Origin of the sequence: Pseudomonas crudilactis, from assembly GCF_013433315.1 — a bacterium.
Taxonomy (GTDB): domain Bacteria; phylum Pseudomonadota; class Gammaproteobacteria; order Pseudomonadales; family Pseudomonadaceae; genus Aquipseudomonas; species Aquipseudomonas crudilactis.
On sequence record NZ_WXVV01000022.1, the window covers coordinates 1 to 57,671 of the forward strand.

Annotated in this window: 51 protein-coding genes (1 of these 51 running past the window's edge); 35 read left to right on the top strand and 16 right to left on the bottom strand. The window is 58.9% G+C overall.

Annotated elements, in window-relative coordinates; genetic code table 11:
• Positions 1–527: 527 nt before the first annotated feature.
• Positions 528–1,919: a Fic family protein gene (locus tag GTU76_RS22075; protein WP_180699637.1), complete on the top strand. Its 1,392-nt coding sequence runs from the start codon at positions 528–530 to the stop codon at positions 1,917–1,919.
• Here GTU76_RS22075 and GTU76_RS22080 read toward each other — a convergent pair.
• The 3 genes from GTU76_RS22080 to plsB are packed head-to-tail and all read right to left on the bottom strand — an operon-like array spanning position 1,916 to position 5,601.
• Positions 1,916–2,605, bottom strand: coding sequence for a DUF4197 domain-containing protein (locus tag GTU76_RS22080; RefSeq protein WP_016985113.1), 690 nt, complete (start codon positions 2,603–2,605; stop codon positions 1,916–1,918). The genes GTU76_RS22075 and GTU76_RS22080 overlap by 4 nt on opposite strands.
• Positions 2,606–2,645: 40 nt before the next feature.
• On the bottom strand, positions 2,646–3,044 hold the full coding sequence (locus GTU76_RS22085; RefSeq protein WP_175555232.1) for a YbaY family lipoprotein: 399 nt from the start codon (positions 3,042–3,044) through the stop codon (positions 2,646–2,648).
• 55 nt (positions 3,045–3,099) lie between these two features.
• On the bottom strand, positions 3,100–5,601 hold the full coding sequence (gene plsB / locus GTU76_RS22090) for a glycerol-3-phosphate 1-O-acyltransferase PlsB (RefSeq protein ID WP_016985111.1): 2,502 nt from the start codon (positions 5,599–5,601) through the stop codon (positions 3,100–3,102).
• 237 nt (positions 5,602–5,838) lie between these two features.
• Here plsB and GTU76_RS22095 point away from each other — a divergent pair, with 237 nt between their 5' ends.
• Positions 5,839–6,048, top strand: a complete 210-nt coding sequence (locus GTU76_RS22095) for a cold shock domain-containing protein (RefSeq protein WP_180699591.1) — start codon at positions 5,839–5,841, stop codon at positions 6,046–6,048.
• A gap of 91 nt (positions 6,049–6,139) precedes the next feature.
• Here the strand turns inward: GTU76_RS22095 and GTU76_RS22100 are convergent, their stop codons facing one another.
• From GTU76_RS22100 to GTU76_RS22115, 4 genes are all read right to left on the bottom strand, one after another.
• Positions 6,140–6,517 carry a hypothetical protein gene (locus tag GTU76_RS22100; protein WP_016985110.1) on the bottom strand — a complete coding sequence of 126 codons (378 nt, stop codon included), beginning with the start codon at positions 6,515–6,517 and terminating at the stop codon, positions 6,140–6,142.
• Positions 6,518–6,592: 75 nt separating this feature from the next.
• Positions 6,593–7,402: a putative RNA methyltransferase gene (locus GTU76_RS22105; protein ID WP_175555230.1), complete on the bottom strand. Its 810-nt coding sequence runs from the start codon at positions 7,400–7,402 to the stop codon at positions 6,593–6,595.
• Complete coding sequence (gene dapE, locus GTU76_RS22110) at positions 7,402–8,553, bottom strand: succinyl-diaminopimelate desuccinylase (RefSeq protein ID WP_175555229.1); 1,152 nt, start codon at positions 8,551–8,553, stop codon at positions 7,402–7,404. The genes GTU76_RS22105 and dapE overlap by 1 nt, the downstream gene beginning before the upstream one ends.
• A gap of 238 nt (positions 8,554–8,791) precedes the next feature.
• Entirely contained in the window at positions 8,792–11,383 is a 2,592-nt protein-coding gene (locus GTU76_RS22115) for a glycosyltransferase (protein WP_180699592.1), read from the bottom strand.
• A gap of 219 nt (positions 11,384–11,602) precedes the next feature.
• Between GTU76_RS22115 and tcdA the strand changes: the two genes are divergently transcribed.
• A complete protein-coding gene (tcdA, locus tag GTU76_RS22120) occupies positions 11,603–12,415 on the top strand; it encodes a tRNA cyclic N6-threonylcarbamoyladenosine(37) synthase TcdA (protein WP_419789270.1) in 813 nt (270 codons plus the stop codon).
• A 102-nt stretch (positions 12,416–12,517) separates the two neighbouring features.
• On the opposite strand, the gene GTU76_RS22125 is transcribed toward tcdA, so the two are convergent.
• The 4 genes from GTU76_RS22125 to GTU76_RS22140 form a co-directional block, all read right to left on the bottom strand.
• Complete coding sequence (locus GTU76_RS22125; RefSeq protein WP_180699593.1) at positions 12,518–12,922, bottom strand: SufE family protein; 405 nt, start codon at positions 12,920–12,922, stop codon at positions 12,518–12,520.
• Complete coding sequence (locus GTU76_RS22130; protein ID WP_180699594.1) at positions 12,919–14,124, bottom strand: aminotransferase class V-fold PLP-dependent enzyme; 1,206 nt, start codon at positions 14,122–14,124, stop codon at positions 12,919–12,921. The genes GTU76_RS22125 and GTU76_RS22130 overlap by 4 nt, the downstream gene beginning before the upstream one ends.
• Before the next feature lie 130 nt (positions 14,125–14,254).
• Complete coding sequence (dapD, locus tag GTU76_RS22135) at positions 14,255–15,289, bottom strand: 2,3,4,5-tetrahydropyridine-2,6-dicarboxylate N-succinyltransferase (protein ID WP_175555226.1); 1,035 nt, start codon at positions 15,287–15,289, stop codon at positions 14,255–14,257.
• A gap of 33 nt (positions 15,290–15,322) precedes the next feature.
• Complete coding sequence (locus GTU76_RS22140) at positions 15,323–15,685, bottom strand: ArsC family reductase (protein WP_016985102.1); 363 nt, start codon at positions 15,683–15,685, stop codon at positions 15,323–15,325.
• Positions 15,686–15,977: 292 nt separating this feature from the next.
• On the opposite strand from GTU76_RS22140, the gene GTU76_RS22145 reads away from it, so the two are divergent.
• Positions 15,978–17,609, top strand: a complete 1,632-nt coding sequence (locus tag GTU76_RS22145; protein WP_180699595.1) for a Na+/H+ antiporter — start codon at positions 15,978–15,980, stop codon at positions 17,607–17,609.
• Between the two features lie 20 nt (positions 17,610–17,629).
• Here GTU76_RS22145 and GTU76_RS22150 read toward each other — a convergent pair whose 3' ends face one another.
• The 4 genes from GTU76_RS22150 to map all read right to left on the bottom strand — a co-directional run bounded on the left by GTU76_RS22150 (position 17,630) and on the right by map (position 23,301).
• Positions 17,630–18,283, bottom strand: a complete 654-nt coding sequence (locus tag GTU76_RS22150; protein ID WP_180699596.1) for a zinc metalloprotease — start codon at positions 18,281–18,283, stop codon at positions 17,630–17,632.
• A 247-nt stretch (positions 18,284–18,530) separates the two neighbouring features.
• The gene (gene dapC, locus GTU76_RS22155) at positions 18,531–19,730 is read right to left on the bottom strand and encodes a succinyldiaminopimelate transaminase (RefSeq protein WP_180699597.1); all 1,200 of its coding nucleotides are present in this window, start codon (positions 19,728–19,730) and stop codon (positions 18,531–18,533) included.
• A 44-nt stretch (positions 19,731–19,774) separates the two neighbouring features.
• Positions 19,775–22,477: a [protein-PII] uridylyltransferase gene (locus GTU76_RS22160; protein ID WP_180699598.1), complete on the bottom strand. Its 2,703-nt coding sequence runs from the start codon at positions 22,475–22,477 to the stop codon at positions 19,775–19,777.
• A 41-nt stretch (positions 22,478–22,518) separates the two neighbouring features.
• Positions 22,519–23,301 (bottom strand): type I methionyl aminopeptidase, encoded by a 783-nt coding sequence (map, locus tag GTU76_RS22165; protein ID WP_016985097.1) that lies wholly within the window; start codon positions 23,299–23,301, stop codon positions 22,519–22,521.
• A 373-nt stretch (positions 23,302–23,674) separates the two neighbouring features.
• Between map and rpsB the strand changes: the two genes are divergently transcribed.
• From rpsB to ispD, 23 genes are all read left to right on the top strand, one after another.
• A complete protein-coding gene (gene rpsB / locus GTU76_RS22170) occupies positions 23,675–24,412 on the top strand; it encodes a 30S ribosomal protein S2 (protein WP_003222119.1) in 738 nt (245 codons plus the stop codon).
• A gap of 190 nt (positions 24,413–24,602) precedes the next feature.
• A complete protein-coding gene (gene tsf / locus GTU76_RS22175; RefSeq protein WP_122609647.1) occupies positions 24,603–25,466 on the top strand; it encodes a translation elongation factor Ts in 864 nt (287 codons plus the stop codon).
• Between the two features lie 209 nt (positions 25,467–25,675).
• The gene (pyrH, locus tag GTU76_RS22180) at positions 25,676–26,419 is read left to right on the top strand and encodes a UMP kinase (RefSeq protein ID WP_003222124.1); all 744 of its coding nucleotides are present in this window, start codon (positions 25,676–25,678) and stop codon (positions 26,417–26,419) included.
• Positions 26,416–26,973: a ribosome recycling factor gene (frr, locus tag GTU76_RS22185; RefSeq protein ID WP_016985095.1), complete on the top strand. Its 558-nt coding sequence runs from the start codon at positions 26,416–26,418 to the stop codon at positions 26,971–26,973. Before pyrH ends, frr begins: the two co-directional genes overlap by 4 nt.
• Positions 26,974–26,987: 14 nt before the next feature.
• Positions 26,988–27,743: a polyprenyl diphosphate synthase gene (uppS, locus tag GTU76_RS22190; protein ID WP_007908854.1), complete on the top strand. Its 756-nt coding sequence runs from the start codon at positions 26,988–26,990 to the stop codon at positions 27,741–27,743.
• On the top strand, positions 27,743–28,549 hold the full coding sequence (locus GTU76_RS22195; protein WP_016985094.1) for a phosphatidate cytidylyltransferase: 807 nt from the start codon (positions 27,743–27,745) through the stop codon (positions 28,547–28,549). The genes uppS and GTU76_RS22195 overlap by 1 nt, the downstream gene beginning before the upstream one ends.
• Positions 28,546–29,736 (top strand): 1-deoxy-D-xylulose-5-phosphate reductoisomerase, encoded by a 1,191-nt coding sequence (ispC, locus tag GTU76_RS22200; protein WP_026000607.1) that lies wholly within the window; start codon positions 28,546–28,548, stop codon positions 29,734–29,736. Before GTU76_RS22195 ends, ispC begins: the two co-directional genes overlap by 4 nt.
• Before the next feature lie 53 nt (positions 29,737–29,789).
• Positions 29,790–31,142 (top strand): sigma E protease regulator RseP, encoded by a 1,353-nt coding sequence (gene rseP / locus GTU76_RS22205; RefSeq protein ID WP_175555222.1) that lies wholly within the window; start codon positions 29,790–29,792, stop codon positions 31,140–31,142.
• A 74-nt stretch (positions 31,143–31,216) separates the two neighbouring features.
• Positions 31,217–33,592 (top strand): outer membrane protein assembly factor BamA, encoded by a 2,376-nt coding sequence (gene bamA, locus GTU76_RS22210; RefSeq protein WP_016985091.1) that lies wholly within the window; start codon positions 31,217–31,219, stop codon positions 33,590–33,592.
• Positions 33,593–33,637: 45 nt separating this feature from the next.
• Positions 33,638–34,141: an OmpH/Skp family outer membrane protein gene (locus tag GTU76_RS22215; protein WP_007908849.1), complete on the top strand. Its 504-nt coding sequence runs from the start codon at positions 33,638–33,640 to the stop codon at positions 34,139–34,141.
• Positions 34,142–34,144: 3 nt separating this feature from the next.
• The gene (gene lpxD, locus GTU76_RS22220) at positions 34,145–35,200 is read left to right on the top strand and encodes a UDP-3-O-(3-hydroxymyristoyl)glucosamine N-acyltransferase (RefSeq protein ID WP_016985090.1); all 1,056 of its coding nucleotides are present in this window, start codon (positions 34,145–34,147) and stop codon (positions 35,198–35,200) included.
• A gap of 106 nt (positions 35,201–35,306) precedes the next feature.
• Entirely contained in the window at positions 35,307–35,747 is a 441-nt protein-coding gene (gene fabZ, locus GTU76_RS22225; RefSeq protein ID WP_003222142.1) for a 3-hydroxyacyl-ACP dehydratase FabZ, read from the top strand.
• A complete protein-coding gene (gene lpxA, locus GTU76_RS22230; RefSeq protein WP_007908847.1) occupies positions 35,744–36,520 on the top strand; it encodes an acyl-ACP--UDP-N-acetylglucosamine O-acyltransferase in 777 nt (258 codons plus the stop codon). The genes fabZ and lpxA overlap by 4 nt, the downstream gene beginning before the upstream one ends.
• A gap of 2 nt (positions 36,521–36,522) precedes the next feature.
• Positions 36,523–37,653: a lipid-A-disaccharide synthase gene (lpxB, locus tag GTU76_RS22235; protein ID WP_180699599.1), complete on the top strand. Its 1,131-nt coding sequence runs from the start codon at positions 36,523–36,525 to the stop codon at positions 37,651–37,653.
• A gap of 11 nt (positions 37,654–37,664) precedes the next feature.
• The gene (gene rnhB, locus GTU76_RS22240) at positions 37,665–38,291 is read left to right on the top strand and encodes a ribonuclease HII (RefSeq protein WP_007908845.1); all 627 of its coding nucleotides are present in this window, start codon (positions 37,665–37,667) and stop codon (positions 38,289–38,291) included.
• A 76-nt stretch (positions 38,292–38,367) separates the two neighbouring features.
• Positions 38,368–41,889, top strand: coding sequence for a DNA polymerase III subunit alpha (gene dnaE / locus GTU76_RS22245; RefSeq protein ID WP_175555220.1), 3,522 nt, complete (start codon positions 38,368–38,370; stop codon positions 41,887–41,889).
• A gap of 139 nt (positions 41,890–42,028) precedes the next feature.
• Positions 42,029–42,976 (top strand): acetyl-CoA carboxylase carboxyltransferase subunit alpha, encoded by a 948-nt coding sequence (locus tag GTU76_RS22250; protein WP_016985086.1) that lies wholly within the window; start codon positions 42,029–42,031, stop codon positions 42,974–42,976.
• Between the two features lie 146 nt (positions 42,977–43,122).
• Positions 43,123–44,451: a tRNA lysidine(34) synthetase TilS gene (gene tilS / locus GTU76_RS22255; RefSeq protein ID WP_180699600.1), complete on the top strand. Its 1,329-nt coding sequence runs from the start codon at positions 43,123–43,125 to the stop codon at positions 44,449–44,451.
• A 274-nt stretch (positions 44,452–44,725) separates the two neighbouring features.
• Complete coding sequence (gene pyrG / locus GTU76_RS22260) at positions 44,726–46,357, top strand: CTP synthase (protein ID WP_016985083.1); 1,632 nt, start codon at positions 44,726–44,728, stop codon at positions 46,355–46,357.
• Positions 46,358–46,362: 5 nt separating this feature from the next.
• Entirely contained in the window at positions 46,363–47,208 is an 846-nt protein-coding gene (gene kdsA, locus GTU76_RS22265) for a 3-deoxy-8-phosphooctulonate synthase (protein WP_016985082.1), read from the top strand.
• A 157-nt stretch (positions 47,209–47,365) separates the two neighbouring features.
• The gene (gene eno, locus GTU76_RS22270; RefSeq protein ID WP_007908839.1) at positions 47,366–48,655 is read left to right on the top strand and encodes a phosphopyruvate hydratase; all 1,290 of its coding nucleotides are present in this window, start codon (positions 47,366–47,368) and stop codon (positions 48,653–48,655) included.
• Positions 48,656–48,826: 171 nt separating this feature from the next.
• The gene (gene ftsB, locus GTU76_RS22275) at positions 48,827–49,105 is read left to right on the top strand and encodes a cell division protein FtsB (RefSeq protein WP_007908838.1); all 279 of its coding nucleotides are present in this window, start codon (positions 48,827–48,829) and stop codon (positions 49,103–49,105) included.
• Entirely contained in the window at positions 49,102–49,809 is a 708-nt protein-coding gene (gene ispD / locus GTU76_RS22280; RefSeq protein ID WP_180699601.1) for a 2-C-methyl-D-erythritol 4-phosphate cytidylyltransferase, read from the top strand. Before ftsB ends, ispD begins: the two co-directional genes overlap by 4 nt.
• Positions 49,810–49,952: 143 nt before the next feature.
• On the opposite strand, the gene GTU76_RS22285 is transcribed toward ispD, so the two are convergent.
• Entirely contained in the window at positions 49,953–50,849 is an 897-nt protein-coding gene (locus GTU76_RS22285; RefSeq protein WP_123536576.1) for a LysR family transcriptional regulator, read from the bottom strand.
• Positions 50,850–50,965: 116 nt separating this feature from the next.
• Here GTU76_RS22285 and GTU76_RS22290 point away from each other — a divergent pair, with 116 nt between their 5' ends.
• The 8 genes from GTU76_RS22290 to rpoS form a co-directional block, all read left to right on the top strand.
• Positions 50,966–52,078 carry an S-(hydroxymethyl)glutathione dehydrogenase/class III alcohol dehydrogenase gene (locus GTU76_RS22290; protein ID WP_007908835.1) on the top strand — a complete coding sequence of 371 codons (1,113 nt, stop codon included), beginning with the start codon at positions 50,966–50,968 and terminating at the stop codon, positions 52,076–52,078.
• A 94-nt stretch (positions 52,079–52,172) separates the two neighbouring features.
• Entirely contained in the window at positions 52,173–53,018 is an 846-nt protein-coding gene (fghA, locus tag GTU76_RS22295; protein WP_027611043.1) for an S-formylglutathione hydrolase, read from the top strand.
• Between the two features lie 44 nt (positions 53,019–53,062).
• Positions 53,063–53,536, top strand: a complete 474-nt coding sequence (gene ispF / locus GTU76_RS22300; RefSeq protein WP_016985078.1) for a 2-C-methyl-D-erythritol 2,4-cyclodiphosphate synthase — start codon at positions 53,063–53,065, stop codon at positions 53,534–53,536.
• Entirely contained in the window at positions 53,533–54,591 is a 1,059-nt protein-coding gene (gene truD / locus GTU76_RS22305; protein ID WP_180699602.1) for a tRNA pseudouridine(13) synthase TruD, read from the top strand. Before ispF ends, truD begins: the two co-directional genes overlap by 4 nt.
• On the top strand, positions 54,579–55,328 hold the full coding sequence (gene surE, locus GTU76_RS22310; RefSeq protein WP_016985076.1) for a 5'/3'-nucleotidase SurE: 750 nt from the start codon (positions 54,579–54,581) through the stop codon (positions 55,326–55,328). The genes truD and surE overlap by 13 nt, the downstream gene beginning before the upstream one ends.
• Positions 55,329–55,369: 41 nt before the next feature.
• On the top strand, positions 55,370–56,005 hold the full coding sequence (locus GTU76_RS22315; protein WP_172828219.1) for a protein-L-isoaspartate(D-aspartate) O-methyltransferase: 636 nt from the start codon (positions 55,370–55,372) through the stop codon (positions 56,003–56,005).
• Positions 56,006–56,217: 212 nt separating this feature from the next.
• Positions 56,218–57,087: a peptidoglycan DD-metalloendopeptidase family protein gene (locus tag GTU76_RS22320; RefSeq protein ID WP_180699638.1), complete on the top strand. Its 870-nt coding sequence runs from the start codon at positions 56,218–56,220 to the stop codon at positions 57,085–57,087.
• 106 nt (positions 57,088–57,193) lie between these two features.
• Positions 57,194–57,671 carry the 5' portion of an RNA polymerase sigma factor RpoS gene (gene rpoS / locus GTU76_RS22325; protein WP_016985073.1) on the top strand. Its footprint extends 533 nt past the window's final position, so the window shows 478 of its 1,011 coding nt (coding positions 1–478); the start codon lies at positions 57,194–57,196; its stop codon lies off the right edge, out of view.

Sequence of the window (57,671 nt, forward strand, 5' to 3'; positions counted from 1 at the left end):
TCCTATCGTCGGTCTAGGCCAGATGCATTCTTTATCGGCGCTTGGGTGAAAGGAGGAGGGTGAAAATCTCCCACGGTCTGTACTGCGCTAACAGTCAGAATCGAGCCTTGTACCTCCTCCTCCCTTCAAGTCCTACCATACAAGCGAGCCTGCTCGCGAAGGCGACCCGACAGCCGACCTGTTTTTTGCAGGTGTACTCAATCCAACTGGAGCGAGCCTGCTCGCGAAGGCGGCCCTACAGCCGACCTGTTTTCCGCACGTGTACTCAATTCAACTGTGGGAGTGAGCCTGCTCGCGAAGGCGACCTGATAGCCGACCTGTTTTCCGCAGGTGTACTCAATTCAACTGTGGGAGCGAGCCTGCTCGCGAAGGCGACCTGATAGCCGACCAGTCTCTAGCTGACGACCCATAGCCCGCTTTACCTGCGCCACTTCCTACATCTTTTTCAGAAGCCTCTGATCTTGAGCCAGATTGCCTCGGATGTTGTACTCCAGCCTCTGCTTTCCAGCTTTCCTGAGTTTGTCTTGATGAAAAAGCCGCCAGCATTGAAAGGCAGAACCGACCCGGTGTTCGACTTATTGGTGCGCCCGCTCCACAAGCATCGTTTGGCGGATTATCTTGCTTTGCTCAAGCCGCTTGATGACCAAGGTCGTTATCTGCCATTTGAAGCGTTGCGTTATCGCTGGGCGCCAGGGCTGGATGCCAAACTGTGTTGGGCCTTGGTCAAAAAGGCGCGGGCTGCCCAGCACATTAACCTTCTGCCACTGGGTGAGCCGGTGCAGTGGGGCAAATTTCTGCTGACGCCGCTGGCACAGAAAACCATTTCCATCGTCGATCGGCAGGCCAGTACCGCGGCGCTGGAATACATGACCAGCCAGATCGGCGAGCGGGCGCATTTCAGTTATCTGCTCAATGACTTGATCGAAGACGAGGCCATCGCCAGTAGCCAGCTGGAGGGCGCAGCGACTACCACGCGCGTGGCCAAGGACATGCTCAAGCAGCAGCGTTTGCCTCGTACTCCGGATGAACGCATGGTGATGGGTAATTACCGAATGATGAATTTTGCCTGGGAGAGGCGTTACGAACTCATGAGTGTGGAGTTGATCACAGCGATCCATCGGGTAGGCGTCGAGGGAATCGATGACGAAAAGTACTCTCCCGGAGTATTCAGGATCAATGATGAAGTGGTTGTTCAGGACGGTGCGGGCAATACCGTACACCGGCCACCACCTGCGGCAGGATTGGCCGCGCGGCTGGAGAGATTGTCGCACTGGCTCAACCTGCCCGAAGGCTCACCGCACGAGAAGAACTATCTGCATCCACTGATCAAGGCGATCACACTGCATTTTGCCTTGGGTTACGAACACCCATTTCGCGACGGCAATGGGCGAGTCGCCAGGGCGTTGTTTTACTGGTTCATGTTTAAAAACGAATTTGCAGCGTTTCGCTATATAGCGATCAGTTTGTTACTGCGTAATGCACCGGTGAAATATGGACGCTCATATCTGCACACCGAGGCGGATGAGTTGGATCTGACATATTTCATCGAATTTCAGTGTTCGGTCATTCAGCGAGCGGTGCTCGGGTTTACCGATGTTTACCGCGAGAGCGTGGGCTGCACCGAGGCGTTCGAGCGCAGGCTGACGAATTGCGGCTTCTTCGATCAACTCACGGAAAAACAACGCGCGTTGTACGAGGTGGCACGAAACGGAGTGGCGAAGGAGTTCACCGCGAGCAATGTAGCTGAGAATTTTGCTTGCTCGTATAGCGAGGCGGCTTCGGCACTAGACGGATTAGACGAGTTGCGGGTTTTTGAACGAAGGAAGATGGGGCGGGAGTGGGTGTTCTTTTTACGTAACCCTGTCGGTGGATGGAAGCACGGGAGCGAATTCCTTCGCCCCCATGTTGCAACTGCCTAGAGCGTGCCGAAGACTTTCTTCGCCAAACTGGTCGCCGCAGCGGCCGGGTTCTGGCGGATGGTTTCTTCCTGCTTGCCGATCATCTCGAACAAGCCATTCAGCGCTTGTTCGGTGACGTAGTTTTCAACATTGGCGCTCTTCGCATCAACAACGCCAAACGCAGCGGCCTGACCAGCAAACGAGTTGTACTTCTGCGCGACGCCAACCTTGTCGGTCGCTTGCTTGACGATTGGCAGGAACTTGGCGCGGATCTGTTCGCGGCTGGATTTGTCGAGGTATTGCGTGGCCGAATCCTTGCCGCCGCTGAGGATGCCTTTGGCGTCTTCCACGCTCATTTTCTTCACGGCGTCGACAAGGATTGGCTGGGCTTGAGTTACAGCGCTTTCCGCAGCCTTGTTCATCGCGGTTTCCAGTTCTTCAACCTGGGCGCCCATGCCGAAGGCTTTCATTTTGCTGGCGGCTTTGCCGAGTTTGCCCGGCAGTTCGATCTTCACGTCCGGGTTGTTGCTGAACCCGCCGGGGGTGCCCAGTTGTTTGACGGCGATTTGCGCGCCTTGGGTCAGGGCATCCTTGAGGCCGCCGGTGGCGTCTTTTTGCGACAGGTCACTCAGCGACAGGGCCAGCGCGCTGGCGGAGATCATCAGGCCTGCGCAGAGGCCGGCGAAGCGAAGGGTAGGGCGGAGCATGGCGGCTTCCTTGTTGCGGAAAAGGGCTGCGGAAAATGAATTAACGAACGGCGTCGACGCGGATTTTCAGCGGCTGCGGGTCGTTGCCGTCGAGTTGCACGGCGTGGTTTTCGGTGGTGATGAACATCAGTTCGCCGTTGACTTCAATGCGCGCGCTGACCGAGTAGCGATGGCCGGGTTTGACCTGGGCTGGATCGTAGCTCAAGTGGAAGGGCAGCGGCACCTGGCCTTGGACCGGGCCTTTTTGCTCGTCCAGCACGACGGCTGGCGCGTCGGCCAATGAAACGTCTTGCAGGCTCACGCTGAGGGTTGCGCTCGGTGGCAGGGCGATGCGCTGCAGGTAAAACACTTCACCGTCGAGGCCGACCTTGCCGGCAGGTGTGGTCGATTGGCAGGCGCTGAGCAGCGTGGCAGCGGCAAGCAGGGTGAGTTTTTTCATCGGAAGTTCTCCTTTCAATGTGGGAGCGAGCCTGCTCGCTCCCACCAGGTTTGCATCAGGTCTCGGGATGAGTGATGACCTGATCGGCAGCATCCTCACTGCGATGCAGCGCGACCTGACGGATCGACAAACGAATCTCCGCCGGCAACACGCGTTTGGCCGCGCCTTCGGCGAGTTCGCCGAGCAGCTCGTGATAACTCAGTTTGCCAGCCTCGTCGCGACGCAGCACGTCGAGGTCGAGCAAGGTCTGGATGAAGTGGCGGAACAGGCTCTTGTCGAAGAACTCCGGTGCGTTGAGGCCGTGGAGGATCGACAGGCGCTGGGCCATGACCGTGCAGAGGTCTTCCAGCTCTTCGGCGCTGATGCTGTTCTGGCCGCTGTTGAGCAGCAAGGACACGGTCATGTAGAAGCGCTGCAAGGTCTGCGCGATGCTCTTCGACAGCAGCGTCAGCAGGACGAAATGCCGCGAGCTCGGTGCCGGACGCAGATAAACATCCTTCTCGAAACGCAGCAGGCCTTGCTCGACGAACGCTTCCAGCCACTGATCGACCACACCGTCCAGTTCCTCCAGCGTCCAGCGAATGAACAGTTCCGATTGCAGGTACGGATACAGCGCGCGGGTGTAGCGCAGGATCTGTTCGCGGCTCATGCGCGAGGCGCTCTGGAAGAAGCTCGCCAGCAGCGCAGGCAACGCGAAGATATGCAGCACGTTGTTGCGGTAGTAGGTCATCAGGACGGCATTTTGCTCATCCAGATAGAGAATCTTGCCCAGCGCATCGTTCTGCTCGGCGAGCAGATCCATGTCCTTCACATGCTCGATCAGCGCGCGACCATCGCCTTCGGGCAGCGTGGTGTGCGGCGAGTACGGGACTTTGCGCAGCAGCGCCAGATACAGATCCAGCACCCGTGCCATGGCGCGATCATCCAGCGCCAGACGCGTAGTCGACAGCAGCGCCAGCGCCACCAGGTTGACCGGGTTGATCGCCGCCGCTTCGTTCAGATGCTGCGCGACTTTCTCGCCAAGGCGATTGGTGGTTTCGTTGAGCCACGCCGGTTTGTACTGCGGGCCGAGTTCCTGCTGGCGCCAGTCCGGCTGCTCGGCGTCGAGGAATTCCGCCAGTTTGATCGGCTCGCCGAAGTTGACGGCGACCTGACCGAAACGCTGCTTGAGCGCGCCGATGACTTTGAAGATGTCGAAGATCGATTCTTTCTTCTTGCTCGCGCCGCGCAATTCGCCAAGGTAGGTACGACCCTCAAGCACGCGCTCGTAACCGATGTACACCGGCACAAACACGATCGGCATGCGCGACGAACGCAGGAAGCTGCGCAGGGTGATCGCGAGCATGCCGGTTTTTGGTTGCAGCATGCGCCCGGTGCGCGAGCGGCCACCCTCGACGAAGTATTCGACCGGGAAGCCTTTGGTGAACAGTGTGTGCAGGTATTCGTTGAACACCGAGGTGTACAGCGGATTGCCCTTGAATGTGCGACGCATGAAGAATGCACCGCCACGGCGCAGCAGGCTGCCGATCACCGGCATGTTCAGGTTGATCCCGGCGGCGATGTGCGGCGGGGTCAGGCCGTTGCGGAACAGCAGGTACGAGAGCAGCAGGTAGTCGATGTGGCTGCGGTGGCACGGCACGTAGATCACTTCGTGGCCTTGCGCGACTTTCTGCACGCCTTCGATGTGGTTGACCTTGATGCCGTCGTAAATCTTGTTCCAGAACCAGCTCAGTACCACTTCGAGGAAGCGAATGGCGGTGTAGGTGTAGTCCGAGGCGATCTCGTTGCCGTAGCGCAGGGCCTGGGCCTTGGCTTTTTCCGCGGAGATGTTTTCGCGCTCGGCTTCGTCGAGGATCGCTTGCTTGACCAGTGGCTGGTTGAGCAGACCTTTGACCAGGTTGCGACGGTGGGAAATGTCCGGGCCGATGACCGCCGCTTTCAGATTGCGGAAGTGCACACGCAGGATGCGCTGGGCCATGCGCACGGTGCGCTCGTGGCCCTTGTTGTGTTCGATCAGCTCGCGCAGGTGGATCGGCGCGGAGAACTGCACGCGGGTTTTACGGCCGAGGACGATGATGCTCAGCAGCCGACGCAGACGTCCGGTAACGGCCCAACTGTCGGCGAACAACAATTTCCACGGACTGTTTTCGCTGTCCGGCGACTGACCCCAGAACACGCTGACCGGAATGATCTGCGCGTCTTCGGCAGCGTTCTGGGTGAGCGCACTCACGAGGCGAGTCAGGGTCGGCGGTGCGCCGCGTTTGTCCTGACGACCGAGCCAGTCTGGATCCGGCGTCAGGTAGAAAAACGCCGCCGGTTCGATCAGCGAACCGACCGATACCGGCAACACCGGACGCGGCAGGCCGGCCTTGGTGCACTCGGTGTCGAGCACGGCCAGATCGGTCAGCGAAGGGTTTTGCAGGACGTAGAACACCGGACGACTGCGGTCGAGGTTGAGGGTGAACGACGACTGGTTGATCGTCTCCGAGCGAACCCAGAGGTACAACAGTCGGCGCAGGGTGCCAAACACAAGACGGCGGAACGGGGAACGGGTCATACGGCTTCTGCATGAGTTGATAAACCGAGCGGTTGCTCGGGAGGTCGACAGTTTGCCGTATTCACCGAAAATCGGCAAAAAAGCGGCGAAGTAATCTCCTGTTGAGAGTTTTCGCACCTGTCATATACTCGGCGGTCTGTCGCCGGGGCCCTTTTATGGACGTCGGACGCAGGCTGACGTTCCTCAAAGGCTTTCCTGCGAAAAGCCTGTTCAATAATAAAAAAGGAGTATGAACAGATGGCAACACGTGAAACCGGCAACGTGAAGTGGTTCAACGACGCCAAAGGCTACGGCTTTATTCAGCGCGAAGACGGGGTGGACGTGTTCGTGCACTACCGCGCGATTCGTGGCGATGGGCATCGGTCGCTGACCGAAGGCCAGCAGGTCGAATACGCGGTGATTACTGGCGAGAAGGGTTTGCAGGCTGAGGATGTTGTAGGCCTGTAACCTTGAAGATCAAAAGATCGCAGCCTTCGGCAGCTCCTACGGGTGTACACATGACCCTGTAGGAGCTGCCGAAGGCTGCGATCTTTTGCTTTTAGGCAGTTTTCCAGGTGATTTCTTCTTCGCCGTCTTCGCTGATGCGCATCCAGCGATCCGCCGTCTCCTCACCTTCTTCCTCGACCCACGTGCCCGGTGCGCAACGCACTTCCACGTTCAGCGCAGCAAATGCGGCGCGTGCGCAGGCGATGTCGTCGTCCCACGGCGTCTGGTCGCTTTCCAGGTACAGGCTGTTCCATTTGCCCACCGCTTTCGGCAGCCAGGTCACCGGCACGTTGCCGGCCTTGCACTTGTAAGTCTGGCCTTTCTGTACCCAGTCGCTGCACGGGCCCAGCGCGGCGCCCAGCCAGGCGGAAATGGCCTTGTGATCGACGTCGGCGTCTTTCAGGTAAATCTCGATGTCCGGTTGGCGCATGGATGTCCTCACTGCGGGTCTGAAAAATCCATTCGCGGATTTAGCCGGCCCCGGGCCTGTGCCCGAGACCAAAAGTTATTGAAGAACGAAATAATCGTAGCGCATCGACACGGTGGTCTCGAACGGCTCGGCCTGTTCGATCACCGCCGCGCGACGCTCGGCACTGGCACGCCAGCCGTGGGGCGTCATCGCCAACAGGTTGGCGCGATCCTCGGGCTTGTCCAGCGTCAGCTTGAATTCCAGGGTTTCGCTGTGCGCCAACGCCATGCCTTCCGGCACCAGGGCCAGATGCTTGTCGTCGGTGTATTCGCGCACTTCGTCGTACAGGCGCTCGCGCAGTTCCATCAGATGGCCACTGGTCGGGCCGACTTTCATCAAACCACCGCCCACGCTGAGCAGGCGCTTGGCTTCTTCCCAATCCAGTGGACTGAAAACGCTGGCGAGGAACTGGCAACTGCCCGACGCCAACGGCACACGGGCCATGCTGGCGATCAACCAGGTAATCGCCGGGTTACGCTTGCAGGCGCGTTTAACCGCTTCGCGGGAAATGTCCAGCGCGTAGCCGTCAGCGTTCGGCAAGGCCTCGGCGATTTGCGCGGTGTAGTAACCCTCGCCACAACCGATATCGACCCAGCGAACCGGCGCATAACTCGCCGCCAGCTCGGCCAGACGCTTGGCCACCGGCGCGTAATGCCCGGCGTTCAAGAAATCACGGCGCGCTTCGACCATGGCCTGGTTATCGCCAGGGTCGCGGCTGTTTTTGTGCTGCACCGGCAACAGGTTCAGATAACCCTGGCGCGCACGGTCGAAGCGGTGGCCGGCGGGGCAGACCACGCCGTTGTCCACCGCATTCAGTGGTTCACTGCAGATGGGGCAAGCGAGCATCAGGCGAGCAACTTGATCAGGGTCTGGTAGTAGATCTCGGTCAGTACGTCGAGATCCGCCGCCAGCACGCGTTCGTTGACCTGGTGAATGGTCGCGTTGACCGGGCCCAGTTCAACAACCTGCGTGCCCATGGTCGCGATGAAACGTCCATCGGAGGTACCGCCGCTGGTCGACGCCTTGGTCTCGCGACCAGTGATGTCCTTGATGCTCGCCGACACCGCGTCGAGCAGCGCGCCCGGTTCGGTGAGGAATGGCAGGCCGGACAGCGCCCAGTCGATGTGCCAGTCCAGATCGTGCTTATCGAGAATGTCAGCCACGCGTTTCTGCAGGCCTTCAACGGTCGATTCGGTGGAGAAACGGAAGTTGAACACCGCCACCAGATCACCTGGAATCACGTTGGTCGCGCCGGTGCCGGAGTTGACGTTGGAAATCTGGAAACTGGTCGGCGGGAAGAAATCGTTGCCGTGATCCCAATGTTCGGCGGCCAGTTCGGCCAGCGCCGGAGCGGCGAGGTGGATCGGGTTCTTCGCCAGATGCGGATAGGCGACGTGACCCTGAATACCTTTGACCGTGAGCTTGGCGCCCAGCGAGCCGCGACGGCCGTTCTTCACTACGTCGCCGACCAGTGTGGTGCTCGACGGTTCGCCGACGATGCACCAGTCCAGACGCTCATTACGCGCGGCCAAGCGTTCGACCACTGCTTTAGTGCCGTGGTGCGCCGGGCCTTCTTCATCGCTGGTGATGAGGAACGCGACCTTGCCCTTGTGGTTCGGGTAATCGGCGACGAAGCGCTCAGCGGCGACAGTCATCGATGCCAGGCTGCCTTTCATGTCCGCCGCGCCACGGCCGCAGAGCATGCCGTGTTCATCGATCAGCGCGTTGAACGGGTCGATCTGCCACGCGGTCACCGGACCGGTCGGCACCACGTCGGTGTGGCCAGCGAAGCACAGCACCGGACCGTCGTTGGTACCGTGGGTCGCCCAGAAGTTATCCACATCTTCGATGCGCATCGGCTCGAGAGTGAAACCGGCATCGCCCAGGCGCTGCATCATCTGCTTCTGGCAATCGGCGTCGACCGGCGTCACGGACGGACGGCGGATCAGGTCGATGGCGAGTTGGAGGGTCGGCGAAAGGTCGGCGTGGGCCGTCATGGAAAACTCCGGGGTCATGAATTTGAGCTGGGGCCGATGTGGGAGCGAGCTTGCTCGCGAAAGCGGTGTATCAGGCAACATAAGGGTTGAATGTTACAAAGCCTTCGCGAGCAAGCTCGCTCCCACAGGGATTGGGTTCGGTCAATCAGACCGGTTATCACGCCAAGCCCCGCAAAATGGCGGTTATCTTAAAGCAAAACGGCGACCATTGGCCGCCGTTTAGTGCATCGATGAGGATTTAGACGACCGGCGCCGGTTCGGGCGCAGCGGCAGGTTTGGGCAGTGACGACAGGAACGCCATGATCAGCGCCGCCAGATACGGCAGCGACTGCACCAGCAACATCACCACCCAGAAACGCATGTCGTTGCTCGGCATGCCGTTGACCAGGAAGATCCCCAGCGCCGCGCCCCACAACAGCAGCATGATGAACAGCTCTTCGCGCGCCTCGGAAATCGCCACCCAGAAGCCATGGTTGTCGGCGTTTTTCGGCGTGCGGAAGAACGGAATGCTGCTGGTGAAGAAGCCGTACAGCACCGCTTTGGCGATGGTGTGCGACAACGCCAGCCCGGCCAGCGCCGCGCAGAAGGCATCTTTCAGGTTCACGCCAACGGCGCGACGGTAGAGGAAGATGATCTTGCCGACCTTGAACACGAACAACGCCAGAGGCGGGATTGCGAAGATCAGCAGCGGCGGATCGACCCGTTGCGGCACGATGATCATCGCCGCCGACCACAACAGCGCGCCGACGGTGAAGAAGATGTTCATACCGTCCGCGACCCACGGCAACCAGCCCGCGAGGAAGTGGTAACGCTGGCCGCGCGTCAGCTCGGTGTCCTTGCCGCGCAGCAGGCTGCCGGTGTGGCGTTTGATGATCTGGATCGCACCGTAGGCCCAGCGGAAACGCTGTTTCTTGAAGTCGATAAACGTATCCGGCATCAGGCCCTTGCCGTAGCTGTCGTGGTAATACGCCGCCGACAAGCCTTTTTCGAACACGCGCAGACCGAGTTCGGCGTCTTCACAGATGCACCAGTCAGCCCAACCCAATTCTTCCAGCACCGAGCGACGGGTCATGGTCATGGTGCCGTGCTGAATGATCGCGTCACGGTCGTTGCGGGTGACCATGCCGATATGGAAGAAGCCTTTGTATTCGGCATAGCAGAGCTTCTTGAAGGTGCTTTCGTTCTGGTCGCGGTAATCCTGCGGCGACTGCACCACGGCGATTTTCGGGTCGGCGAAGTGCGGCACCATGTGCTTCAGCCAGTTCGGGTGCACGCAGTAATCGGAGTCGATCACGGCGATCACTTCGGCGTCCTTGGCGGTGTGCGGAATCAGGTAGTTCAGCGCGCCGCCCTTGAAACCGGCCAAGGGCGAAACGTGGAAGAACTTGAAGCGCGGGCCGAGGATTTCACAGTAGTCGCGCACCGGCTCCCACACCGCCGGGTCCTTGGTGTTGTTGTCGATGATCAGGACTTCGTAGTCCGGATAATCGAGCGCGGCGAGGGCGTCGAGGGTCTGTTTGACCATTTCCGGCGGCTCGTTGTAGCAAGGCACGTGAATCGAGACTTTCGGGCGATAGCTGGAGTCGCCTTCAACCGGCAGGAATTCACGCCGACGTTTGTGAATCCACACCGCTTCGGCCAGTTCATGCGCCTCGGTGAGCAGCACGATAAACACGCCGAGCGCACCGAGCGCCAAGAGGAAGCCGACCGTCAAACTGAACCACGTGCTGTATTGCAGGCTGTAGTCGTAACCGATCCACACCAGCACCGAACCACAGAGGAACGCGATGAAGGTCAGGAAGATCCGCCCACGCTGACGCAACGCCGAGCCGTCGATCATCAGCAGGGTCAGCGACAACAGCGCCAGCACCACCGAACCGATGGCCAGCACGCGCCACTGCGGGATCGCGACCACCGGCCCTTCGAAGTTGAATTTCTGCTGCCGCGCAGCGTTGAACACGCCCCAGTACGCGCCCACCGAACCTTCGTCGCTGGCCTTCCACGGCTGGTCAAACGCTTCGATCACGAAGTAGTTGAAGCCTTGGCGGTTGAGCTTGTTGACCAGGGTGCGCAAATAGATCGCCTGATCCGCCGGCGATGCATCGGCGCCACCGCGCATACGACCGTTGCTCGGCCAGCCGACCTCGGAGAGCAGCAGCGGTTTTTTCGGGAACAGTTTTTTCAGGTCGCGGGCGCGGTCGAAAACGAACTGCCCGGCCTTGTCGACCGGAATGAACTCCCAGTACGGCAGAACGTGCGCGGCGATCAGGTCAACGTGCTTGGCCAACTCCGGGTGTTCTTCCCAGACGTGCCATTGCTCGGAGGTGGTCACCGGCACTTTCACCGCCGCGCGCACGCGATCGAGCAGCACGCTCAGCTCTTGCGCGGTGATTTCCTTGCGGAAAATCGCTTCGTTACCGACCACCACGCGCACCACGCTGCGCGAAGTGTTGGCCAATTCGATGGCGCGGGTGATTTCCCGTTCGTTGCGTTCCTGGTCCGGGCTGATCCAGATCCCCAGCGTCACGCGCAGGCCGAATTCTTCGGCCAGTTTCGGGATATCTTGCAGCGAGCCGTCGACCGAGTAGATGCGGATGTTGTCCGTCAGCTTGCTCATGATCTCCAGGTCGCGGCGCATTTCGTCGTCAGTCGGGTACTGATCTTTCTGCGGATATTGTCCCTGCTGGAACGGCGAATAGGAGAAACCGGAGATCTGCTCCGGCCAGTTCGGCGCGGAAACCGGGCGATTGATCAGCGCCCAGAAACCGGTGAACAGGGCGGCGATTGCCAGAACCACCACCAGGTTGAGTCCAAATTTACGCGATGACATAGCTATTTCGGGTTCCAAAGGCTGTGGAACGGAGGATCGGTCGGCTAGACGCCCGAGGGGCGCGCATCCTACACCGGCAGTTCGCAAGTCGTACATCAGACAGGGAAATGCCCGACATTGGGCAGCCGACTTTGCCTTAAGTTCTTACACTTGTAGCTGATGTTTAGAACTTGTCGCCGCGTGGCCCTATAATGCGCGCCGGTTTTTGGGGTAATGGTCATGAGTACAGAAGATCCGCGGTTTGCAGGCATCGCCCGTTTGTATGGCATCGAAGGCCTGGCGCGTTTGCGCGCGGCCCATGTGGCGATCGTCGGCGTCGGTGGCGTCGGTTCCTGGGCGGCGGAAGCCATGGCGCGTTGTGGCGTCGGCGAGATTTCGCTGTTCGACCTCGATGACGTCTGCGTCAGCAACGCCAACCGCCAGTTGCATGCGCTGGACAGCACCGTCGGCAAGCCCAAGGTCGAAGTGATGGCCGAGCGTCTGCGCGGGATCAACCCGGATTGCACCGTGCACGCGGTGGCGGATTTCGTCACCCGCGAGACCATGGCCGAATACATCACGCCGAACATCGACTGCGTGATCGACTGCATCGACGCGGTCAACGCCAAGGCTGCACTGATCGCCTGGTGCAAGCGCCGCAAGATCCAGATCATCACCACGGGTGGCGCGGGCGGGCAGATTGATCCGACGCTGATTCAGGTGTGCGATCTCAACCGTACGTTCAACGATCCATTGGCGTCGAAAGTGCGCTCGACGTTGCGTCGTGATTATGGTTTTTCGCGCACCGTGACCCGGCATTACAGCGTGCCGTGTGTGTTTTCCACGGAACAACTGCGCTATCCGAAGCCGGATGGCAGTATTTGTTTGCAGAAGAGTTTTGTTGGCGATGGCGTGAAGCTGGACTGCGCCGGCGGGTTTGGCGCGGTGATGATGGTCACGGCGACGTTTGGCATGGTCGCGGCGACCAAGGCTGTGGACAAGATTGTCGCGGGTGTGCGGCGCCCGGCTGACCGAGTCAAACCTCAGATTTGATGGTGGGGCTTATGGCCTTATCGCGAGCAGGCTCACTCCTACAGGGGAACGCATTCCAATTGTAGGAGTGAGCCTGCTCGCGATGGCTGCGAAGCAGCCGCTTTAAAGCGCCAACTCATTCATTCGCTGGAGCACGGCATTCAGGCCATTGCTGCGCGATGGCGATAGCTGGCGCGACAGGCCGAGCTGATTAAACCAGTTCGGCAAATCAACCTGCTGCAATTCGGTGGCCGACAAGCCGTTAACCCGCAACAGCAACAACGCCACCAACCCGCGAATCATCCGCGCATCGCTGCTTGCGCTGAATTGCCAGTGACCGTCGTGCAGTTCGCCAACCAGCCAGACCTGACTCTCACAGCCATGCACCCGATTAGCCTCGCACTTGTCCGCATCGCTGAGCGCCGGCAGACGATCACCAAACTGCATCAGCAACCGCGCCCGCTGTTCCCAGCCCGCTGCATTCTGAAAAGTCTGCAGCGCCTCGGCTGCCTCGACCGGCAAGCTCATCGCAACATCTCCAGCGCCTGATCCAGCGCTTCAAAGAAGCGTTCCAGATCCTCCGAGTCGTTGTACAACGCCAGCGATACACGAATCGCCCCGGCCAGTTCGAAGCTTTTCAGCAGCGGCATCGCGCAGTGATGCCCGGCGCGCACGGCGATACCTTGCTCGGTCAGCAGATGCGCCAAATCGGCGTTGTGCACGCCCTCGACGACAAAACTTGCCAGCGCCAGTTGCGGCTTGCCGAGCAGACGAATGCCGTTACGAGCGGCGAGGCCTCGCAGCAGATAATCATGCAGCGCCGCTTCGTGGGCCGACACCGCGTCCTGATCCAGACCTGCCAGATAATCGAGGGTTGCGCCGAGGCCGATCACACTGGCAATCGGTGGCGTACCCGCTTCAAAACCCAGCGGAGCAGGGCGGAAACGCGCGTCGTGATAGTTGGCTTCCAGCACCATTTCGCCGCCAAACTGCCAAGGCTTCAATTGCTCAAGGGCCGTGTTGCGCCCGAACAACACGCCGAGGCCATCCGGGCCATACAGCTTGTGGCTGGAAAACACATAAAAGTCGCAACCCAGCGCCTGCACGTCATGCCGGCCGTGAACCACGCCTTGCGCGCCATCGACCACGGTCAGTGCGTTTTGCGCCTTGGCCATGCCCAGCAATGCCGGCAATGGCTGCCATGCGCCGAGCACGTTGGACAGCTGACTGACCGCCAGCAAGCGCGTGCGCGGGCCGATCAGGTGCACAGCGGCAGCAAGGTCGATCAGACCGTCGGCATCCAGCGGCAGGATCACCAGCTTCAGATTGCGCCGTTGCGCCAGTTGCTGCCATGGCAGCAGGTTGGCGTGATGCTCCAGGGCGCTGATGACAATTTCATCGCCCGGGTGGAAAAGATGTTCCAGGCCATAAGCCAGGAGATTCAGCGCACTGGTGGCGCCGTGGGTAAAGACGATCTGCCCGCTGTCACCGGCATTCAGCCACTGGGCCACCTTCAACCGACTGTCTTCGAACGCCTGCGTGGCATGGGCGCCCGGCAGGTGTTGCGCACGGTGCACATTGGCCGCGCCGTTGGCGTAGTAATGCGTCAGTGCGTCGAGCAGGGCTTGGGGTTTTTGCGTGGTGGCGGCGTTGTCCAGATAGGTCTGGTCTTGCCGTTGCAGTGCGGCGATAGCCGGGAAATCGGCACGCCACGGGGAGGGAATCATCATTTGTTCAGCCCTGTGAACTTGGGCGGGTGTACACAAGACACTGTGGGAGCGAGCCTGCTCGCGAAGGCGTCCTTGAGGACGCTAAAAGCTTCGCGAGCAAGCTCGCTCCCACAGGAGGTCGATGTGCTGCTTAGTTGTGAGCGTGCAGCGCTTCGTTCAGTTCGATCGCCGATTTGTGGGTTTTGCATTCCACAGCACCGGTTTCCGAATTGCGGCGGAACAGCAGGTCAGTCTGACCGGCCAGCTCGCGTGCTTTTACAACCTTGACCAGGTTGTTGTTTTCGTCGAGCAGCGCCACCTTGGTACCGGCGGTCACGTACAGGCCCGACTCGACAGTGTTGCGGTCGCCCAACGGAATACCGATACCGGCGTTGGCGCCGATCAGGCAGCCTTCGCCAACCTTGATCACGATGTTGCCGCCGCCCGACAGGGTGCCCATGGTCGAGCAGCCGCCGCCCAGATCGGAACCCTTGCCGACGAATACGCCAGCGGAAACGCGGCCTTCGATCATGCCCGGGCCTTCGGTGCCAGCGTTGAAGTTGATGAAACCTTCGTGCATTACGGTGGTGCCTTCACCGACGTAAGCGCCCAGACGCAGACGCGCCGCGTCAGCGATACGTACGCCGGCCGGTACCACGTAGTCGGTCATTTTCGGGAACTTGTCCACCGAGAACACTTCCAGCAATTCGCCACGCAGACGGGCTTCCAGTTGCATTTCTGCCAGTTCGCTCAGGTCGATGGCGCCCTGGCTGGTCCACGCTACGTTCGGCAGCAGCGGGAAGATCCCGGCCAGGCTCACGCCGTGTGGCTTGACCAGACGGTGCGACAGCAGGTGCAGCTTCAGATAGGCCTCAGGCGTCGAGGTCAGCTGTGCGTCTTCCGCCAGCAAAGTGGCGACCAGCGGCTTGTGGCTTTCCGCCAGACGGGTCAGCAGCTTGCCTTGCACGGCGTCGATGGCTTTCACGGCTTCAGCCAGTTGTGCGGCCTGGGCGGTGGTGAAAGTGATGGCCTGGTTGCCTTCGGTGTAACCGAGGATCGGCGCAACAGCGGCGACCAGTTCGGCCGAAGGGTTGAGCAGTGGTTGTGCGTAGAACACTTCCAGCCATGCGCCTTGACGGTTCTGAGTGCCGACACCAAAGGCGATGCTGAACAGGGAATTGGACATGTAAATACACCTCTACAAAGAGTGACGGGCTGCTTACTTCAGAGCTGCCGCGTAGATATCTGGCTTGAAGCCAATCAGGGTTCGGTCACCGAGATCGAGCACCGGGCGCTTGATCATCGAGGGTTGAGCGAGCATCAGTTCGATGGCTTTCGATTGGTCGAGATCGGCTTTGCGTTCGTCGTCGAGTTTGCGAAAGGTCGTGCCTGCGCGGTTCAACACCGTTTGCCAGCCGTGTTCGTCACACCATTGGGTCAGGTGTTCACGGTCGATGCCGGCGCTTTTGTAATCGTGAAAGTCGTAGCTGACAGCGTGTTCATCGAGCCAGGTGCGCGCCTTCTTCATGGTGTCGCAGGCTTTGATGCCGAAAAGGTGCAACGTTTTACTTGAAACGGTCAAGGAATCGCCCCCTTTACAGGTGCTGGAAAAAAATGGTGTCGGATTATGCCATGACCAAACGGTTTCGCGGCGCCCGGCTTCATTTGGCAATGCAAAACCCTGTGGGAGCGAGCTTGCTCGCGAAGGGGCCGTGTCAGTCAAAATCTCTATTAATGACACACCGTATTCGCGAGCAAGCTCGCTCCCACATTGGTCCGGCGTGTACGTGTGCGACATAGGTGCAACGGTCAGACGCATCCTAAGCGGCTAATATGGCAGTTCAACGCTGTCGATTGTCTGAGATTTCCGCTTTATGCAAACCGCTTACACCGTCCTGATCCTGCTGATGCTGGTCAGCGTCTCGCGGCTGGTCGGACGGGTCATCCCGTTGCCACTGCCGCTGGTACAAATCACCGCCGGCGCCTTGCTCGCCTGGCCGACCCTCGGCCTGCATGTGGCGCTCGATCCAGAATTGTTCCTGTTTCTGTTCCTGCCGCCGTTGTTGTTTTCCGATGGCTGGCGCATGCCCAAGCGCGAGTTCTGGCATCTGCGCGGGCCGATCCTGACGCTGGCGGTGGGGCTGGTGCTGTTCACTGTGGTTGGCGCCGGGTACTTCATTCATTGGTTATTGCCGTCAATTCCGTTACCCGTAGCCTTTGCCCTCGCCGCTGTGCTGTCGCCGACCGACGCCGTGGCGGTCTCGGCGATTTCGCAAAACCGCCTGCCGACCCCGCTGATGCATATATTGCAGGGCGAGGCGCTGATGAACGATGCCTCGGGTCTGGTGACCTTCAAGTTCGCCCTGGTGGCGGCCATCACGGGGGTGTTCTCGCTGACCAACGCCAGCCTGACCTTTGTCGTGGTGGCGCTCGGTGGTCTGGCAGTCGGTGTGGCATTGAGCTGGCTGGTCGGGCGCTTGCGGGCGTGGATGATCGCCCGAGGCTGGGACGATCCGGCCACTCACGTGGTGTTCATGTTGCTGCTGCCGTTCGCCGCTTATGTGTTGGCCGAACGGCTCGGCGTCTCGGGCATTCTCTCGGCGGTGGCGGCGGGGATGATGCAGAGTTGGCTCGACCTGCTGCCGCGGCAGACCAGCACCCGCTTGCTCAATCGCAGTGTCTGGTCGCTGCTGGAGTTCGCCTTCAACGGTTTGATCTTCCTGCTGCTGGGCTTGCAATTGCCCGACATCATCAAAGCCGTGGTCAGCCACGAGCCGACCTTGTGGCCGACGCTGTTTTATCGCTGTCTGGATGTCGTGGCAATTTTTCTGGCGCTGGTATTGCTGCGTTTTATCTGGGTGCAAAGCATCTGGCGCTTATCGGTGCTGCTGCGCCGCTTGCGCGGCAAGGGCGAGCTGACACAAGTGCCGACGGCGCGCTCCTGTTGGTTGCTGACCGTCGGCGGGGTGCGTGGAGCGGTGACGCTGGCCGGTGTGATGTCGGTGCCGATGTTGATGGGGGCCGATGCTTTTCCCGAGCGTGATCTGCTGATTTTCATTGCCGCCGGGGTGATCCTGTTGTCACTGGTGTCGGCTTGCATCGCCTTGCCGCTGTTGCTGCGCGGAATTGAAAAGAGCCCGGATGACAAGCGCCGCCAGGAAGTGCGCGACGCTTGGCGCAAGACTGCCGAAGCGGCGATTCATGCCCTGGAAACTGAGGAGGTCGCCCCGCAGGACGCCGCTCAAGCCGCTCTCTCGGCGGAACTGAAGGCGCGGATCATGTCCGAGTATCGCCATCAACTGGAAGTATTCAACGATTCGGCAGAGGCCCAGGCGCTGGCGTTCCAGATGGATCTGCTGGAACGCCGTTTGCGTTTGAAGGCGCTGCGGGCACAACGCCTTGAACTTTACAGCTTGAGTCGCCAACACGAGATTGGTGATGACGTTCTGCGAGAAGTGTTGGCAGATCTTGATTTAAGCGAAGCGAACCTGGGGCAGGTCAAATAACTATCCACTGGCGGGTAAAGTCATTCGCTCGCTTGCGGTGGATAGGGGTAGGCCATTGCCATGAAGGCTTTGTCGTGTTCACTGAGTTCCAGATTGGGAAAGATCTGGAAGTCACCTTCAGTCCAGGTCTGCTGGATGACGTAGTGCATGATCGATTTACGGTCATACGTTGAATAAAGACTTTCGCTCGGATCGGCACGGTCAAGGTACAAGTGGTTCAGTTTATTGCGTGTAACATCGGCCTGATAGTCATCTTCCTCGGGGTTGTCGGTGATTCCATGACTCGCATACAGGGCTGTTCTATTCCAGGGGATGTTGGCTGTCGGGTTGGTTTGTTCGTGTTCTGCGCCGAGCATATGGCCAAACTCATGCATGACGTTCGCTGCGAAATAACGGGCATGATTACTTGAGTGTGGCCAGAGCCGCATGGTGGGCTCATCGGTGTCGAGCAATGCATCGGTGCCAGTCTGCGACCAGAACGTGCCATTTTCGCTGAAGATGCGGATATCACCTTCTACCCCCTCGACGAAGTCGAACTTCAAATTGATGTGCGAGAGCCAGTTACTGGCGGCGGAACGGACGGCTTGCTTGAATTCAGGCGTGCCATTAAGGAAAGCGATACGCAACGTCTGGCCAGGAGTCCAGAGTTTGGAGGGATTGTTTCGGGCCCACATTATTGTTGTACTCCGCTTCCGGTTTGAATGGTTGCGAGCATTATGTTGAAGCCGATATTAGTGGTCGGGTTCATGATTGAACTTCCTTGTTTTGATATTTGATATTAGTTAGCAGTTAAATCTGCGCAGCGTGATACGCAGCTCAATAGTAAGCTGTTAGATGGACTAAGGCGGGATACAAGTTTATTGAATTGTGTCTTTGCAGGGGGAAGTTACCGTGCCAGTTTTGCTGGCACGGTAAAGTTGCTTAGCGTTGGCGAGTCATGAATGCGCGAATCCGTTCCGCGGCCTCCACGCATTCAGCCAGCGGCGCCACGAGTGCCATGCGTACACGGCCGGCCCCTGGGTTGACGCCGTCGACATCGCGCGAAAGATAGGATCCCGGCACCACGGTCACGTGCTCTTCGGCGAACAAATCACGGCAGAACGCCGCGTCATCGCCGTTCACATTCGGCCACAAATAGAAACTGCCATCCGGACGCTGAACATCCATCACCGGGCTGAGGATCTCCAGCACCGCATCGAACTTTTCGCGGTACAGCGCGCGATTGGCGCGCACATGCACTTCGTCATTCCACGCAGCCACGCTCGCCAGTTGCGTTTGCACCGGCATCGCGCAGCCGTGGTAGGTGCGATACAGCAGGAAACCTTTGAGGATATCGGCGTCACCCGCCACGAAACCGGAGCGCAGGCCAGGCAGATTGGAGCGCTTGGACAGGCTGTGAAACACCACGCAGCGTTTGAAATCCTTGCGGCCCAGTTCGACGCAGGCAGTGAGCAGGCCTGGCGGTGGCGTCTGTTCGTCGAAGTACAGTTCGCTATAGCACTCGTCGGCGGCGATCACGAAGTCGTATTCATCGGCCAGGGCGATCAGTTTTTTCAGGGTGTCGACCGGGATCAGCGCGCCCGTCGGGTTGCCTGGCGAGCACAGGAACAGGATCTGGCAGCGTTTCCAGATGTCCGGCGAAACGTCATCGAAATCCGGGTTGAAGCCGTTTTCGTCAAGGCACGGCAGGTAATGCGGCTTGGCCCCGGCGAGGAAAGCGGCGCCCTCGTAGATCTGGTAGAACGGGTTCGGGCTGACCACCAACGCGTCGTCGCCACGGTTTACCACGGTCTGAGTAAACGCGAACAACGCTTCACGGGTGCCATTGACCGGCAACACGTTGCGCGCCGGATCAATCCAGCCGCCTGGCACGCCGAAACGACGCTCGCACCAGCCGCCAATGGCTTCACGCAGCGCCGGGATGCCGAGGGTGGTCGGGTACACCGCCATCTGATCCAGACTGTTGGCCAGCGTTTCGGCGACGAAGCTTGGCGAGCGATGCTTCGGCTCGCCAATCGACAGCGCGATCGGACGTTTATCCGGGTTCGGGGTCACGGTGCCGAGCAGCGCGCGGAGCTTTTCGAACGGGTAGGGCTGGAGCTGGTTCAGAGCGTTGTTCATTGGGGCTGGGTCTCGTGCAAAGCCATTTGAATCCGGGCGCGCGATCAAATACTGATGCGCGACAGTTTGATATCGGGTTCCTGATTGACGCTCAGTTGCTCAACGATCGCATCCTGCAAACGGCTGCAAAGCAACGGGTCGGACAACGGTTGATTGTGGGCGTCGGTGATGAAGAACACGTCCTCGACCCGTTCGCCCAAGGTCGCAATCTTGGCGTTCTGCAGCGACAGATCGAACTCGAGGAAAATCCCGCCGATCCGCGCCAACAGGCCCGGGCGATCAGGTGCGGTCAATTCCAGCACCGTTACCGGACGCTGGGCATCGTTGTGAATGGTGACCTGCGGCGCAAAGGCGAAGTGCTTGAGCTGGCGCGGCACGCGGCGCTGGATGATCGTCGGGTAATCGTCCGGGTTACGTAGTGCTTCGGTCAGACCTTCGCGGATCTGCTTGACCCGTGCCGGGTTGTCGCCGATCGATTCGCCTTCGTTGTCGAGCACGATGTAGGTGTCGAGGGTGAACTGGCTACTGGACGTGATGACACGGGCGTCGTGAATGTTCAGGTTGAGCTGATCCATCGCCGCCACGGTCACGGCGAAGAAGTCGTGCTGATCCGGTGCATAAATGAAAATCTGCGTCCCGCCCTCGAACTCGCGCTGGGTGGTTTCCTTGATCAGCACCAGCGGCCCGCCATTGACGGGCTGCTGAAGAATGGCGTCGCTATGCCAGGCCACATCGCCGGCGGTGTGGCGCAGGAAATAGTCATCGCCCAGTTGCGCCCACAATTGCTCGACATCGTCCGGGTCAGTGCCGCCACGTACCAGAATGTCCAGTGCAGCGCTTTGGGTCTGGCGGATCTGCTCTTCGCGATCCACCGGGTTTTCCAGGCCACGGCGCAAGGCGCGTTTGGTCTCGGTGTAGAGCTGGCGCAACAGGCTGGCGCGCCAGGAGTTCCACAACGTCGGGTTGGTCGCGTTGATGTCGGCCACCGTCAGCACGTACAGGTAGTCGAGGCGGGTTTCATCACCGACGGCTTGCGCGAAATCGTGAATCACCTGCGGGTCGGACAAGTCCTTGCGCTGCGCGGTGGTCGACATCACCAAGTGGTTTTGCACCAGCCATACAATCAGACGGCTGTCCCACACCGGCAATTGATGGCGCTGGCAGAACGCTTCGGCGTCGACCGCGCCGATCTCCGAGTGATCGCCATGCCGGCCTTTACCAATGTCGTGATAAAGGCCCGCCATATAGATCAGTTCGGGCTTGGGCAGCTTTGCCATGAGCTTGGCCGCCAGCGGAAACTTCTCCGAGACCTGGGTGTACTGCAATTTGCGCAGGTGCTTGATCAGGTTCAGCGTGTGCGCATCGACCGTATAGATGTGGAACAGGTCGTGCTGCATTTGCCCGACGATAAAACCGAACTCCGGCAAATAACGACCGAGGATGCCGTAGCGGTTCATCCGCCGCAGATTGCGATGGATGCCGATCTTGCACTTGAACAGTTCGATGAACAGGCTGGTGTTACGGATATCGTTGCGGAAGTTGTCGTCGATCAGGTGACGATTCTCCCGCAGCAAGCGGATGGTGTCGGCGCGCACGCCTTTGATTTCCGGTTGCTGCGCCATCAGCACGAAAATTTCCAACATGGCGAACGGTGTACGGCGGAACACGTTGTCGTTACGTGCCTCGATGTAGCCGTCATGCAACTGGAAGCGCGAGTTGATCGGCTGCGGCGGCGCTTCGTCTTCCGGGGCGAGGATGACCTCCTCGAAGTGCTGGATGATCAGGTCGCTGAGCTGGGCAATGCTCATTACCACGCGGAAATACTGTTGCATGAAGTTTTCGACGGCCTGTTTGGCGTCGTCGCCTTCAAAACCCAGTAGCCCGGCGATAGTGCGCTGATGATCGAACAGCAGGCGGTCTTCGGAGCGACCAGCGAGCATGTGCAGGGCGTAGCGAACTTTCCAGAGAAATTCCTGGGAGGAGGCGAGCAGGGCGTTTTCGCTTTCGACCAAAAAGCCTTCGCCGGCGAGGGCGCGCAGGTTCAGGGTGCCGTACTGACGCCGGGCCACCCACAGAATCGTCTGAATATCCCGCAGGCCGCCGGGCGAGCCTTTGACGTTGGGTTCCAGGTTGTATTCGGTATCGTTGTACTTGTGGTGACGGGCCTTTTGCTCGGAGCGTTTGGCGAGGAAAAACTCCTTGGCCGGCCACATGTGTGCGGTGCTGGTGACGTCGAGCATGCGCTGGCGCAGGCGCTCGGGGCCGCAGATGGTGCGGCTTTCCATCAGGTTGGTGACGACGGTCAGGTCGGCGCGCGCCTCTTCGGCACATTCATCGACCGAGCGCACGCTCTGACCGACTTCCAGGCCAATATCCCACAGCAACGTCAGAAAACGCTCGATGGAATCGCGGAAAACTTCGTGGTCGGCGCTGTCCAGCAGGATCAGCAAGTCGATGTCGGAATAGGGGTGCAGTTCGCCACGGCCATAGCCGCCGACCGCGACCAGCGCGATATCGGCGTCTTCACTCCAGTTGAACTGCTCCCAGGCCTTTTGCAGGATGTTGTCGACAAACCAGGCACGGTCTTCAATCAAGCGGCGGATGTCGCGGCCACTGCGAAAACGCGCATCAAGGACGTCGCGAGCCTGGCGGATCGCCTTCTTGAACGCCGCGATAGGACTCGCTTTCAGAGCCAGTTCGGCCTGGAACTGACCGCGGTCGAAGAGTTCGGGATCCACCTGCGGCATCGATTGGCATTCCTTCTATAAGGCTGGGAGCGTTGTGTGGATCAGGCCGAGATGCGCGGGATGGTGTCGTCGGCGCGCAGGGTGAAGATCTCGTAGCCAGTGTCGGTCACCAGCAGGGTGTGTTCCCACTGTGCTGACAGCTTGCGATCCTTGGTGATCGCGGTCCAGCCGTCACCCAATACTTTGGTGTCGGCCTTGCCCTGGTTGATCATCGGCTCGATGGTGAAGGTCATGCCGGCCTTCAGTTCCATGCCGGTGCCGGCGCGCCCGTAGTGGAGGATCTGCGGCTCTTCGTGGAAGACCTTGCCGATGCCGTGACCGCAGAACTCGCGAACCACCGAGAAGCCGTTCTTCTCGGCGTGCTTCTGGATCACTTCGCCGATGTCGCCGAGGCGGCAGCCGGGTTTGACGATCTCGATCGCCTTGTACATGCATTCCTGGGTGATCTGCGACAGGCGTTCGGCCCAGACAGGCACTTCGCCGACATGGAACATGCGGCTGGTGTCGCCGTGGTAACCGTCCTTGATCACGGTCACGTCAATGTTCAGGGTGTCGCCGTTTTTCAGTGGCTTGTCGTTCGGGATACCGTGGCAGACCACGTGGTTGATCGAGGTGCAGATCGACTTCGGGTAGCCCTTGTAATTGAGCGGGGCAGGGATGGCTTGCTGCACATTGACGATGTAATCGTGACAGATCTGGTTAAGCTCATCGGTGGTGACGCCCGGTTTGACATGTTCGGCAATCATTTCCAGCACATCGGCGGCCAGTTTGCCGGCGACGCGCATGCCAGCGATGTCCTCGGGGGTTTTGAGGTTGACGGTCATACAGGCTCTCTCTGCGCTCGGCGGCGCTTGCTGATACGAATAGGGCGGCAGGTGATCGTTTTGCGACCCTGAAAAACGCGATTCTAACAGACGCACGGCGCAATTCAGCGCCCGCGTGCATCGCTTCTCTCTATACAATGGTGCGTTCGGGGCCGATTCCAAGGGGGCTGCGCCCATGTCCTTGGTGCGAATACAGATTCCGGGTTCCGTTTCTGCGCACCCTGTGGTATAAAATGCGCCGCTTTCCGGGGATACCCCGAAAAGCTTAAATCCACACACGTGTCGACACGATGACCTGGGTGCTTTTGGCTTTATGCCACTGGTTGGTCATTGGGATACGTGGAGGCCAAACCCGACTTATTAAGGAACTATCATGTCCCAAGTCAATATGCGCGATATGCTGAAGGCCGGTGTGCACTTCGGTCACCAAACCCGTTACTGGAATCCGAAAATGGGTAAGTACATTTTCGGCGCGCGTAACAAGATTCACATCATCAACCTTGAAAAAACCCTGCCAATGTTCAACGAAGCTCTGACTTTCGTAGAGCGTCTGGCCCAGGGCAAAAACAAGATTCTGTTCGTCGGCACCAAGCGTTCCGCTGGCAAGATCGTTGCTGAAGAAGCAGCACGTTGCGGTTCGCCGTACGTCGATCACCGCTGGTTGGGCGGCATGCTGACCAACTTCAAAACCATTCGTGCTTCCATCAAGCGTCTGCGTGACCTTGAAGTTCAAGCCGAAGACGGTACTTTCGCCAAGCTGACCAAGAAAGAAGCGCTGATGCGCTCCCGTGATCTTGAGAAGCTGGATCGTTCGCTGGGCGGCATCAAGGACATGGGCGGTCTGCCAGACGCACTGTTCGTGATCGACGTTGACCACGAGCGCATCGCGATCACCGAAGCCAACAAGCTGGGCATCCCGGTAATCGGCGTTGTCGACACCAACAGCAGCCCGGAAGGCGTTGACTACATCATCCCAGGCAACGATGACGCAATCCGCGCTATCCAGCTGTACATGGGTTCGATGGCTGACGCAGTGATCCGTGGTCGCAACAATGTTGCTGGCGGCACTGTAGAATTCGCAGCTGAAGAAACTCAGGCTGCAGCTGAGTAATTGACGCCCTGGCGTTGACTCAGTAAGCAAAAAGGGGGCTTGGCCCCCTTTTTGCCACCTCGAAAACCATTTGTCGGCGCCCACGGCACTGTTTGTAATGTGCGGCAGCTAACAAGGGTGGTTCGGGAAGAATTGAACGCCCGTTCGATCGGGTGGAATGGTTGAAAACCTATCCAAGAGGAATTTGAAAATGGCAGCAATTACTGCAGCGTTGGTTAAAGAACTGCGCGAGCGTACCGGCGAAGGCATGATGGACTGCAAGAAAGCCCTGGAAAAGGCTGACGGCGACATCGAAAAAGCCATTGATGACATGCGTGCTTCGGGCGCGATCAAGGCTGCCAAGAAAGCGGGCAACGTTGCCGCTGAAGGCGCAATCGCCATCAAATCGAACGACAAGGTAGCCGTGCTGCTGGAAGTCAACTCGCAGACCGACTTCCTGGCCCTGCAAGACGACTTCAAGAACTTCGTTGCTGCCAGCGTAGAAAAAGCCTTCGACGAGAACCTGACCGACGCAGCTCCGCTGATCGCCGCTCAGGAATCGGCTCGTGAAGCTCTGGTTGCTAAAGTTGGCGAAAACGTCAACATCCGTCGTCTGGTTCGCGTAGAGGGTGACGTTGTCGGCACCTACCTGCACGGTAACAAGATCGGTGTTGCTGTTGTCCTGAAAGGCGGTGACGTCGAGCTGGCCAAAGACATCGCGATGCACGTAGCTGCAAGCAACCCTGAGTTCCTGCTGCCTTCGCAAGTTTCGGATGAAGCGATCGAGCGTGAAAAAGCTGTATTCCTGCAGCTGAACGAAGAGAAGATCAAAGGCAAGCCAGAAAACATTGTTGAGAATATGGTCAAAGGCCGTATCAGCAAGTTCCTGGCAGAAGCAAGCCTGGTTGAGCAGGCGTTCGTCAAGAACCCTGAAGTCAAGGTTGGCGAGCTGGCCAAGAAAGCCGGCGCAGAAATCGTTTCCTTCACTTACTTCAAAGTAGGCGAAGGCATCGAGAAGCCGGTCGACAACTTCGCTGAAGAAGTTGCTGCCCAGCTGGCTGCCGCCAAGCAATAAGACGGTTTTTCAACTGTCGCCCGAAAGAGGCTGCCCGCTAACGCGCGCAGCCTCTTTTCAGATGGGGTTATCAATTTTTAATTGGTTTCCACTTGGAACTGACTTACAAAGCCATGTTCCGATGGCGCTGAAGCAGCGCCAAGCTAGAGTGAACGCCAGCTGTAAACAGCTCGCAAAGAATTTTAAATACGCCGCAGGAGAGATTCGCAATGGCTCAGCAGGGCAGTGGTTATCAGGCTCGCTATAAACGCATTCTACTCAAGCTTAGCGGCGAGGCCCTGATGGGCTCGGAAGAGTTCGGGATCGATCCAAAAGTGCTGGATCGGATGGCGCTGGAAGTCGGCCAACTGGTTGGCATCGGCGTACAGGTCGGTCTGGTGATCGGCGGTGGCAACCTGTTCCGCGGCGAAGCTTTGAGCAAAGCCGGTATGGATCGGGTCACGGGCGACCACATGGGCATGCTGGCCACTGTGATGAACGCCTTGGCCATGCGTGATGCGCTGGAACGTGCCAATATCTCGGCCATCGTCATGTCCGCGATTTCCATGGTTGGCGTGACCGATCACTATGATCGCCGCAAAGCCATGCGTCACCTGAACTCCAAGGACGTGGTGATCTTCGCGGCCGGTACCGGCAATCCGTTCTTTACCACGGATTCGGCAGCCTGCCTGCGTGCCATCGAAATCGATGCTGATGTCGTGCTCAAGGCGACCAAGGTCGATGGCGTTTACACTGCAGACCCGTTCAAAGACCCGCATGCCGAGAAGTTCGATCATCTGACTTATGATGAAGTGCTGGATCGCAAGCTGGGTGTAATGGATCTGACAGCTATCTGCCTGTGCCGCGACCACAAGATGCCGCTGCGCGTATTCAACATGAACAAGCCCGGTGCCCTGCTGAACATCGTCCATGGCGGCGCTGAAGGCACCCTGATCGAGGAAGGTCAACAATGATCAACGAAATCAAAAAAGACGCTCAAGAGCGCATGCAAAAATCCCTGGACTCTCTGGCCCATGCATTTGGTCAGATTCGTACCGGCAAGGCTCACCCAAGCATTCTGGGCAGCGTGATGGTGCCGTACTACGGCGCAGACACCTCCATCACCCAAGTGGCCAACATCACTGTAAAAGATTCGCGCACCCTGCAAGTCGTTGCGTTCGAGCGCAACATGCTCGCAGCGGTCGACAAGGCGATCCAGAGCGCTGGCCTGAACCTCAATCCGACCAACCTGGGCGAATTGTTGCTGATCTCCATGCCTGCCCTGACTGAAGAAACCCGCAAGGGCTTCACCAAGCAGGCGCGCAGCGCCGCTGAAGACGCGCGTGTTGCCGTGCGCAATATTCGTCGTGATGCCTTGGGCGAGCTGAAGAAGCTGGTCAAGGACAAGGAAATCAGCGAAGACGAAGAACGTCGTGCCGCTGCCGATATTCAGAAAATCACCGACAAGGCTGAAGCTGATATCGACACGGCTACCAAGCAAAAAGAAGCGGATCTGATGGCCGTATAAGGTTCGAGCTTTTAATGGACAAGACCAAGCAGACTGCGCCGTCCGCGGTGCCGCGCCATGTCGCGATCATCATGGATGGCAACAATCGCTGGGCAAAAAAACGCTTTATGCCAGGTGTCGCCGGGCATAAAGCGGGTGTGGATGCTGTGCGGGCGGTGATTGAGGTGTGCGCTGAGGCCAAGGTCGAAGTGCTCACCCTGTTCGCGTTTTCCAGTGAGAACTGGCAGCGCCCGGCCGATGAGGTCAGTGCCTTGATGGACCTGTTCTTCAAGGCACTGCGTCGCGAAGCCAAGCGCCTCAACGACAACAACATCAGCCTGCGCATCATTGGTGATCGCTCGCGCTTCCATCCCGAGCTTCAGGCAGCAATGCGTGAAGCTGAAGCGATGACGGCGGGTGCCAACCGTTTCATCCTGCAGATCGCCGCCAATTATGGCGGTCAGTGGGATATTGCACAGGCGGCCCAGCGTCTGGCGCGTGAAGTCCAGGCCGGGCACCTGCGCCCGGAAGACATCACTCCGGATCTGTTGCAAACCTGTCTGGCAACCGGTGATCTGCCGTTGCCGGACCTGTGCATCCGCACGGGTGGCGAACACCGCATCAGCAACTTTCTGCTGTGGCAGCTGGCTTACGCCGAGCTGTACTTCTCCGACCTGTTCTGGCCGGACTTCAAACACGATGCCATGCGCAATGCGCTGGCCGATTTCGCTTCGCGCCAACGTCGCTTCGGTAAAACGAGCGAACAGGTTGAAGCTGGAGCCCGGGTTTAATGCTTAAACAACGAATCATCACTGCGCTGATCCTGCTGCCGATCGCCTTGTGCGGGTTTTTCCTGCTCGAAGGTTCCGGTTTTGCGCTGTTCATCGGGCTGGTGGTCAGCCTGGGTGCGTGGGAGTGGGCGCGGCTTGCCGGCTTCACCGGTCAGACTTTCCGGGTCGGTTATGCTGCCGTGGTCGCCCTGATGCTGTTCGTCATGTACATCCTGCCCGGCCTGGCGCCGTGGGTGTTGGGCGCTTCGGTGTTGTGGTGGGCGGTGGCGACGTATCTGGTGCTGACCTATCCGCGCTCGAGCGAGCACTGGTCGAGTGCTGCGACCAAACTGGTGATCGGTCTGTTGATCCTGTTGCCGGCGTGGCAAGGTCTGGTACAGATCAAGCAATACCCGCTGGGTAACTGGTTGATCATGGCCGTCATGGTACTGGTTTGGGGTGCTGATATCGGTGCCTACTTCTCTGGCCGTGCTTTCGGCAAGCGCAAGCTCGCGCCGCAGGTCAGCCCGGGCAAGAGCTGGGAAGGTGTTTACGGCGGTCTGGCGTTGAGTCTGGTGATTACTGCAATCGTCGGGCTGGTACGCGACTGGACCGTTGCCGAGTTGCTCAAAGGCTTGATTGGTGCGGCGCTGATCGTGTTCATTTCGGTTGTCGGCGACCTCACTGAAAGCATGTTCAAACGTCAGTCCGGCATCAAGGACAGCAGCAATCTGCTGCCAGGTCACGGCGGCGTGCTTGATCGTATCGACAGCCTCACCGCGGCGATTCCAGTATTTGCAGTGTTGTTGTGGATGGCCGCACCGTGAGTCGTCCACAGCAGATTACTGTCCTCGGGGCGACCGGCTCGATCGGTCTGAGCACCCTTGATGTCATTGCTCGTCACCCGGAGCGATATCAGGTTTTCGCCTTGAGCGGCTTCACTCGCCTGAGTGAACTGCTGGCCCTGTGCGTACGCCATGTGCCGCAATTTGCCGTGGTGCCGGAAGTTGCTGCGGCGCGCGGCTTGCAGGACGATTTGCGCGCGGCCGGTTTGCCAACCCGCGTTCTGGTAGGGGAGGAGGGGTTGTGTCAGGTTGCCTCCGCTCCGGAAGTCGACGCGGTGATGGCGGCTATCGTTGGTGCAGCAGGGCTGCGGCCGACCTTGGCAGCCGTCGAGGCAGGCAAAAAGATTCTCCTGGCCAATAAAGAGGCGCTGGTGATGTCCGGCGCCTTGTTCATGCAGGCGGTGCGTAAAAGTGGTTCGGTGTTGCTGCCGATCGACAGCGAGCACAACGCGATTTTCCAGTGCATGCCGCAGGACTTCGCCCGGGGCTTGAGCTCGGTGGGTGTACGGCGGATTTTGCTTACAGCCTCCGGTGGCCCTTTCCGGCAGACACCGATGACTGAATTGGCGCATGTTTCACCTGACCAGGCGTGTGCACACCCGAACTGGTCCATGGGGCGCAAAATTTCTGTGGATTCGGCCAGTATGATGAACAAGGGGCTCGAGTTGATCGAAGCCTGCTGGTTGTTCGATGCCAAGCCTTCGCAGGTCGAGGTGGTGATCCATCCGCAAAGCGTGATCCATTCGCTGGTCGACTACGTCGACGGTTCGGTGCTGGCGCAATTGGGCAATCCTGATATGCGCACGCCGATTGCCAATGCGCTGGCCTGGCCTGAGCGCATCGACTCGGGCGTGGCGCCGCTGGATCTGTTCGCCATTGCGCGTCTGGACTTCGAAGCGCCGGATGAGGAGCGTTTCCCGTGCCTGCGTTTGGCCCGTCAAGCGGCCGAAGCGGGCGATAGTGCGCCGGCAATGCTCAATGCGGCCAACGAAGTGGCTGTGGCAGCGTTTCTCGACGGACGGGTTCGCTACCTGGAAATCGCGAGTATCATCGAGGAGGTTTTGAACCTCGAACCGGTGGTCGCGCTGGATGATCTCGATGCGGTGTTCACCGCCGACGCCAAGGCACGAGTTTTGGCTGAACAATGGTTGAGTCGTCACCGTCGATAGTTTTGCAACACAATGGCTTCACGCGGCACTGAACGGGATTGCGGAGAAAGTAGATGAGCGCGCTCTATATGATTGCCGGCACCCTGATCGCCTTGGGTGTGCTGGTCACCTTTCACGAATTCGGCCACTTCTGGGTCGCGCGTCGCTGTGGCGTCAAGGTTCTGCGCTTTTCCGTAGGCTTTGGCATGCCGTTGTTGCGCTGGCACGACAAGCAGGGCACCGAGTTTGTAGTGGCCGCGATTCCGCTGGGTGGCTACGTCAAGATGCTCGATGAGCGTGAGGGCGAAGTGCCGGCCGATCAGTTGGATCAGTCTTTCAATCGCAAATCCGTTCGTCAGCGTATCGCCATTGTCGCGGCAGGTCCGATCGCCAACTTTCTGTTGGCGCTGGTGTTTTTCTGGGTGTTGGCCATGCTCGGCAGCGAGCAGGTGCGCCCGGTCATTGGTGCTGTCGAGTCCGGCAGCATCGCTGCTAAGGCCGGTTTGAATGCGGGTCAGGAAATCGTCGCTATCGATGGTGAGCTGACCTCTGGTTGGGCAGCTGTCAATTTGCAACTGGTGCGGCGCCTGGGCGAAAGCGGTTCTCTGCAGTTGCTGGTACGTGAGCAAGGCTCCAGCGCAGATACACCGCGTGAGTTGCTGCTGGATAACTGGCTCAAAGGTGCTGATGAGCCGGATCCGATCCGTTCTCTGGGGATTCGTCCATGGCGTCCGGCCCTGCCGCCGGTGCTTGCCGAGCTTGATCCGAAAGGCCCGGCCCAGGCTGCCGGTCTGAAAACCGGTGATCGCCTGCTGGCCCTCGATGGTCAGGCGCTGAATGACTGGCAGCAAGTGGTCGATACTGTTCGTACGCGTCCTGATACCAAAATCATGCTGCGCATCGAGCGTGACAGTGCTCAAATCGACGTCCCTGTGACGCTGGCAGCGCGCGGTGAAAGCAAATCGCCAAGCGGATATCTGGGCGCAGGCGTGAAAGCTGTCGACTGGCCACCGGAAATGATCCGTGAGGTCAGTTATGGGCCGTTGGCCGCGATTGGCGAGGGTGCCCGACGCACTTGGACCATGAGCATTCTGACGCTCGATTCACTGAAGAAAATGCTGTTCGGCGAGCTCTCGGTAAAAAACTTGAGTGGACCGATAACCATTGCTAAAGTGGCGGGCGCTTCTGCCCAGTCGGGCGTCGCTGATTTCCTGAATTTCCTTGCTTATCTGAGTATTAGCCTGGGGGTTCTGAATTTGCTGCCCATTCCTGTACTGGATGGGGGGCATTTGTTGTTTTATCTGATCGAGTGGGCGCGTGGTCGTCCCTTGTCGGATCGGGTGCAAGGTTGGGGGATACAGATCGGTATCAGTTTGGTGGTCGGGGTGATGTTGCTTGCTCTGGTCAACGATCTGGGTCGACTGTAACGCTTCGCTGAATTGCGAATCTGCCGCATTTTGCGGCAGTTTGTTTATTGCCAGTTGGAATAAGAAAGGACTTCATGAAACGTCTGCTGCTAACTGCGGTTCTCACCGTATTGATGATCGCCGAAGTTCACGCCGAGTCCTTCACTATCTCTGATATTCGCGTCAATGGCCTCCAGCGGGTCTCCGCGGGTAGCGTCTTTGGTGCCTTGCCGTTGAACGTCGGTGAGCAGGCGGATGATCGTCGCCTGGTGGAATCCACTCGTGCGTTGTTCAAAACCGGTTTCTTTCAAGATATCCAGCTGGGCCGCGAAGGCAACGTTCTGGTCATCACGGTCGTCGAGCGTCCGTCGGTCGCCAGTATCGAAATCGAAGGCAACAAGGCGATCTCGACTGAAGACCTGATGAAAGGTCTCAAGCAATCCGGTCTGGCCGAAGGCGAGATCTTCCAGCGCGCCACCCTTGAAGGCGTGCGTAACGAACTGCAACGTCAGTACGTCGCGCAAGGTCGCTACTCGGCTACGGTCGATACCGAAGTGGTATCGCAACCGCGTAACCGCGTCGGCCTGAAAGTGAAGATCAACGAAGGTACCGTTGCGGCGATTCAGCACATCAACGTGGTGGGCAACACGGTTTTCCCTGAGGAAGACCTGACCGACCTGTTCGAACTGAAGACCACCAACTGGCTGTCGTTCTTCAAGAACGATGACAAGTACGCCCGTGAAAAACTGTCCGGTGACCTGGAGCGTCTGCGTTCCTACTACCTGGATCGTGGCTATATCAACATGGATATCGCTTCGACTCAGGTGTCGATCACTCCGGACAAGAAACACGTCTACATCACTGTCAACGTCACCGAAGGCGAGAAGTACACCGTACGTGACGTCAAGCTCAGCGGTGATCTGAAAGTCCCTGAAGATCAGGTCAAGTCCTTGCTGCTGGTGCAGAAGGGCCAAGTGTTCTCGCGCAAACTGATGACCACCACGTCCGAGCTGATCACCCGTCGTCTGGGTAACGAGGGTTACACCTTCGCCAACGTCAACGGCGTGCCTCAGCCGCACGATGAAGATCACACTGTCGACATCCTGTTTGCCGTTGATCCGGGCAAGCGTGCCTACGTCAACCGCATCAACTTCCGTGGCAACACCAAGTCCGAAGACGAAGTGCTGCGTCGTGAAATGCGTCAGATGGAAGGCGGCTGGGCTTCGACTTACCTGATCGACCAATCCAAGACCCGTCTTGAGCGTCTCGGCTTCTTTAAAGAGGTCAACGTTGAAACCCCGGCTGTTCCGGGTGTCGATGACCAGGTAGATGTGAACTATAGCGTTGAAGAGCAGGCTTCCGGTTCGATTACCGCCAGTGTCGGTTTCGCCCAGAGCGCCGGTCTGATCCTCGGTGGTTCGATCACCCAGAACAACTTCCTCGGTACCGGTAACCGCGTCAGCATCGGCCTGACCCGCAGCGAATACCAGAGCCGCTACAACTTCGGCTACGTTGACCCGTACTGGACCGCCGATGGCGTGAGCCTGGGTTACAACGCGTTCTATCGCACCACTGACTACAAAGACCTCGACGTCGACGTAGCAAGCTATGCGGTAGACAGCCTGGGTGCCGGCGTAAACGTTGGCTACCCGATCAGCGAGACTTCGCGTCTGACGTTTGGTCTGTCGGTTCAACAGGACGAGATCAAGACCGGTACCTATACCGTTGACGAGATTTTCGACTTCGTTAACAAGGAAGGCGACAAGTACCTGAACTTCAAGGCTTCGGCCGGCTGGTCCGAGTCGACCCTGAACAAAGGCGTACTGCCTACCCGTGGTCGTTCCCAGAGTCTGACGCTGGAAACCACAGTGCCGGGCAGCGACCTGTCGTTCTACAAACTTGATTACCGCGGTCAGCTGTTCCAGCCAATCAGCGAGAACTACACCCTGCGTCTGCACACCGAGTTGGGTTATGGCGACGGCTACGGTGGAACCGACGGCTTGCCGTTCTATGAAAACTACTATGCTGGTGGTTTCAACTCGGTTCGTGGCTTCAAGGACAGCACCCTCGGCCCGCGCAGTACGCCGAGCCGTGGTAACAACCCGGGTACGCTGGCTGACCCGGACCAGGATCCACTGCCGTTCGGTGGTAACGTCCTGATCCAGGGTGGTGTCGAGGTTCTGTTCCCGCTGCCGTTCGTCAAGGATCAGCGTTCCCTGCGTACTTCGGTATTCTGGGATGTGGGTAACGTATTTGACTCGCAGTGCAAGGACACTACCAATGCGAATGGCTCGTCGTCGAACACCAAGTGCAACGACATCAGCCTGAGCAACATGGCCAGTTCCGTCGGTGTGGGTGTGACCTGGGTCACCGCACTGGGTCCTCTGAGCTTCGCGTTGGCCATGCCGATCAAGAAGCCCGATGAGGCTGAAACTCAAGTGTTCCAATTCTCCCTCGGCCAGACGTTCTAAGCGTCTGACCCAAGATAACGACAATGGATTTTGTAGGAGTGCATCGTGCGTAAGTTGACTCAATTGGTTCTCCTGGCCTCCTTGATGGTGGCAGGCCCGGCATTTGCCGACATGAAAATTGCCGTTCTGAACTATCAGATGGCCCTGCTGGAATCCGACGCCGCGAAGAAATACGCCGTGGATGCCGAGAAGAAGTTCGGTCCTCAACTGACCAAACTGAAGACGCTGGAAAGCAGCGCCAAAGGCATTCAGGACCGTCTGATGGCCGGTGGCGACAAAATGCAGCAAGGTGAGCGTGAGCGTCTGGAGCTGGAATTCAAGCAAAAGGCCCGTGACTTCCAGTTCCAGTCCAAGGAGCTGAACGAAGCCAAAGCCGTTGCCGACCGCGAAATGCTCAAGCAACTGAAGCCGAAACTGGATAGCGCAGTGGAAGAAGTCATCAAGAAAGGTGGTTTTGACCTGGTGTTCGAGCGTGGCGCAGTCATCGATGTCAAACCTCAGTACGACATCACGCGCCAGGTTATCGAGCGCATGAATCAGCTGAAGTAACCCATGACCGTGACTATCAAGCTCGGCCAGTTGGCCGAGTTCCTCGGCGCCACCCTGCGTGGCGACCCTGAGAAGCAAATTACTGGGCTAGCCACTTTGCAAGAGGCTGGCCCAGCTCAGTTGAGCTTTCTGGCAAACCCTCAATATCGCAAATACCTGGCGGGCTCGCAGGCAGCAGCATTGCTGCTCAAAGAAGCCGATGCCGAAGGTTTTGCCGGTAATGCGTTGGTGGTGCCTGATCCTTACCTGGCTTACGCACGCATCTCACACTTGTTCGATCCCAAGCCAAAAGCCACTGCGGGTATCCATCCTTCGGCGGTCATTGCGGCAGACGCAGTGGTTGATCCAACCGCCAGCGTCGGCCCATTCGTGGTGATCGAGGCCGGTGCGCGGATCGGTGCGCAAGTGACACTGGGCGCGCATTGCTTCGTCGGTGCCCGCAGCGAAATCGGCGAAGGCGGCTGGCTCGCCCCACGTGTGACGCTGTATCACGACGTGCGCATCGGCAAGCGTGTGGTAATTCAGTCCGGTGCAGTGCTCGGCGGTGAAGGCTTCGGCTTTGCCAACGAAAAAGGCATCTGGCAGAAGATCGCCCAGATCGGTGGTGTGACCATCGGCGACGATGTCGAGATTGGCGTGAATACCGCCATCGACCGCGGCGCTCTGGCTGATACCGTGATCGGCAATGGCGTGAAGCTCGACAACCAGATTCAGATCGCCCACAACGTACAGGTCGGTGATCACACCGCTATGGCGGCCTGCGTCGGGATCTCCGGCAGCACCAAGATCGGCAAGCATTGCATGCTGGCCGGTGGTGTTGGCCTGGTTGGCCACATTGATATTTGCGACAACGTTTTCCTGACCGGGATGACCATGGTGACCCACTCGATTACCGAGCCGGGTGCCTATTCTTCCGGCACAGCCATGCAACCGGCGGCCGAATGGCGCAAAAGCGCGGCCCGCATCCGTCAGCTCGATGACATCGCGCGGCGGTTGAAACAGCTGGAAAAGCGCGTAGGGGAAGTGACCCCTGACGGCAATGCTTCATCTGATGGCTGATACCATTTCCATATCAAGTGTGCACAGCCTCTAGACTGCCTCCTTGATTTGCTAGAGGAGTGCGCGTCAGTCGCGCTCCCAATCTTTACATAGGCTTCCCCCCGAAATGATGGACATCAACGAGATTCGCGAATACCTGCCTCACCGTTACCCGTTTCTGCTGGTGGACCGGGTGGTGGAACTGGACACTGAAGGCAAGCGCATTCGCGCCTACAAGAATGTCAGCATCAATGAACCGTTCTTCAATGGTCACTTCCCTGCGCATCCAATCATGCCGGGCGTACTGATCATCGAAGCGATGGCTCAGGCTGCCGGGATCCTCGGTTTCAAAATGCTCGACGTCAAACCGGCCGACGGCACCCTGTATTACTTTGTCGGTTCCGACAAGCTGCGCTTCCGCCAGCCTGTGCTGCCGGGCGATCAGTTGATCCTCGAAGCCAAGTTCATCAGTTGCAAGCGCCAGATCTGGAAATTCGAATGCCAGGCTTCGGTCGACGGCAAGCCAGTCTGCTCCGCTGAAATCATCTGTGCGGAACGCAAGCTATGAGTTTGATTGACCCTCGCGCAATCATCGATCCGTCGGCCGTTCTGGCTGACGGCGTCGAGGTCGGCCCGTGGTCGATCATCGGCGCAGGTGTGGAAATCGGCGAGGGTACCGTGATCGGGCCGCATGTGATCCTCAAAGGTCCGACCCGCATCGGCAAGCACAATCGTATCTACCAGTTTTCTTCGGTAGGCGAAGACACGCCCGATCTGAAGTACAAGGGTGAAGAAACCCGTCTGGTGATCGGTGATCACAACGTCATCCGCGAAGGCGTGACGATTCACCGTGGCACCGTTCAGGACCGTTCGGAAACCACGCTTGGCGATCACAACCTGATCATGGCCTACGCGCACATCGGTCACGACAGCGTCATCGGCAACCACTGCATTCTGGTCAACAACACCGCGTTGGCCGGCCATGTGCACGTGGATGATTGGGCGATCCTCTCCGGGTTTACTCTGGTGCACCAGTATTGCCACATCGGCGCCCACAGCTTTTCCGGCATGGGCACTGCCATCGGCAAGGACGTTCCGGCGTTCGTCACCGTGTTCGGCAACCCGGCCGAAGCACGCAGCATGAACTTCGAAGGCATGCGCCGTCGCGGTTTCAGCGAAGACGCGATCCACACCCTGCGTCGCGCCTACAAAACTGTCTATCGCCAAGGTCTCACGGTCGAACAGGCGTTGGCCGAACTGGCCGAGCCTGCTGCGCAGTTCCCCGAAGTTGCGATATTCCGTGACTCCATTCAGTCGTCGACTCGCGGCATCACTCGCTGATCATGGCCAATTTGCGTATTGCGCTGGTGGCGGGTGAAGCTTCCGGTGACATTCTCGGCGCCGGTCTCATGCGCGCCCTCAAGGCACAGCATCCGGCGGTCGAATTCATCGGCGTCGGCGGCCCGTTGATGCAGGCCGAAGGCCTGACCTCCTACTTTCCGATGGAGCGTTTGTCGGTCATGGGCCTGGTGGAAGTGCTCGGGCGCCTGCGTGAGTTGCTCAAGCGCCGCAAGGACCTGATGGCCACGCTGATCGCCGAGAAGCCGGACGTGTTCATCGGCATCGACGCGCCGGACTTCAACCTCAATATCGAACTCAAGCTGCGTCAGGCCGGGATCAAAACCGTGCATTACGTCAGCCCTTCGGTTTGGGCGTGGCGGCAGAAGCGTGTACTGAAGATCCGCGAAGGCTGCGATCTGATGCTGACGCTGCTGCCGTTCGAAGCAAAATTTTACGAAGAGAAGGGCGTGCCAGTGCGGTTCGTCGGTCACACCTTGGCCGATACCATTCCATTGGAGGCCGATCGTGCTGCGGCCCGTGCCGAGCTGGGCTTGCCCGATGGCCCGCTGGTGGCGTTGATGCCCGGCAGCCGGGGCGGCGAAGTCTCCCGTCTGGGGGCGCTGTTCCTCGATACCGCCGAACGTCTGCGTGCTATGCGCCCGGGTTTGCGTTTTGTCATTCCTTGCGCAAACCCGGAACGCCGCGCGCAACTTGAAGAGTTGCTCGCCGGCCGCGATCTGCCGGTGACCTTGCTCGACGGCAAATCCCATCTGGCTCTGGCCGCGTGCAACGCCGTATTGATCGCCTCCGGTACCGCGACCCTTGAAGCGCTGTTGTACAAGCGGCCGATGGTGGTGGCGTACCGTTTGGCACCGCTGACGTTCTGGATTCTGAAACACATGGTCAAGAGCCCGTACGTGTCCTTGCCGAATCTGCTGGCCCAGCGTCTGCTGGTCCCGGAGTTGTTGCAGGATGATGCGACGGTCGAAGCGTTGGCGCAGACCCTGTCGCCGCTGATCGAAGGCGGCGAAGAGCAGACCCGCGGCTTCGACGAGATCCACCGCACGCTGCGGCTGGATGCCTCCAATCAGGCGGCGGACGCCGTCCTTAACCTGATCGGTCAGACACGATGAGCAAGACAAGCATGCAGATGGGCCTGGATTTCACGCTGGTCGCCGAAGTCGAAGAACTGGTCGCCGGTGTCGATGAAGTCGGTCGTGGCCCGTTGTGCGGTGCCGTGGTCACGGCGGCGGTGATCCTCGATCCGAATCGGCCGATCCTGGGCCTCAACGACTCGAAAAAACTCACTGAAGCCAAGCGTGAAAAGCTCTACGACGAAATCATCGAGAAATCCCTGAGCTGGTGCATCGCCCGCGCCGAAGTCGAAGAAATCGACGAGCTGAACATCTTGCACGCGACCATGCTGGCCATGCAGCGCGCCGTCGCCGGCCTGCACATCCAGCCGAAACTGGCGATGATCGACGGCAATCGCTGCCCGCAATTGCCGATGCGCGCCGAAGCGGTGGTACAGGGCGACGGCAAGGTGCCGGCGATTGCTGCTGCGTCGATTCTTGCCAAAGTCAGTCGCGACCGTGAAATGGCTGCGTTCGAATTGATCTACCCGGGTTACGGCATCGGCGGCCATAAAGGCTACCCGACGCCCGTTCATCTGGAAGCCTTGGTGCGTCTTGGCCCGACGCCGATTCACCGGCGCTCGTTTGCCCCGGTGCGTCAGGCTTATGAAGCGCTGGAAGGTCTGACGCAGGTTTAGTCGCAAGGCTGATGTTTTGTTCGAGGCCCGGTACAATCCGGGCCTTGTTGTCTCTATGTAACTGGACAGGATCACTATGCCGGCTTCATTCGTTCATCTACGCCTGCACACTGAATACTCCCTGGTCGATGGGCTGGTGCGGATCAAGCCATTGGTCAAGGCGCTGACCGGCATGAACATGCCGGCGGTCGCGGTCACCGACCAGAACAACATGTGCTCGCTGGTCAAATTCTACAAAAACACCATGGGCGCGGGCATCAAGCCGATCTGCGGCGCTGACCTGTGGCTGTCGAACAAAGATCCGGACGCTCCCCTGAGCCGGCTCAGCCTGTTGGTGATGAATGCCAAGGGCTATCGCAATCTCACCGAGTTGATCTCGCGCGGCTTCATCGAAGGCCAGCGCAACGGCATGATCATCGTCGAGCGTGAGTGGGTCGCTGAAGCCAACGAAGGCCTGATCATGCTGTCCGCCGCCAAAGAAGGCGAGATCGGCATGGCCATGATTGGCGGCAACCCGGCCGAAGCCGAAGCGCTGGCGCGTGAGTGGATGGCGGTGTTCCCGGATCGCTTCTATCTGGAAATCCAGCGCACCAACCGCCCTAACGATGAAGAACAACTGCACGGCGCCGTCGCTCTCGCCGACAAGCTTGGTGCGCCGCTGGTGGCGACCAACGATGTGCGCTTCATCAAGCAGGAAGATTTCGCCGCCCACGAAACCCGCGTGTGCATCGGTGAGGGCCGCGCCCTCGACGATCCGCGGCGCTCGAAGAATTACAGCGATCAGCAATACCTGAAAAGCGCCGAGGAAATGATCGAGCTGTTCAGCGATATTCCCGACGCCATTGAAAACACCGTCGAGATTGCCAAGCGCTGCAACATCGAAGTCAAATTGGGCACGCACTTTTTGCCCAACTTTCCGATTCCCGATGGCATGACCATCGACGAATACTTCCGCAAAGTCTCCTTCGACGGTCTCGAAGAACGCTTGTCGGTACTGCTGCCCAAAGACACCACCGAAGACTACGAAGCCAAGCGTCAGGTCTACGTCGACCGCTTGAATTTCGAGCTGGATATCATTATCCAGATGGGCTTCCCCGGTTACTTCCTGATCGTGATGGACTTTATCCAGTGGGCCAAGAGCAACGGCGTACCGGTAGGCCCGGGCCGTGGTTCGGGTGCCGGATCGCTGGTGGCCTACGTGCAGAAGATCACCGACCTCGACCCGCTGGAATACGACCTGCTGTTCGAACGTTTCCTTAACCCGGAACGGGTCTCGATGCCCGACTTCGACGTCGACTTCTGCATGGACGGTCGCGACCGCGTGATCGATTACGTGGCCGAAAAATACGGCCGCAACGCGGTGAGCCAGATCATCACGTTCGGTTCCATGGCCGCAAAAGCGGTGGTGCGTGACGTGGCGCGGGTGCAGGGCAAGTCCTACGGCTTGGCAGATCGTCTGTCGAAGATGATTCCGTTCGAAGTCGGCATGACCCTGGAAAAAGCCTACGAGCAGGAAGAAATTCTGCGTGACTTCATCAAGGTCGATGAAGAAGCCGCAGAAATCTGGGAGATGGCGCGCAAGCTCGAAGGCGTCGTGCGTAACGTTGGTAAGCACGCCGGTGGTGTGGTTATTGCGCCGACCAAACTGACTGACTTTTCGCCGATCTATTGCGACGAGGCCGGTGACGGTCTGGTAACCCAGTTCGACAAGGACGACGTTGAAGCCGCCGGTCTGGTGAAGTTCGACTTCCTCGGTCTGCGGACGCTGACGGTGATCGACTGGGCGCTGAAGACCATCAACCGCGACCGCGCCAAGGTCGACGAGCCGCCGCTGGACATCGCGTTTATCCCGCTCGACGACAAACCGACGTACACGCTGCTGCAAAAAGCTGAAACCACCGCGGTGTTCCAGCTTGAATCACGCGGCATGAAAGAGCTGATCAAAAAGCTCAAGCCCGACTGCCTCGAAGACTTGATCGCACTGGTGGCCCTGTTCCGTCCGGGCCCGCTGCAGTCCGGCATGGTGGATGACTTCATCAACCGTAAGCACGGTCGCGCCGAACTGGCGTATCCGCACTCGGATTACCAGTACGAAGGTTTGAAGCCTGTTCTGGCGCCGACTTACGGCATCATCCTGTATCAGGAACAGGTGATGCAGATTGCCCAGGTCATGGCCGGTTACACCCTCGGTGGTGCGGACATGCTGCGTCGGGCGATGGGTAAGAAAAAGCCCGAAGAGATGGCCAAACAGCGCGGCGGTTTCATTGAAGGTTGCAAGACCAACAATATCGACGCCGACCTCGCCGGTAACATTTTCGACCTGGTGGAAAAATTCGCCGGTTACGGCTTCAACAAGTCTCACTCGGCTGCTTACGGTCTGGTGTCGTACCAGACCGCCTGGCTGAAAACCCACTACCCGGCGCCGTTCATGGCCGCGGTACTGTCAGCGGACATGCACAACACCGACAAGGTCGTGACCTTGATCGAAGAAATTCGCACCATGAAGCTGCGTCTCGACGCGCCGGATGTGAATACTTCGGAATTCAAGTTCACGGTGAACGACGAAGGCCGCATCATTTATGGCCTCGGCGCGATCAAGGGTGTGGGCGAGGGTCCTGTTGAAGCGATTACTGAGGCGCGCGCGGACGGGCCGTTCAAGGATCTGTTCGATTTCTGCGCCCGCGTCGACCTCAAACGCATCAACAAGCGCACCCTCGACGGTTTGATCCGCAGCGGTGCACTGGATCGTCTCGGCCCGTTCTTCCATGAAGAGCAAAAGGCTTATCAGGCCAACATCGACCGCAACCGCGCGGTGCTGCTGGCCGCAATGGAAGAGGCGATCAAGTCCGCTGAGCAGACGGCGCGCACTCACGACAGCGGCCACGCCGACCTGTTTGGCGGTTTGTTTGTCGAGGAGGACGCCGACGTTTATGCGGTGCATCGCAAGGCCAAGGAGCTGACCCTCAAGGAGCGCCTCAAAGGTGAGAAAGACACCTTGGGCCTGTACCTGACCGGTCACCCGATCGACGAATACGAAGGCGAGATTCGCCGTTTCGCCCGTCAGCGCATCATCGACCTGAAACCGGCCCGGGATACCCAAACCGTGGCGGGGATGATCATTGCCCTGCGCGTGATGAAGAACAAGAAGGGCGACAAGATGGGCTTCATTACCCTCGACGACCGCTCCGGACGGATCGAGGCGTCGCTGTTTGCCGATGCGTTCCATTCTGCGCAATCGCTGTTGCAGACAGATGCGATGGTGGTGGTCGAAGGCGAAGTCAGCAACGACGACTTCTCCGGTGGCCTGCGCCTGCGGGTCAAACGCGTGATGAGCATGGAAGATGCGCGCACCAACCTCGCCGAGAGCCTGCGCCTGAAACTGCAAACCCAGGATTTGAAAGGTGATCAGCTACGCTGGTTGGGTGATCTGCTCAAGCGTCATCGCGGCGCGTGCCCGATCACCATGGAATACACCAGCCCGGATGCGAAGACCTTGCTGCAGTTCGGCGAGACGTGGCGAATTGATCCGGCGGATGCCTTGATTCAGGCTCTGCGTGACCAGTTCGGGCGAGACAACGTCTTCCTCCAATACCGTTGACCGGCAAGTGCCATCATTGCGCTTGCCCGCAACCTGAATTTTTAATCTCGACCTCAGCGCGCCTCTCCCTTAAGGTAGGGCGCGAATAGACAACCGGCCGGCCCAAGCTCATTTGGGACACGACCCAAGACGGACGCCTATGAACCCGAATTTTCTAGATTTCGAACAGCCGATCGCCGACCTGCAAGCCAAGATCGAAGAGTTGCGCTTGGTCGGTAATGACAATTCGCTGAATATCGGCGATGAGATCTCCCGCCTGCAGGACAAGAGCAAAACGCTGACCGAAGACATCTTCGGCAAGCTGACCAGCTGGCAGATCGCACGCCTGGCGCGTCACCCGAAACGCCCGTACACCCTCGACTACATCGAGCACATCTTCACCGAGTTCGACGAACTGCACGGCGACCGTCACTTCTCTGACGACGCAGCAATCGTTGGCGGTATCGCCCGCCTGGACGATCAGCCGGTGATGATCATCGGTCACCAGAAGGGCCGTGAAGTGCGCGAGAAGGTGCGCCGCAACTTCGGCATGCCGCGTCCGGAAGGCTACCGTAAGGCTTGCCGTCTGATGGAAATGGCCGAGCGTTTCAAAATGCCGATCCTGACCTTCATCGACACCCCGGGTGCTTACCCGGGTATTGACGCTGAAGAGCGCAACCAGAGCGAAGCGATTGCCTGGAACCTGCGCGTGATGTCGCGCCTGAAGACTCCAATCATCGCCACCGTTATCGGTGAAGGTGGTTCCGGCGGTGCTCTGGCCATCGGTGTCTGCGATCAGTTGAACATGTTGCAATACTCGACCTACGCGGTGATCTCGCCGGAAGGTTGCGCTTCGATTCTGTGGAAAACCGCGGAAAAAGCGCCGGATGCTGCTGAGGCGATGGGCATTACCGCCGAGCGTCTGAAAGGCCTGGGCATTGTCGACAAAGTCATCGGCGAGCCACTGGGCGGCGCACACCGTGACCCGGCTACCGCAGCGGCGTCGATCCGTGCCGAACTGAGCTCGCAACTGGCGATGCTGAAGAAGTTCGATAATGAAGCGCTGTTGAAGCGTCGTTATGATCGACTGATGAGCTACGGTCTCTGATCGAACGCCGATTCAGCTGACAATGCAAAACACTGTGGGAGCGAGCTTGCTCGCGAAGGCGTTATAACAGACAACGAAAATGTTGAATGTTGAACCGCTTTCGCGAGCAAGCTCGCTCCCACATTGGTTTCGGTGAAGGTGAAAAAATGAGTCAGCTCTCGATTGATTTGCCTTCCCGGCTATTACTGAACCTTGAGGCTTGGCGCAACGCCACTCATTGGCGTATCGCCTTCTCCGGTGGTCTCGACTCCACTGTTCTGCTGCACCTGCTCGCCCATTTCGCAAAATCCGAATCCCTCCCTCCACTCAGTGCTATCCACATTCACCACGGCCTCCAGGCTGCGGCTGACGCGTGGCCGCAGCATTGCCAGTCCGTGTGCGATGCGCTGGGTGTTCCGTTGCTGATCGAGCGTGTGAAGGTGCAGCCGGGTGCAAGCTTGGAGCGCGCGGCGCGGGATGCGCGGTACACAGTGTTCGGTTCACTGACGCAAGCCAATGACGTGTTGCTCACTGGCCAGCATCGCGATGATCAAGCGGAAACGCTGTTGTTTCGACTCATGCGTGGTGCGGGTGTGCGCGGATTGGCGGGGATGCCTAAGCAGCGGCCAATGGGGCAGGGCACATTGATTCGTCCATTGCTCGATGTTTCCCGGGCCGAACTCGAAGCCTATGCGCAGGCTCACCGATTGGTCTGGATCGAAGACCCATCCAATCAGGATCAGCAATTCTCGCGCAATTACCTGCGGCATCAGGTCATGCCGTCGCTGAGCGAGCGCTGGCCGCAAGCGCAGGCGAGCATGGCTCGCAGCGCTGCGCATCTGCGTGAAGCCCAGGGGCTGCTCGATGAACTGGCGCAGATTGATCTGGCTGACGCCGCCACCGCGCATGAATTCGAATGGCTGGGATTGCCGTCATTGGAACTGGCGCCGCTGGCTGCATTGTCTGTCGCTCGTCAACGAAACGCCCTCAGTCACTGGCTTGAGCCGCTGACGCGCCTGCCTGACACCGACCATTGGTCGGGTTGGTCGGATCTGTGCGATGCCGCTCCTGATGCGTCACCGATCTGGCGTCTGGCCGATGGCGAACTGCACCGCAGCGCCGGTCGGCTATGGTGGCTCAGCGGTCAGTGGCTGCGCACGCCAGTGATCGGGTGCGAGTGGCAGAGCCCGGCGTCAGCGCTACGCTTGGCCGATAACGGACGTGTCATGTTCAGCGGGCAGACTCCTTCCGGGCCGCTGCGCATTGCCTATCGTCAGGGCGGTGAGGTCATGCATCTGGCGGATCGCGGCCACCGTGATCTCAAGCGCCTGCTCAATGAGCGCGCAGTGCCGGGCTTCGTGCGTGGCAGATTGCCGCTGCTGTTTCGCGATGCAGAATTGCTTGCGGTGGCGAACCTGCCGGGACTTGATGGCGATGCGCACGATGGCTGGAAATTGCATTGGCAGCCAACAGACGAAGATCAAGGTTTGAGCTGAAAGGAGCATTCCGGTAGACTACGCTCCCTTCTTGATACAACTTCTGTGGATTCGCCTGAATTGCAGGAGTTGCCGATTACCAAGCAGTCTTTGCTGGGCGATTCCAAAAAATGTGTAGCGAGCAACGTACCGGTGTTTCATCTGCCGGTCTGTCCCAACGCGGCGGTTTTTTTGAAAGGTGCACTGTGATTAATGCAGGTGATCGGGGGCTTCGGCCTTCCTTCGCTTTCCCCGGCGGCTCGTACCGCTTTAACGCAGACTTCTAGGGTTTTTCATGACGCGCTACATATTCGTCACGGGCGGTGTTGTTTCTTCATTGGGGAAAGGCATTGCATCGGCTTCATTGGCGGCCATCCTGGAGGCGCGGGGACTTAAGGTCACCATGCTGAAGCTGGACCCGTACATCAACGTCGACCCGGGCACGATGAGCCCGTTCCAGCACGGTGAAGTGTTCGTCACCCACGACGGCGCCGAAACCGACCTGGACCTGGGCCACTACGAGCGGTTCATCCGCACGACCATGACCCAGAACAACAACTTCACCACTGGCCGTGTCTACGAGCACGTGCTGCGCAAAGAGCGCCGTGGTGACTACCTGGGTGCAACCATCCAGGTGATCCCGCACATCACCGACGAAATCAAGCGCCGTATCATCAAGGGGGCCGGTGACGCTGACGTGGCAATGGTTGAAATCGGTGGCACCGTCGGTGACATCGAGTCGCAACCGTTCCTCGAAGCCATCCGTCAACTGCGTTTCGAAGTCGGCGCCAAGCGCGCGATGCTGATGCACCTGACTTTGGTGCCGTACATCGCCACCGCTGGCGAGACCAAAACCAAGCCAACCCAGCACTCGGTCAAAGAGCTGCGTTCGATCGGCCTGCAGCCAGACGTGCTGGTGTGCCGTTCCGATCACCCGATCGACGTCTCGTCGCGTCGCAAGATCGCGCAGTTCACCAACGTTGAAGAACGTGCGGTGATCGCGCTGGAAGACGCCGACACCATCTACAAGATCCCGGGCATCCTGCACTCGCAGGGTCTGGACGATTTTGTTGTCGAGCGTTTCGGCCTGCAGTGCGGCAGCGCTGACCTGTCCGAGTGGGAAGCGGTGGTTGACGCCAAGCTGAACCCGGAACACGAAGTGACCATCGCCATGGTCGGCAAGTACATGGAGCTGCTGGACGCCTACAAGTCGCTGATCGAAGCGATGAGTCACGCCGGCATCAGCAACCGTACCAAGGTCAACCTGCGCTACATCGATTCCGAAGACATCGAGAACCAGGGCACTGCGCTGCTCGAAGGTGTCGACGCGATCCTCGTCCCGGGCGGCTTTGGTCTGCGCGGCGTGGAAGGCAAGATCACTGCCGTTCAGTACGCTCGTGAAAACAAGGTTCCATACCTGGGTATCTGCCTGGGCATGCAAGTGGCGGTCATCGAGTTCGCCCGTAACGTGATGGGCTGGAAAGACGCCAACTCCACCGAGTTCGATCGCGCCAGCGGCCACCCGGTTGTGGGTCTGATCACCGAGTGGGAAGACGCTACCGGTGCTGTTGAAGTGCGTACCGAAAGCTCCGATCTGGGCGGCACCATGCGCCTCGGCGCTCAGGAATGCCTGCTCGAAGCCGGTTCCAAGGTGCACGACTGCTACGGCAAGGACGTGATCGTTGAACGTCACCGTCACCGTTACGAAGTGAACAACAACCTGCTGCCGCAAATCATCGAAGCCGGCCTGAAAATCTCCGGTCGCTCCGCTGACGCAGCGTTGGTTGAAGTGGTTGAAGCTGCGGATCATCCATGGTTCGTCGCTTGCCAGTTCCACCCAGAGTTCACCTCGACACCACGTGATGGCCATCCGCTGTTCAGCGGTTTTGTCAAAGCAGCATTGGCTCAACACCAGAAGAAGGCGTAACCCCGATGGCACAGAAGATCATCCGCGTCGGCGACATCGAGATTGCCAACGACAAACCCATGGTGCTGTTCGGTGGCATGAACGTGCTGGAAAGCCGTGACATGGCCATGCAGGTTTGCGAGGAGTACGTGAAGGTCACCGAGAAACTCGGTATCCCTTACGTGTTCAAGGCCAGTTTCGACAAGGCCAACCGTTCTTCTGTGACCTCCTATCGTGGTCCTGGCCTGGAAGAGGGCATGCGCATCTTTCAGGACATCAAACAAGCTTTCGGCGTGCCGATCATCACCGACGTCCACGAGCCTGATCAGGCCGCGGTCGTCGCTGAGGTCTGCGACATCATTCAACTGCCGGCCTTCCTGTCGCGCCAGACCGATCTGGTCGTCGCGATGGCCAAGACCAATGCAGTGATCAACATCAAGAAAGCCCAGTTCCTCGCCCCTCAGGAAATGAAACACATCCTGAACAAGTGCGTGGAAGCGGGTAACGATCAACTGATCCTCTGCGAGCGTGGTTCGAGCTTCGGCTACAACAACCTCGTGGTCGACATGCTCGGCTTCGGCATCATGAAGCAGTTCGAGTACCCGGTATTCTTCGACGTGACCCACGCGCTGCAAATGCCGGGTGGTCGTGCCGACTCCGCTGGTGGTCGCCGTGCCCAGGTTCTGGATCTGGCCAAGGCGGGCATGAGCCAGTCGCTGGCAGGTCTGTTCCTCGAAGCGCACCCGGATCCGGACAACGCCAAATGCGACGGCCCTTGCGCCTTGCGTCTGGACAAACTGGAGCCATTTCTGGCCCAGCTCAAAGCTTTGGACGAACTGGTGAAGAGTTTTCCGACGGTAGAAACCGCGTAACACTCAATTCTCCGGTAAAGTACCGCACGATTTGTCGCTCATGCCCTCGGGCATGAGCGTTATCGTCTGCAAGTCTGCCCGCTGCACACCCCTTGCCGACGGTAAAAAGATTTCCTCTAGCTGCGTCGTTTTCGTCAACTTTGGAGTGTTTACAACAATGGCAAAAATCGTCGACATCAAAGGTCGTGAAGTTCTCGACTCCCGTGGCAATCCCACCGTGGAAGCGGACGTGCTTCTCGACAACGGCATCATCGGCAGCGCTTGCGCGCCGTCCGGTGCATCCACTGGCTCGCGTGAAGCGCTCGAGCTGCGTGATGGCGACAAGAGCCGTTATCTGGGCAAGGGCGTGCTCAAAGCGGTAGCCAACATCAACGGTCCGATCCGCGATCTGCTGCTGGGCACCGACCCAAGCGACCAGAAAGCCCTGGATCACGCGATGATCAAGCTCGACGGTACTGAAAACAAAGCGACCCTGGGCGCCAACGCCATCCTCGCCGTGTCCCTGGCTGCGGCCAAGGCTGCTGCTCAGGATCAGGATCTGCCGCTGTACGCACACATCGCCAACCTCAACGGTACGCCGGGTGTCTACTCGATGCCGGTACCGATGATGAACATCATCAACGGTGGCGAGCACGCCGATAACAACGTCGACATCCAGGAATTCATGGTGCAGCCGGTTGGCGCCAAGTCTTTCTCGGAAGGTCTGCGCATGGGCACCGAGATTTTCCATCACTTGAAAGCTGTGCTGAAGGCCCGTGGCCTGAGCACTGCCGTTGGCGACGAAGGCGGTTTCGCACCGAACCTGGCGTCCAACGAAGACGCGTTGAAAGTGATCTCCGAAGCAGTGGCCAACGCCGGTTACAAGCTGGGCACCGACGTGACCCTGGCTCTGGACTGCGCGGCCAGCGAATTCTACGAAGACGGCAAGTACAACCTGTCCGGCGAAGGTCAGGTGTTCACCGCTGAAGGTTTCGCTGATTACCTCAAAGGCCTGACCGAACGTTATCCGATCATCTCGATCGAAGACGGTCTGGACGAGTCCGACTGGGCTGGCTGGAAGATCCTCACCGACAAGATCGGCGAGAAGGTTCAACTGGTGGGCGACGACCTGTTCGTGACCAACACCAAGATCCTGAAAGAGGGCATCGATAAAAACATCGCCAACTCGATCCTGATCAAGTTCAACCAGATCGGCACCCTGACCGAAACCCTGGAAGCCATCCAGATGGCCAAGGCTGCCGGTTACACCGCAGTGATCTCGCACCGTTCCGGCGAAACCGAAGATTCGACCATTGCCGACCTGGCTGTGGGCACCTCGGCTGGCCAGATCAAGACCGGTTCGCTGTGCCGTTCTGACCGTGTTTCCAAGTACAACCAACTGCTGCGTATCGAAGAGCAGTTGAATGGCAAGGCCAAGTACAACGGTCGCAGCGAATTCCGCGGCTAAGTACAAATCGATGGAAGGACACCGGATTGTGTCGAAAAAGTCGTGACAGCGATGGATTTGCCACTAATCTGATGCCTTGAATGCACAAGCCTGGGTCTTCCAGGCTTCGTGCTATCAGATGCTTCAAAGTTTTGGCGTGGCTGTCTTTTTTCACTGGATACCTGATATTCGATGCGCAGTCCTTACTGGTTGTTTCTCGTTTTGCTCTTGCTACTGGCCGGTCTGCAGTACCGCCTGTGGGTGGGCAATGGCAGTCTGGCGCAGGTCGCCGAGCTGAATCAGCAGATTGCTGATCAACACGCCGAGAACGAAGGTTTGCTGGAGCGCAACCGAGTGATGGACGCTGAAGTCAGCGAGTTGAAAAAGGGCATGGAGACCGTTGAAGAACGGGCTCGTCACGAACTGGGCATGGTCAAGGACGGCGAAACCCTTTATCAGTTGGCCCAATGATCAATTCCCTGCCGGCCTTCTGGGCCGTGATTCCTGCCGCGGGCGTCGGTGCCCGAATGGCCGCGGACCGTCCCAAGCAGTATCTGCAACTGGGCGGGCGCACAATTCTTGAACACAGCCTCGGCTGTTTCCTCGATCACCCAAGCCTCAAGGGGCTGGTGGTCAGTCTTGCGGTTGATGATCCTTACTGGCCAAACCTGGCCTGCGCCAGCGATCCGCGCATTCAGCGGGTAGAAGGCGGGGCCGAGCGTTCTGGTTCGGTGCTCAATGCCTTGCTGCATCTGCATGCGCAGGGTGCCGATGATGAAGATTGGGTGCTGGTGCACGATGCGGCACGGCCGAATCTGAGTCGCGATGATCTCGACAGGTTACTCGATGAACTGGCGGATGATCCGGTCGGCGGTTTGCTTGCGGTGCCGGCGCGCGACACGTTGAAGCGGGTCGACAAGCACGGGCGCGTGGTTGAAACCGTGGATCGCAGCGTGATCTGGCAGGCGTACACGCCGCAGATGTTCCGCCTTGGTGCGTTGCATCGGGCGTTGGCGGACAGTCTGGTGGCGGATGCGCTGATTACCGATGAGGCGTCGGCGATGGAGTGGGCTGGGCTTAAACCTCGTCTGATTGAAGGGCGGGCGGATAACCTCAAGGTGACCCGGCCTGAAGATCTCGAATGGTTGCGCCAGCGTTGGGCTAATCGCCGCTGAGTGCAGTGGCGCTTTTCAGATCGCATTCGCGAGCAGGCTCGCTCCCACATTTGATTTGCGCCTGACCCCAAATTTGCATTCGCCGCCATTCCCCTGTGGGGGCGAGCCTGCTCGCGAAAGCGGTAGTTCAGGCAACCCATCACTCAGCTTCGATACTCCGGCCGCTCAGCCAACCCTTCCTTTAGAAAATCCACCAACTTGCGCACCTTCGGCGACAAATGCCGCTGCTGCGGATACAGCGCCCACACCGCCGTATTCGGCGGCTGATGCGCCTCCAGCAACGAAATCAGCGCACCGCTGTGCAGATGCTCCAGCACGTAATAATCCGGCAACTGACACAACCCCACGCCTTGAAGCGCCGCATCCAGCACCGCTTGCCCACTGTTGCAGCGCCAGTTGCCCTGCACGCGCTGGGAAAACTCCCGCCCGTTTTGCTCAAGCTGCCAGATGTCCGAGCTGCCAATCAGGCAATTGTGCCGACTCAACTCCGACAGACTGTGTGGGCGACCGTACCGCTCAACGTAGGACGGTGACGCGCAGAGATACATTCGCCGTGGCGCCAGGCGTGTCGCGACCAACCTCGAGTCCTGCAAACGTCCCAGACGAATCGCCAGATCCAGCCCTTCATGCACCAGATCGAGCTGGCGATTGCTCAGTTCGATATCGATGCGCAGCTGCGGATACAGCCCCATGAACCGCGTGACCAGCGGCACGATAAAGCGCTCGCCGTACGCGACGGCACAGGTCATGCGCAACATGCCTTTCGGTTCGCTGGTCAGATCGCCAACCGCACGCAGTGCTTCCTCACGACCATCCTGCAAGCGTTGGCAATGTTGCAGGAATGTCTGTCCGGCCTCAGTCAGCGTCACCCGGCGGGTGCTTCGATAGAGCAGGCGCGTCTGTAAACGCTCCTCCAACCGTACGATTTGTCGACTGATGTGCGAGGACGAAACCCCAAGACGTTCGGCTGCGGCGGTGAACTGGCTGCATTCAGCGACGGCGACGAATTCGTCGATGCCTTCCCAGCGGTTTTCGGACATGGGGATTATCCCTGTATGGCAATAATGTTTTGCTTTTGTCCGGATTATTCATCGTAAAGCCATGTATTACACTCCTTGTCTGGTTTTTTATTCAATGCATTCACTGGAGAGTCAGCATGATCAAGTCGCGCGCCGCCGTTGCCTTCGAGGCCAAGAAGCCGCTGGAAATCGTAGAAGTCGATGTCGCCATGCCCAAGGCCGGTGAAGTGCTGCTGCGCGTGGTAGCTTCCGGTGTTTGCCACACCGACGCCTACACACTGTCCGGCGCGGATCCGGAAGGCATCTTCCCGTCGATCCTCGGTCACGAAGGTGGCGCCATCGTTGAAGCGATCGGCGAAGGCGTGACCTCGGTTGCCGTAGGCGATCACGTCATTCCGCTGTACACCCCGGAATGCGGCCAGTGCAAATTCTGCAAATCGGGCAAGACCAACCTGTGTCAGGCGATTCGCGCGACTCAGGGCAAAGGTTTGATGCCGGACGGCACTTCGCGTTTTTCCTACAAGGGCGAAACGATTTTCCACTACATGGGTACTTCGACGTTCTCGGAATACACCGTGTTGCCGGAAATCTCCGTGGCCAAGATCTCCAAAGACGCGCCGCTGGAAAAGGTTTGCCTGCTGGGCTGTGGCGTCACCACCGGCATCGGTGCAGTGCTTAACACCGCCAAGGTCAAACCGGGTGACACCGTGGCCATCTTCGGTCTGGGCGGCATTGGTCTGTCTGCGGTGATCGGCGCGGTGAAAGCCAAGGCTGCGCGCATCATCGCCATCGACATCAACCCGGCCAAGTTCGAGATCGCCAAGCAACTCGGCGCCACCGACTGCGTGAACCCGAAAGACTTCGATCGTCCGATTCAGGAAGTGATCGTCGACATGACCGATGGCGGCGTCGACTTCTCCTTCGAATGCATCGGCAACGTGCAACTGATGCGCGCCGCGCTTGAGTGCTGCCACAAAGGTTGGGGCGAGTCGGTAATCATCGGTGTGGCCGGTGCTGGCCAGGAAATCGCGACCCGTCCGTTCCAGTTGGTCACCGGTCGCGTCTGGCGCGGTTCGGCATTCGGCGGCGTGCGCGGTCGTACCGAATTGCCAAGCTACGTCGACATGGCGCAGAGCGGCGAGATCCCGCTGGACACTTTCATCACCCACACCATGGGCCTGGAAGACATCAACAAGGCGTTCGACCTGATGCACGAAGGCAAGAGCATCCGTACCGTCATTCATTTCTAAAAGCAGCGCAAGTGACAGGCTTCAAGCTGCAAGCAAAGGCGCTTTTGCCTTTTCTTGAAGCTCGAAGCTTGCCACTTGCAGCTGGGAGAATCCCATGAGTCTGGAAAATATCTCCTGTCAGAAGAGTTTCGGCGGTTGGCACAAGCGCTATCGCCATCGCTCCGATGTGCTCGGCTGCGACATGGTGTTCGCCGTGTACCTGCCGCCGCAGGCGGAGCAGGGCGGCAAACTGCCGGTTTTGTATTGGTTGTCCGGCCTGACCTGCACCGACGAGAACTTCATGCAGAAGGCCGGCGCGATGCGCATGGCCGCCGAACTCGGGCTGATCATCGTCGCCCCGGACACCAGTCCACGCGGCCCTGATGTGCCTGGCGATCCGGATGGCGCGTGGGATTTCGGCCTCGGTGCCGGGTTCTATCTGAATGCCACGCAAGAACCTTGGTCGCGGCACTATCGGATGCATGACTATGTCGTGCAGGAATTGCCTTCATTGGTTGAAGCGCATTTCCCCGCTTCGGACAAACGCAGCATCAGCGGCCACTCCATGGGCGGTCACGGTGCGTTGGTCTGCGCATTGCGAAATCCTGGGCGCTATCAATCGGTGTCGGCATTCTCGCCCATCAACAATCCGATGGATTGTCCGTGGGGGCAGAAGGCGTTCTCCCGTTACCTGGGCGAAGACCGTTCCAAGTGGAAAGAGTGGGATGCCTGCGCCTTGATCGCTGAGGCCACCGAGAAGCTGCCATTGCTTGTCGATCAAGGTGATCGCGATGACTTCCTCGCTACCCAGCTCAAACCCGAAGCCCTGCAACAAGCGGCAAAACAAGCGGGCCATCCGCTGACGTTGCGCCTGCAACCGGGCTACGACCACAGCTATTTCTTCATCTCAAGCTTTATAGACGACCACTTGCAGCATCACGCACGCGCCCTGCGCGGTTAATGCAGGTAGAATCACGCCCTGACAAAAATCGGGGCGTTTTTTTTATGCGTATTGGCCACGGCTATGATGTGCACCGTTTCGCTGAAGGCGATTTCATTACTCTGGGCGGCGTGCGCATTGCACACAGCTTCGGGCTGCTCGCTCATTCCGACGGTGACGTCCTGCTGCACGCCTTGAGCGATGCCTTGCTCGGCGCTGCGGCGCTGGGTGATATCGGCAAGCATTTCCCGGACACCGACCCGCAATTCAAAGGCGCCGACAGTCGTGCTCTGCTGCGTCACGTGGTCGCGCTGATCCATGCCAAAGGCTGGAAAGTCGGCAACGTCGATAACACCATCGTTGCCCAGGCGCCGAAAATGGCCCCGCATATCGAATCGATGCGCGCGCTGATCGCGGCGGATCTTCAAGTTGAGTTGGATCAAGTGAACGTGAAAGCTACCACCACCGAAAAGCTCGGCTTTGTCGGTCGCGAAGAAGGCGTCGCCGTGCACTCCGTTGCCTTGTTGCTGCGCGCATGAATGAACTGCAACTGCTCGGCCCACGGGCCTATGGCGAACCCCTTGGCAGCGCAGTACTGAAAGCCATCGCTGAAGATTTTCAGGTCGATGAAGTCCTCGATATCCCGTTCAGCGGCGATGGCGAGCACCTGTGGATCTGGGTTGAAAAACGTGGCCTGAATACTGAAGAAGCCGCGCGCCGTATCGCGAAGGCAGCCGGGGTGCCATTGCGCACCGTCAGCTATGCCGGGCTCAAGGATCGTCAGGCGCTGACCCGTCAGTGGTTCAGCGTGCAATTGCCGGGCAAGGCTGATCCGGATCTTTCGGCGGCGGAAAACGACACGCTGAAGATCCTCAAGACCACCCGCCACAAGCGCAAATTGCAACGCGGTGCGCATTCGGCCAACGGTTTCACGCTGCGCCTGACCCAATTCTCCGGCGACAAAGCTGCAATCGAAGAGCGTCTGCAACTGATCGCCAAACAAGGCATCCCCAATTATTTCGGCGCCCAGCGTTTTGGCCATGACGGCGGCAACGTCGTTGATGCGCGTTCGTGGGCGGCGCGCAAAGCCTTGCCGGAGCAACGTAATGTGCGTTCGCGCCTGCTCTCGACCGCGCGCAGTTTTCTGTTCAATCAGGTGCTCGCCGCACGGGTTGCCGATGGCACCTGGCAAAAAGCCCAGGTCGGCGATCTGCTCGCGTTCACCGACAGTCGGAGTTTTTTCCCCGCCGGTGAAGCCGAGTGCAGCGATCCGCGCCTGGCGATTCTCGATCTGCATCCAACCGGCCCGCAGTGGGGCGAAGGTGACTCGCCGACCGCAGGCGTTGTCCATGAACTGGAGCAGGGGATTGCCGCCGGTGAAGCGGAGCTGCGCGATTGGTTGGTTCATGCCGGCATGAGCCACGAACGTCGCATCCTGCGGCTGCCCATTGGCGGGTTGACGTGGCATTATCCCCAGCCTGACATTCTGCAACTGGAATTCGTCCTCCCGGCCGGATGCTTCGCCACCGTATTGGTGCGCGAGCTCGTTGATCTGGTGCCGGTGGGGCAGACGGACAGCCCATGCGTATTCTGATTTCTAACGACGATGGGGTAACCGCACCCGGTCTCGCCGCGCTTTATGCTGCGCTGGCGGATTACACCGAATGCGTGGTTATCGCCCCGGAGCAGGACAAGAGCGGCGCCAGCAGTTCGCTGACGCTCGACCGTCCGTTGCATCCGCAATACCTGGCCAACGGCTTTATCAGCCTCAACGGCACACCGACCGACTGCGTGCACCTGGGCCTTAATGGCTTGCTGGAGCGCCAGCCGGACATGGTGGTGTCCGGGATCAACCTCGGCGCCAATCTGGGTGATGATGTGTTGTATTCCGGCACCGTCGCGGCAGCGCTCGAAGGGCGCTTTCTCGAGCGTCCGTCATTTGCCTTCTCGCTGGTCTCGCGGCAGGTGGATAATTTGCCGACAGCGGCATACTTTGCGCGCAAACTGGTCGAGGCCCACGCCGGGCTGGATCTGCCGCCGCGCACGGTGCTCAACGTGAACATTCCCAATTTGCCGATCGACCATATTCGCGGTATTCAGTTGACCCGCCTCGGCCACCGCGCCCGGGCGGCGGCGCCGATGAAAGTGGTCGATCCGCGTGGCAAGGCCGGTTACTGGATTGCCGCCGCCGGTGATGCCGAAGATGGCGGCCCGGGCACGGACTTTCATGCGGTGATGCAGGGCTATGTGTCCATCACGCCGTTGCAGCTCGATCGGACCTTCAATGAAGCCTTTAGAAGCCTCGATGGCTGGCTGGAGGGACTGCGCTGATGGCCCGTGAACACGAAGACCGATTGCGTAGCGGCATCGGCATGACTTCCCAGCGTACCCGTGAGCGTCTGATCCAGCGCTTGTATGAAGAAGGCGTGTCCAACGCCAAGGTCCTCGAAGTGATCCGGCGCACACCGCGTCATCTGTTCGTCGACGAGGCGCTGGCACACCGCGCTTACGAAGACACGGCGCTGCCGATCGGCAACAACCAGACCATTTCCCAGCCTTATATGGTGGCGCGCATGAGCGAGCTGCTGCTGGAGGCGGGGCCGCTGGATAAAGTGCTGGAGATCGGCACCGGTTCCGGTTACCAGACTGCCGTCTTGTCGCAACTGGTCGAGCGCGTGTTCTCGGTCGAGCGCATCAAGGTGCTGCAAGACCGGGCCAAGGAGCGTCTGGTCGAGCTGAACCTGCGCAACGTGGTGTTCCGCTGGGGCGATGGCTGGGAAGGCTGGCCGGCGCTGGCACCGTATAACGGCATTATTGTCACGGCCGTGGCCACCGATGTACCGCAAGCCTTGCTCGATCAACTGGCTCCGGGCGGGCGCATGGTGATTCCGGTCGGCTCGGGAGAAGTGCAGCAATTGATGCTGATCGTGCGTGAGGAAAACGGCTTTTCCCGGCACGTTCTGGGCGCCGTTCGCTTCGTGCCTTTGCTTAATGGGCCACTGGCCTGAGCATTTGTTTGCGTGCGCTGAATTCCTTTCGTTCGCCTGTGTCTTACTCCGGCAGCGATGGTTTAAACGCAGCAGATTGCCAACTTGCAAACGTGTGCGCGAAGCGATTTCGCTTCATTAAAGGTAAAGCCGATCCGGCCCGTTATACTTGCGACACCTCATGCCGGAATCCGGCATTTCACATTTTTCAGCCACCACAAAGGGAGCGGCGGGTGAGTCTCACAGTCATTGCGCAGCGTATGGGTAACACGAGCTTTCAGCGCCTGGTGACTGGCCTTGTCTTGAGCACCTTGCTGGTCGGTTGCTCCAGCACCAAATCGAGCAATGTCCGGGTCGTTGATCGCAACAACGCGGTGGCCCAGCGTCCTACCGTGACAACCGGACAATATGTAGTCCGTCCCGGCGATACGATGTTTTCGATCGCGTTTCGCTATGGTTGGGACTACAAAGCTCTCGCGGCCCGGAACAATATTCCTACGCCGTACACGATCCATCCGGGTCAGACAATTCGCTTTGATGGCCGCACCGGTTCAACGCCGACGGCGGTGGTGAGCAACAGCAGTTCTTCGCCTTCTTCGTCGAGTAAAACCACGGTAATCCGGCGCCAGGCAAATGGCACGACCACCACTACAACCACCGGTTCTACGGGGGCTGTACCGTCCGTCGCGAGCAAATCGGCACCTGCGCCACTGCCTCCAGCAGGCCCGGCCCCGACCGGCTGGGGGTGGCCATCTAATGGCATTCTGATTGGAAAATTCTCTTCAAACGGTAGTTTGAATAAAGGAATTGATATCGCCGGGGATTTGGGACAGCCTGTTTTAGCTGCGTCTGATGGGACGGTGGTATACGCCGGGAGTGGCTTAAGGGGCTACGGCGAATTAGTCATCATCAAACACAGCGAAACCTACGTCAGTGCCTACGGCCATAACCGCAGGCTGTTGGTTCGGGAGGGACAGCAGGTCAAGGTCGGACAGACAATTGCCGAAATGGGGTCAACGGGTACGGACCGGGTGAAACTGCATTTTGAGATTCGCCGCCAAGGTAAACCTGTAGATCCGCTGCAGTTCCTGCCAAGACGTTGATTTGTAAGCCAGCCTGTTCCGTCGCGTAGAGGGGACAGGCTCCAGCGCTGCCAAGGATAAAGGCGTCGCTTGAGCTTGGGGTCGAACTCACCAAAGGACTATAACAATGGCTCTCAGTAAAGAAGTGCCGGAGTTTGACATCGACGATGAGGTTCTCCTTATGGAGGCCGGCATCGATTCGGAATCTTCGATGTCGAATGATGAAGGGGCTGCTCCACCTTCCGTTCGTTCCAAATCCAAACACTCCGCTTCACTTAAACAACATAAGTACATCGACTACACTCGGGCACTGGATGCCACGCAGTTGTACCTCAATGAAATCGGCTTTTCCCCATTGCTCTCTCCCGAGGAAGAAGTACATTTTGCGCGACTGTCGCAGAGTGGCGATCCGGCCGGGCGCAAGCGCATGATTGAAAGTAACCTGCGGCTGGTGGTCAAAATCGCCCGGCGTTACGTCAATCGAGGGCTGTCGCTGCTGGATCTGATCGAAGAGGGCAACCTCGGACTGATCCGCGCGGTAGAAAAGTTTGATCCCGAGCGCGGCTTTCGCTTCTCGACCTACGCAACCTGGTGGATTCGTCAGA

What these genes read in the sequence shown, in the direction of transcription:
- GTU76_RS22075 (WP_180699637.1), top strand. Translation starts at nt 528, where the DNA reads ATGAAAAAGCCGCCAGCATTGAAAGGCAGAACCGACCCGGTGTTCGAC.
- GTU76_RS22080 (WP_016985113.1), bottom strand. Translation starts at nt 2,605, where the DNA reads ATGCTCCGCCCTACCCTTCGCTTCGCCGGCCTCTGCGCAGGCCTGATG.
- GTU76_RS22085 (WP_175555232.1), bottom strand. Translation starts at nt 3,044, where the DNA reads ATGAAAAAACTCACCCTGCTTGCCGCTGCCACGCTGCTCAGCGCCTGC.
- plsB (WP_016985111.1), bottom strand. Translation starts at nt 5,601, where the DNA reads ATGACCCGTTCCCCGTTCCGCCGTCTTGTGTTTGGCACCCTGCGCCGA.
- GTU76_RS22095 (WP_180699591.1), top strand. Translation starts at nt 5,839, where the DNA reads ATGGCAACACGTGAAACCGGCAACGTGAAGTGGTTCAACGACGCCAAA.
- GTU76_RS22100 (WP_016985110.1), bottom strand. Translation starts at nt 6,517, where the DNA reads ATGCGCCAACCGGACATCGAGATTTACCTGAAAGACGCCGACGTCGAT.
- GTU76_RS22105 (WP_175555230.1), bottom strand. Translation starts at nt 7,402, where the DNA reads ATGCTCGCTTGCCCCATCTGCAGTGAACCACTGAATGCGGTGGACAAC.
- dapE (WP_175555229.1), bottom strand. Translation starts at nt 8,553, where the DNA reads ATGACGGCCCACGCCGACCTTTCGCCGACCCTCCAACTCGCCATCGAC.
- GTU76_RS22115 (WP_180699592.1), bottom strand. Translation starts at nt 11,383, where the DNA reads ATGTCATCGCGTAAATTTGGACTCAACCTGGTGGTGGTTCTGGCAATC.
- tcdA (WP_419789270.1), top strand. Translation starts at nt 11,603, where the DNA reads ATGAGTACAGAAGATCCGCGGTTTGCAGGCATCGCCCGTTTGTATGGC.
- GTU76_RS22125 (WP_180699593.1), bottom strand. Translation starts at nt 12,922, where the DNA reads ATGAGCTTGCCGGTCGAGGCAGCCGAGGCGCTGCAGACTTTTCAGAAT.
- GTU76_RS22130 (WP_180699594.1), bottom strand. Translation starts at nt 14,124, where the DNA reads ATGATGATTCCCTCCCCGTGGCGTGCCGATTTCCCGGCTATCGCCGCA.
- dapD (WP_175555226.1), bottom strand. Translation starts at nt 15,289, where the DNA reads ATGTCCAATTCCCTGTTCAGCATCGCCTTTGGTGTCGGCACTCAGAAC.
- GTU76_RS22145 (WP_180699595.1), top strand. Translation starts at nt 15,978, where the DNA reads ATGCAAACCGCTTACACCGTCCTGATCCTGCTGATGCTGGTCAGCGTC.
- GTU76_RS22150 (WP_180699596.1), bottom strand. Translation starts at nt 18,283, where the DNA reads ATGTGGGCCCGAAACAATCCCTCCAAACTCTGGACTCCTGGCCAGACG.
- dapC (WP_180699597.1), bottom strand. Translation starts at nt 19,730, where the DNA reads ATGAACAACGCTCTGAACCAGCTCCAGCCCTACCCGTTCGAAAAGCTC.
- GTU76_RS22160 (WP_180699598.1), bottom strand. Translation starts at nt 22,477, where the DNA reads ATGCCGCAGGTGGATCCCGAACTCTTCGACCGCGGTCAGTTCCAGGCC.
- map (WP_016985097.1), bottom strand. Translation starts at nt 23,301, where the DNA reads ATGACCGTCAACCTCAAAACCCCCGAGGACATCGCTGGCATGCGCGTC.
- rpsB (WP_003222119.1), top strand. Translation starts at nt 23,675, where the DNA reads ATGTCCCAAGTCAATATGCGCGATATGCTGAAGGCCGGTGTGCACTTC.
- tsf (WP_122609647.1), top strand. Translation starts at nt 24,603, where the DNA reads ATGGCAGCAATTACTGCAGCGTTGGTTAAAGAACTGCGCGAGCGTACC.
- pyrH (WP_003222124.1), top strand. Translation starts at nt 25,676, where the DNA reads ATGGCTCAGCAGGGCAGTGGTTATCAGGCTCGCTATAAACGCATTCTA.
- frr (WP_016985095.1), top strand. Translation starts at nt 26,416, where the DNA reads ATGATCAACGAAATCAAAAAAGACGCTCAAGAGCGCATGCAAAAATCC.
- uppS (WP_007908854.1), top strand. Translation starts at nt 26,988, where the DNA reads ATGGACAAGACCAAGCAGACTGCGCCGTCCGCGGTGCCGCGCCATGTC.
- GTU76_RS22195 (WP_016985094.1), top strand. Translation starts at nt 27,743, where the DNA reads ATGCTTAAACAACGAATCATCACTGCGCTGATCCTGCTGCCGATCGCC.
- rseP (WP_175555222.1), top strand. Translation starts at nt 29,790, where the DNA reads ATGAGCGCGCTCTATATGATTGCCGGCACCCTGATCGCCTTGGGTGTG.
- bamA (WP_016985091.1), top strand. Translation starts at nt 31,217, where the DNA reads ATGAAACGTCTGCTGCTAACTGCGGTTCTCACCGTATTGATGATCGCC.
- lpxD (WP_016985090.1), top strand. Translation starts at nt 34,145, where the DNA reads ATGACCGTGACTATCAAGCTCGGCCAGTTGGCCGAGTTCCTCGGCGCC.
- fabZ (WP_003222142.1), top strand. Translation starts at nt 35,307, where the DNA reads ATGATGGACATCAACGAGATTCGCGAATACCTGCCTCACCGTTACCCG.
- lpxA (WP_007908847.1), top strand. Translation starts at nt 35,744, where the DNA reads ATGAGTTTGATTGACCCTCGCGCAATCATCGATCCGTCGGCCGTTCTG.
- lpxB (WP_180699599.1), top strand. Translation starts at nt 36,523, where the DNA reads ATGGCCAATTTGCGTATTGCGCTGGTGGCGGGTGAAGCTTCCGGTGAC.
- rnhB (WP_007908845.1), top strand. Translation starts at nt 37,665, where the DNA reads ATGCAGATGGGCCTGGATTTCACGCTGGTCGCCGAAGTCGAAGAACTG.
- dnaE (WP_175555220.1), top strand. Translation starts at nt 38,368, where the DNA reads ATGCCGGCTTCATTCGTTCATCTACGCCTGCACACTGAATACTCCCTG.
- GTU76_RS22250 (WP_016985086.1), top strand. Translation starts at nt 42,029, where the DNA reads ATGAACCCGAATTTTCTAGATTTCGAACAGCCGATCGCCGACCTGCAA.
- tilS (WP_180699600.1), top strand. Translation starts at nt 43,123, where the DNA reads ATGAGTCAGCTCTCGATTGATTTGCCTTCCCGGCTATTACTGAACCTT.
- pyrG (WP_016985083.1), top strand. Translation starts at nt 44,726, where the DNA reads ATGACGCGCTACATATTCGTCACGGGCGGTGTTGTTTCTTCATTGGGG.
- kdsA (WP_016985082.1), top strand. Translation starts at nt 46,363, where the DNA reads ATGGCACAGAAGATCATCCGCGTCGGCGACATCGAGATTGCCAACGAC.
- eno (WP_007908839.1), top strand. Translation starts at nt 47,366, where the DNA reads ATGGCAAAAATCGTCGACATCAAAGGTCGTGAAGTTCTCGACTCCCGT.
- ftsB (WP_007908838.1), top strand. Translation starts at nt 48,827, where the DNA reads ATGCGCAGTCCTTACTGGTTGTTTCTCGTTTTGCTCTTGCTACTGGCC.
- ispD (WP_180699601.1), top strand. Translation starts at nt 49,102, where the DNA reads ATGATCAATTCCCTGCCGGCCTTCTGGGCCGTGATTCCTGCCGCGGGC.
- GTU76_RS22285 (WP_123536576.1), bottom strand. Translation starts at nt 50,849, where the DNA reads ATGTCCGAAAACCGCTGGGAAGGCATCGACGAATTCGTCGCCGTCGCT.
- GTU76_RS22290 (WP_007908835.1), top strand. Translation starts at nt 50,966, where the DNA reads ATGATCAAGTCGCGCGCCGCCGTTGCCTTCGAGGCCAAGAAGCCGCTG.
- fghA (WP_027611043.1), top strand. Translation starts at nt 52,173, where the DNA reads ATGAGTCTGGAAAATATCTCCTGTCAGAAGAGTTTCGGCGGTTGGCAC.
- ispF (WP_016985078.1), top strand. Translation starts at nt 53,063, where the DNA reads ATGCGTATTGGCCACGGCTATGATGTGCACCGTTTCGCTGAAGGCGAT.
- truD (WP_180699602.1), top strand. Translation starts at nt 53,533, where the DNA reads ATGAATGAACTGCAACTGCTCGGCCCACGGGCCTATGGCGAACCCCTT.
- surE (WP_016985076.1), top strand. Translation starts at nt 54,579, where the DNA reads ATGCGTATTCTGATTTCTAACGACGATGGGGTAACCGCACCCGGTCTC.
- GTU76_RS22315 (WP_172828219.1), top strand. Translation starts at nt 55,370, where the DNA reads ATGACTTCCCAGCGTACCCGTGAGCGTCTGATCCAGCGCTTGTATGAA.